Raw genomic sequence first — 56,731 nt, forward strand, 5'->3', positions numbered from 1 at the left:
ATTGCTCCTACATAGAATTGAAGCTGGAGTTGCAACAGGAAATACTGCATCTATTAAGGTGCTGGAAAAAATGGGGATGCAGAAAGAGGGATTGCGAAGAAAAATTTTGCCGATTAGAGGAAAATGGGTGGATAATTTTCATTATGCCATTTTAAATGAAGACTTCAAGATTTATTGAGAAGGAATAGCTAAAAAATAGAACAAACTCCTTTGAGCGGCTGCCATTATCGCATTACCCTTGCGGGATCTCGGATTTAAATACCAGCAGCATTTTATAAGATGTTCATAAAAAAGTTATGCTCCCTAATCAATTTAGGGATCTAAATTTATTCGCTTTAATGGTACCGGTTCGACTTTAGTACTTCTGGGGTATTTCACATACCCTAACCGGAGATCGAACCGCTAAAATCCTTTTTTCTGAAGTGCTATGGAAGTTTTTAAAAGAAAACCCCTCTTTACTTGCGTAAAAAGGGGCCGTACCCAGCGCCGGAGTCGAACCGGCACGGTTTCCCACAGGTGTTTGAGACCAGCGCGTCTACCAATTCCGCCAGCTGGGCATTTGCTGTTAAGCGGGATGCAAATGTATTCATTGAATCCACAATTACCAAGATTTATTTGAATTATCTTCTTTCAACTTTTTATCCACCCAAAATGGAGCAAAAGGAAGTAATGATGCACCGCCAATCAAGAATACCTTTTTGAAGTTCCATTTGTACTCCATCCAGCTCATTATCAAAAAGATCATGTACAATACGAAAAGCAATCCATGTACCCAGCCAGTGTATTTCACCGCTAATGGCATATCAGCAAAATACTTTAGGGGCATAGCAATAAAAATTAAGGCGATATAGGATATACCTTCTGCTACTGCTACATTTCTAAATATCTTTAATGTACTCATATGATTGCCAACTGTTAGTTCGTAATATAATAAAGGAATTCCCCCATGCATTTGCCGAACTGATAAATAGTTAGTACTGATAATGTAACCAGGCCAATTAATACAAACTTGTTTTCTAAAACACTTACATATTTTCCCATATCTATCATTGTTTATGAGGCAGAAGCCTTGTCCATACTTTCTTTTATCCTTGACAGATATTTACTTCTATAATAAAGATCCTTCACCGCAGGTAAAAGAATAGCTTGTTCAGCTTCAGACTTGCTTTCAAATGAATCTGTAAGGAAATCTATCTCCTTTTGAATGCCCTCATCAACAGCTGAAACATCTACTTTGACAGCCGAGAGCTTTTCAGCATCGGGATCGAATTGTAAGTCCAACAATGTTTCATTAATGTCCATCATATCCATTAAAAAATCTTGAGGCAATTTATAGTGTTCTCCTTCTGACAGCTGCCCTTTTAATTCTAAAATATATGGCAACCGTTTCTGAGGATCGCTCAATATCTGATAGGCCTTGTTATTTACCGTGCTCTTCTCCAAAACCTCAGCCTGCTTCTCCTCCAATTCATTAATGAAGAAATCGGGGTGATACTTTTTGCTAAACTCATAGAACTTCTGTTTAACGATCACGGTATCTGGATTAAAGCTTATGGGTAATCCATAGAACTCAAAGTAATCTATCATAGTCTAATGCATAACAGCCTTAAAGATGTCATTACCAAGCACAAAGACCATCAAGGAAAGTAGGATAACGAAACCCGCAATTTGTGCACGTTCCATAAATTTATCGCCAAGTGGTTTTCCTTTCACCATCTCTACCAGCAAGAAGACTACGTGACCACCATCCAAGGCGGGAATAGGAAGCAGATTCATAAAAGCCAATGCGATCGAAATAAAGCCTGTTGCAGCCCAAAACCTTTTCCATACCCACTCTCCGCCATAAACTTTTCTTGCGATCTCTACAGGGCCTGAGAATGCCTTATTCGCTTTGACTTTTCCTGTCAATACTTTCCAGATTCCTTTTCCATTGTCGCTAAATACTCTCCAGGCTTGGTTCGCGCCTAGAGGCAGTGATTCAAAGAAACCAAACTTTACAGTTTCTTCTTTAAACTCATTGGCCTTAAATATGACGCCCATTGCACCTGATGTGTCCAATGGTAAACTATAACTCAATTTTTCAGAACCGCGAACAACATCAAGTTTAACAGTTTTACTTTTATAATTTGGAATTATTGACCTTACTTCAGCATCATATTTTACAGGCACACCATTAATAGCGGTAATTCTGTCGCCTTTCTTCAACCCTACTTTTTCAGCGGTTCTTCCAGGAGCGATGCTATCAAGCGTTGATGTCCCTAACGGCATTCTGCTAATAAATTCCTCAGGCCCTAAATCAGAAACTCTATTCAGTATATTATCAGGAACCTTGATATCCATCGCCTTTCCGTCGCGCAAAACAGTAAGTGTAGTGTTACCAAGCAATACTTTAGAACTGATCAACTCATCAAATTGAATAACCTTTTTGCCATTTATGGCAACTACTTTATCACCCAACCGTAATCCGATCTCTTTACCGATAATACCCGGATTAATACCAATTACGGAGCTATTAGGAATGAAAGTCTCGCCATACTTAAAAGTAAGCATCCAGAAAATCAGGATTCCAACCACAATATTTACAAATACCCCACCCAACATTACAATAAGACGTTGCCAAGCTGGTTTAGACCTGAATTCCCAAGGTTGTGGTGGTAAAGCCATGGCCTCCGTATCCATCGATTCATCGATCATGCCAGTGATTTTCACATATCCTCCCAATGGCAACCAACCGATTCCATATTCGCAATCTCCTCTTTTGAAACTGAAAAGTTTAACTCCCCAGGCATCAAAGAAAAGGTAAAACTTTTCTACTTTAATATCAAAGGCACGTGCCGCAATAAAATGTCCTAACTCATGTAAAATAACTAGTATCGATAACCCCAGAAGTAACTGGGCCGCCATAATCAGTCCGCTCATATATTATTTAATATTCTTATTTTGATTCTACTTAACTTGTTTTGTTACTAACTGATGCGCAAATATACGTGTATGCGCATCCGTTTCTAAATAATTATTCAGGCTCGGCTCTGCGATAAATTCTACCTTGTTCATGCAGGATTCTATCACGTCACTCATCTCCAGAAAGCCAATTTGATCTTTCAAAAATGCACTTACTACAACTTCATTCGCCGCATTGACGATACAAGCCATGTTCCCGCCCTTCCTCAATGCTTGATAGGCAAGGTCTAAATTGCGGAATGTTTTGGCGTCTGCCTGTGAGAACGTCAGCTCCGGGCAATCCATGAAATTAAAACGTTTAAAATTGCTGCTTATTCTACCAGGGTACGCAAAAGCATAATGGATGGGCAACTTCATATCAGGTAGCCCCATTTGTGCCTTCATCGACCCGTCATTAAACTGAACCAACGAATGTACGATCGACTGGGGGTGTACGATGACATCTATTTGATCTGCTTCGAGATCGAATAGCCATTTCGCTTCAATCACCTCCAATCCCTTGTTCATTAATGAGGCTGAATCAATGGTGATCTTCGCACCCATTACCCAGTTGGGATGCTTTAATGCTTCATTTTTAGTTACGGTTTGTAGAAAGTTCCGATCCTTTCCCCTAAAAGGCCCACCCGATGCAGTAAGGTAAATCTTTTCCACAGAATTTAGTTCCTCGCCAACCAGACATTGAAATATGGCAGAGTGTTCTGAATCCACGGGAATGACCTTCACGCCAAATTCTTTCGCAAGACGCATCACCAGGTCTCCAGCAACGACCAGCGTTTCCTTATTTGCTAACCCAATGTCTTTCCCTGCTTTTATCGCAGCAATTGTCGGTTTTAAACCAGCAGAGCCTACAATTGCGGTCAGCACAAAATTAGCTTGAGGTAGGCTTGCTGCTTCACAAAGCGCATCAACACCGGCAAGTACTTTTATTTCAGTATGTGCCAACGCAGCTTTTACCTCATTGTAAAGGTCTAAGTCACAAATAACCACCAGTTCTGGCTTGAATTTTAACGCCTGACTGACCAGCAGATTGGCATTTGACTGCCCTGTGATTGCACAAACCCGGTAAAGATCAGGATGTGCTTCTATTACAGACAAGGCCTGGGTTCCAATGGAACCTGTGGAACCTAAAATGGATATATTCTTCAAATTTGATAGCTACTTAAATCATTTGCAATCTTTCTATCATTCGATAGTCTTGGCACTTTATTTTGTCCACCAAGCTTACCCTTTCCTTTCATGTAATTCACAAAAGCATCCTTTTGTAACGTACGGACGATCAGGGGCTGGAGGATTTTTCCCTCAATAAGGTCAAAATAGTAAATATTCTTCTTCTGCAAAGCCTCATCTACTTTTTTACTAAAAGTCTCCAAGTCTTTAGGAGGACTAGAAAATTCGACAAACCACTCGTGGTAAGGGAGTTCTCCCACCTTTGTTTCTACCTGAGGTGCTACCGTAAATTCTGTGATTCCGACATGCTCTTCGTTGGCTACACTTAATAGAGCATGCTCCACTTCTTCTCCTATTACGTGCTCTCCAAAAGCGGATATAAAATGCTTGATCCTGCCCGTTACCATGATTTTGTAAGGATTCAACGAGACAAATTTGATGGTGTCTCCCAAACTATAACCCCATAGTCCGGCATTGGTATTCAGAATTAATGCATAGTTTACTCCAGGTTTAACCTCAGCAAGGCTAAGTCTGGTCGGGTTTTCATTGTAGAACTCATCTGCCGGAACAAATTCGTAAAACATACCTGAGTTTACCAGCAGCAAAAGACTTTTATCGGATTGGCTATCCTGGTAAGCTATAAATCCTTCTGAAGCCGGATAGGTTTCAATTGTGGCAATTTTCCTACCGATACTCTTCTCAATTTTCGCCCGATAGGGTTCGTAGTTGACACCACCATAGACAAACAAGCTAAAGTTCTTGAAAACGTCTTTGATTTTCTTACCACCCGACTTATCACTAAGCTTATCAAAGTACATTTGTACCCATGGTGGAATACCGGAAATAAGCCGCAGGTCTTCCATATAGGTTTCCTCAACGATTGCGTCCACCTTTTGTTCCCAATCTTCAATACAATTGGTTTCGTAGGAAGGAAGTCTATTTTTCTGTAAATACGCTGGAACAAGATGCGCTACAATACCCGATAATCTCCCTACATCAATCCCATTTTTTTTTGTAAGTACAGGGCTTCCCTGTAAGAAAATCATCTTACCATCCACGAAGGAAGCGTCACCCGTTTCATGAATGTAACTGAGCAAAGCATTTCTGGCAGCCTTTACATGTTCAGGTATGGATTCTTCTGAAAGCGGGATGTATTTTACTCCGGATGTAGTACCCGAGGTTTTCGCGAAATAGCGTGGCTTTCCTTTCCAAAGCACATCGGCTTCTCCAGCAATTACCCTATTTACATACGGACGAAGATCTTCATAATCCCGAATTGGAACCTGCCTTTTAAAATCGTTGTAATCTTTAATCAAAGAAAATTTATGGTCTTTCCCGAAAGCAGTATTTTTTGCCTCGTCTACCAGCATAGCTAGCATCTCTTTCTGTGCCGCAACTGCATTCTTTTTCCATTTATTGATGCCTTTTAAAACAAAGGCAGCAAACGGTTTACTCAATGCTGCTTTTATGCCCATGGGGATCTAAATCAGGTTATGAATGATATCTGGTTCACCTTCTACCTGATACTCTACCATCATTTTACGATAGGCAATAGTTAAGGCGACACTTGAAAGCGGAACAATAATAAAAGAACTGAGAATATTTACAAAGAAGGCTACAAATGGCCAGTGAACCATGCTAAAGAAAAGATTTAATAAATGGAACCCTCCTAGCACTAGTAAAAGTAGGAGTATTTTGGTGAAATTTCCTTTGGTTGTCGCAAGGCTATATTTGATGGACGCGAAGGAAGTCAAGTTTTTGTCGATTATAAAAAAGGGAAAGAAAGAAATCCTGATCCAGGTAATAAAAATGGCGACTAATCCAACCGGGATAGCAACACTTGATACCTTCTGCAAATCGATACCGGCATAGACAAATGGAAGACCTAAAACCATAACAACAGAATATACGCCTACAATACAAAGAATGAAATACAATGTAGCCACCAAAAAGCGGATGATCTGCTGTCTTGTAGGAATAGTGCTTACAATACTTACGTCATGATCTTCATCGTCCAACAAATGGAAAATATATTTGAAAAGTGACAGATTGATCGTAAAGAAAAACATGATAAAGATGAACGCCATTAAAGCTCGCATTGCCCAGTGGACATCTTTTAGAAAGAAGGCCATCAATCCTGAAGCAGACGAAGTAATGAACATGAGAAAGGAAAGCGTGGCAATGGAAAAGTAATTCCTTTTAGTTACCTGCCAGGCCTTGCTAATAACTTCGTTGACGGCAAATGTACTCTCTTTTAAAAAATCTATCATTATTGTTTAAATACTACTCTTTTAATAAAATCCTGCATAAAGCCCAATCCGTAAGCGATAAGCTGTATAAATGAAGCAATGACGCTCAAAAATGCAACTTTTAATGATTTATTAGTTTGCCAGGAGTGAAAAAATATCAACATAAAGTATACCAACATTATGAAATTGCAGAGATACGCCAAAGGTGCATAAAAACAATTCATTAATAGGGTAAATATCACAGCACAGGTAAATGCCGCCGGAAAGAAGTGGACTAATTTTAGTTCTGCCGGGAAATGTTTATAAATATTTATTCTCGCCCTTCCGAAAAAGTGCGTTTGTTTATAGAACTGCAGAAAGCTGGTGCGCCGCTTATGGTAAACTTTCGCCCCTGGGATCAACCCAATCTTAAATCCATTTTCGTGGATCCTGATGCTATACTCTATGTCCTCCCCCAATCTGGTCAAAATAAATCCTCCCACTTTCTCAAATACTTCCCTAGAAACTCCCATGTTAAAACTTCTGGGATGGAATTGGCCAATATGTTTGGCATTACCCCTGATGCCACCTGTTGTGAAAAGCGAGGTCATGGCATAACTAATCGACTTCTGTACCGGAGTAAAACTATCATGAGCAGCATCAGGACCTCCATATGCATCCAGATTGTGCTCAAACAGGTAGTTCCTTACAGTTTCAAGGTAATCGGCTGGGATGAGGCAATCCGAATCAAAAATTACAAAGAAGTCTCCCTCTGCTTTTTCGAAACCATAATTCCTAGCAAAGCCTTGTCCGGCATTGGGTTTTACGAAATACTTGACATCAAGTGCGTGTTCATATTTGGCGACTACCGCTTTAGCGTCATTAGTAGAGCCATCTTCTATAATTAGCACTTCAAATTGCAGATAGGTCTGTTTGCTGAGGCTATTTAGCAGCTCGTCAATTTCTTGTGGACGGTTATAAAGGGGAATAATTATCGAAAAGAACATTGAATTAAATAATCTCTTTTTCTATGAGGTATTGGTTTCGTTCAGGGGCGCTTCTGGAAACTAATTCAGCTACGAAGCCAGTCAGGAACAGTTGTGACCCCAAAATGATAGCGACTAATGCGATATAAAACAAGGGTTGGTCTGTTACATCTCGTTTCAATGGGATACCCATAGAAATGTCATACAATTTAACACCTATGAGCCAAATTGCCAAAAAAGTTCCGATCAGGAAACTCAAGACCCCCATGGTCCCAAAAAAGTGCATTGGACGTTTACCGAATTTACCCACAAAGAAGATAGATAATAGGTCAAGTAATCCATTAACGAACCGACTCATTCCAAACTTGGTAACACCATATTTTCGAGCTCGGTGTTCAACTATCTGTTCTCCAATCTTAGTAAATCCTGCCCATTTAGCAATTACTGGGATATATCTATGCATTTCACCATACACTTCAATGTTCTTAACAACCTCTTTACGGTAAGCTTTAAGACCGCAGTTGAAATCATGAAGATTATGAATGCCAGACATACGTCTTGTGGCAGCGTTATAGATTTTTGTAGGTATTGTTTTACTTAAGGGATCATATCGTTTAGCTTTCCAGCCAGAGATCAGGTCTAATTTCTCTTCTCTGATCCTTCTATACAATTCTGGAATTTCATCCGGACTATCTTGAAGGTCTGCGTCCATCGTGATAATAACCTCACCTTGCGCAGCTTCGAAAGCCACATTTAGTGCTGCCGACTTACCATAATTTCTACGAAACTTGATGGCCTTTAAGGAAGGGTATTGAAGTTTCAGTTCCTCTATTACCACCCATGAATTGTCGGTGCTACCATCGTCAATAAAAAGCAACTCATACGAGAAGTGATGTTCATCCATCACTTTTGCAATCCAGGCAGTCAGTTCAGGCAGCGATTCGTCTTCATTATATAACGGGATGACAACAGAAATATCCATGTGTGATTACAAAGCTTAATTCGATCTGCAAACTTAGATAAAATATTTGTGATCCGCTAAAAGACAGAATGCTTCACAGCTTGGTTCTTCGTTAATTTTAAACTGAGGTTAGTTTCAAACAAAAAAAGAATGAACCATAACAAAAGTCGTTTTATAAATCCGATGATTGATTTCGCCATTAAGAAAATCTTCGGCACTTTGTATGATATTTGCTTGTGTAACAGTGAAACAGGTAAAAGCTTTAAAATATTCTGTTTTTTTATAACTTTACATATAACCATAATTTAAAAACACACAATGACGAACTTTCCTAAAAGCTTATTTGTTGCTTCCTTGATGATTGCAGGAATGAACATGGCGAATGCGCAAGAGAAAACCAAACCTGAACAGACAGAGTTTTACACCCCAGTACCTCCAGTTGTGGCAACTAAAGAAGTTACGGTTGCTCCACCTTCTGATGCTGTCATTTTATTCGACGGTAAAGATTTGAGCAAATGGGTGATGACCAACGATAGAACCCAGCCTGCGGCATGGACTGTTGCAAACAATGTTTTCACTGTAAATAAAAAGTCAGGAAACATCGAGACGAAACAGGCATTCAACAATTACCAGTTGCACATCGAGTGGCAGGTTCCTGCTAATATCCAGGGCAAGGGTCAGGGAAGAGGAAACAGCGGGCTATTCCTTGCCTCAATCGGAAAAGGAGATGACGGCTACGAGTTGCAGATCTTAGACTCGTACAAAAATGACACCTATACAAATGGCCAGGCTGCTAGTATTTACAAGCAACTAGTTCCTTTAGCTAACCCAACTCGCAAACCAGGCGAATGGCAGGCATATGATGTCATCTGGACTGCACCAACTTTCAACACAGATCAGTCGATTAAAACGCCTGCCAGAGTAACTGTACTTTTCAATGGTGTGCTAGTACAGAATAATGCGGAATTGAAAGGCCCAACTCAATACATTGGTGATCCTGCTTATAGAAAAGCACACGGTCCGTCTCCTATCAAGTTGCAATCACATGGCGATCCAAGTTTGCCACTGAGTTTCCGTAACATTTGGGTTAGAGAGTTGTAAGAAGTTAACAACCATAAAAAAGGCCCGTTATGAAATTTCATAGCGGGCCTTTTCAATGTAAAGGATTTATTATTCTTCTATAAACTTAACGGGTGGGTTTTTCTTCATAATTGCTGCCAAGATTAAAGCGAATACACCATAGATCGCCAAGGCGATTCCGAAGCTTGTAACGACGTTTTTAGGGGTGATCTTTAACTTGTCTGCATTACTGCCTGCCTTTGCCATTGCTTCATCAATCTGCTCTTGCCCTGCCCCGAATTTTTTCATCATCGCCACTGTATTGTCGTCAATAGCTGCACCAGCTTTAACTGGTAACTCTGGATCTATCACTGTCATTAATACTACATTGTAAACAGTAGATGTCGCTGCAATAATCAAACCCATAATTAAAAAGGATTTGAAAGCTTCTCCAAAAGACCAAAAACCGCCAACCTCAGTTCTAACTGTTTTTCCTGCATAAACCAGCAGTCCAACGAACAACACGAACAATACAAGGCCAAGCCAAATACTCGTATAAGCTAGCAATGGATCAATAAAGTGAATCACGAGCGACAATACCACGCTCACCACTGCAATGATTAAACCATTTTTGGCCGACAGGCCATTTAATAATTTTTGTCTTACTTCCATAATGTTTGTTTGGTTAATTTAAGTTAAAATTAGCAATTAATGTATAAACCGCAATATCAAACTCTTTATTCGCACTATACTCTTCTAATTCTTTAATCACCTGAATGCTTGAATTCGGTTGATGGAAAAATACCATAAATGGCACAAATAACTCTTCCATTTCTTCACTGATCTCAATCATGCCGGCATGACCGCAGATGTCCTCAATACTCGATTCAACCAATTGCTGATTACTGATTAAGTCTTCATAAATATGGAATTCATCCTGGAACTCATCCTCTTCAACCAACAAGAATTCTTTCAAGAAGTCGCCAAGCTCTGGACTAATCCGCTCATCATGACATTCATTTATGTATAATAATAGGTTCAATAGTTCGGTTCCCCTTTCGATCGTTTCTTCTTCGATATCTGCCCATTCATCACTTTCCAAGTAATCTTCCTCCAGCTTTTTGATATCATTCGCAAAGAAGTTGATCATCAGTAGATCAAAAAACACTTCTCGAAGCTCATCAAATGGGGGGAATTCATCAAATACCTCATCAAACTCTGCTACTTTTTCAAGAAAACCAAGGTCTTTACTAAAGACCTCAACTAATGATTCCTCCAGCTTCACCGAGTCGGTTCCCGATACCTCTGCAAACTTATCTAATGATGCAATTAAGGCAACTTTTACGTGATTATCCATATGATTGTAATTGTTTGTTGTTATAAACCAGTTTTATTTTACCGGTAAGTGTTTTGTTTAATAAAGGTGAATTGGCAGATTTAGAGTAGTTGTTTTCCAAGTTATAAGTCCAACTCTCTGTAGGATTGTAAACCGTAAAATTAGCTAATTCTCCCTCCTTAATAACTGGAACCGCTAAACCAAGAAGCTTACGCGGATTAATCGCTAGCTTTTCTGCAATCAACTCTGTAGCTAATCCTGCTTTAAGCAATAATGGCAACACGGTTTGCAAGGCGACTATTCCAAAAGCAGCGATCTCAAATTCTACATCCTTGAACTCAATCTCATGCGGACGATGTTGCGAGGTTATAGCATCAATTGTTCCATCCTTTAAACCTGCTATTAAGGCTTTAATATCACTTTTGCCTCTCAGCGGAGGTTTAACTTTATAATTACTGTCAAAATCATTCAACAGGTCTTCGGTTAAAACAAGGTGATGTGCAGCAACATCGCAACTGACTTTTACACCATCTTTTTTCGCCTTTTTAAGCAATGAAACAGAACCAGCCGTTGAAATAGTGCTAATGTGCACTGGAGTATTATGATAAGTCGCCAGAAAAATATCCCTGCTCACTTGCATCTCTTCTGCAAGTGCGGGCAATCCTTTCATTCCAAGCAATACACTTGTTGCGCTTTCGTTAACCTGAGATTTGCCTGCGATAGATTTATTTTCAGGATAAACCATCAGAAGCCCCTCAAATCCTTTAGCATACTGCAAGGCCCTGCTCATGAAACCATCATCTGCAATAGCCTTACCCCCATCAGAGAATGCTACTGCGCCAGCCTGTTGCATATCATACAATTCAGCCAACTCTTTGCCCTCCATATCACGACTGATCGCACCAATTGGATGCACATCAACCAGGTTGTACCTAGAACGGTTGATGATGTACTCCACCTCTCCCTTAGAATGTACTACAGGTTTTGTGTTGGGCAACACAGCTATTCCTGTAAAACCTCCTGCTTTTGCGGCATCCGTGGCAGTATTAATGTCCTCTTTGGTCTCGTATCCCGGATCTCCGATGGAGCAATTCAAGTCGAAAAACCCAGGTGATAAGATGCAGCCTTTTCCATCGATAACATTCTCGCCACGTTTCACCAGACCGTTACCGATAGCGGCTATTACTCCATTTTCTACGCTTAAATCACAGTTCTTTTGATTGAACTGACTATTAGGATCTACAATTGTAACGTCCGTGATGAGAAGATTCATGCTCTTTTTAAGTTTTTTGTATTATTAAAAAATCTGATCAGTAAAATCTCAATGGCCAGAAAAACTAAAGCTAAAATAACGCAAAGTTTCCATAGCTCTGTACTATTACTTTTTGCAGTCACCTGCAATGATTGCGCGTCTTTCCTTGAATTGAATATATTGACCTTTTGTTTTCCTAAGAGATTACCCAATTCCAAATTGCTTGCATAATGCATGTCTGATTCTATTCGGTTATCATTAAATGCCATTACCGCTAAAGTCGAATCACCCTTTTCTAAATTATAAAAACCTGGCTTTTTTATTTGATCGGCGACATAAAGCAAGGTACTTCCAGGTGTTTGACGAAGGTCTGGAATTGCCTCGAACTGATCGGAAACCAGCTTAAGAGACTGATTTTTGAGTAGATTAATTTTCTTACTCTCCAATACATCGCTCGTTCCAGTGGTATAGTATAAAGGAAAAGTTCTAGCGCTGCCAAAGGCGATCTTGAACATTATAGGCACAAACACCGGATGCCTGGCCAGATTCCCGTCATTAGGATCCAATGAGCTTGCCGACAAATAAATTTTACCCGCACCAACAATGTATTTCGCCAGTAAAAAGTTGTTTAGTGGAAGCTGTAATACATCTTCTCTGGATGATGTGTTCTGCGATACATAACTGAAATACCGATTCACAGTTGGCAGGTCAAGGTTTTTTGGAATCTGATCAAACACATTTTTAAAAAGTTCGTTTTTCAAATCCAGCGTACTGGTAACAGGAGTTCCTGCATTTATCTGCTCTACCGAGGGGAGTGACAAGCCGGTCAAAAAAGGTGAGTAACGCGCCGATCCAGCATTCAGGTCAGGGAACACAATCAGACTTCCACCATTTTGGACGTATGATTTCAACTGTTGGGCCAGTCCAGAGGATGGTTCTTTCAAACCCGTCACTACGATCAGGCTATAACCTGAAAAAGTGGAATATTTTACATTACCTTCTGGCATTTCTGTCAATTTGAAATAGGAATCAGCAGAAAATAAGGATTTGATGTAGCTCTGGGAGGGATTACCGTAAATATGAAGCACATTCATCTCAGCGTTCACATTGAAGCTAAAGTTGAGCTCATCGTCGAAAGTTAAAGGGTAATCCTTGATTGTCAGAATCCCCTTTTGCCATCCTGCATTAAGTCCGCTAAAGCTTAAGGTATCTGTGATTGATTTCCCCGCAGAAACTGCAACATTGCCAATCGCCTTTTGCTGACCATTCAAACTAAGCTTAATAGGGACATCCTTCGCATCCTCATCACCGAAGTTCTTAAGACGAACCACAATTCTCTCGCTTTGATTAGGTTGGTGAACTGGAGATAGGCTCCAGATGCTATCTGCAGATATATTGGGTAAGCTGTTTGCGTTTAGCTTAATGAAGGTCAGTGTACTAGAACTGTTTGTCCGGATTGGTTGTGTTCCGCTAAAGTTCTTTTGAAAATCAGAAAGCAGGTAACTTATAATATCATTGTTATTTGCACCTGACTGCTGTCTATTTATTACTTGTTGTAAAGAACGGCTGGCGGAAGAAATCTTCACTTCCTCCAACTGCTGAACAAACTCGTCCTTGTTTATAAATCTTTGGTGTCTGCCTTCAAAATCATTGGTTAATAACTGAAATTGATCATTTAACCCATAGCTACTAACAATCTCCTTTGCTTTTCTTTTAGCTTCATCCAGCAGACTTCCCTCCTTATTTACCGTCTCCATACTATAAGAGTTATCGATGTAAATGCTCACGACATTCCTTTGAGAAGGATTTATGGTCTTGCCAGAAGGAAGGAACGGTCTGGCGAAAGCCAATACCAAAAAGGTAATAGCCAGAATCCTGCTAAACAAAACCAGAAGATGTTTAAGCTTTTCGCGAGTGGAATTTTGCTCCTTAGCTTCTTTCAAAAACTGTACATTGCTGAAATATACTTTCTTGAATTTTCTGAAATTAAATAGGTGAATTACAATAGGAACGGCTATTGTCAGCAGCGCAAAAAGAAAACCTGGATATAGGAAATTCATTAAAAATCAAAGGTAGAACTTTTACATGAATTTTCTCATTGCATCATATAAAGTTTCATCCAGTTGGTAAACGTCGGGTCTAATCTGCAGTACACCGTTTTGAGCCCAGGCCGTCAGGTAGTTGATCATTATTGGGATCTGTTTTTTTACTCCAAACCATTTTGGTTTCAATTCGAAAGTGTTAACGGTATCTGCTTTTTTCGCAAGTTTGCGTTTGTAACGCTGCATGTTAATAGTGTCGACAGGAGGCAGATTAACCTCCATCCTTAAAATATCATATTCCTCTTTATCTTTAATCAGGTTCTCGGCAAACTCCAATGGCCGCTCCACCCGCACACATCCATGGCTGATGGCACGATTTGAATACTTAAATGCAGTTTTATTATTCGTATCGTGCAGGTAAATATTTGAATTGTTATCAAAAATGAACTTAAACTTACCTAATGCATTTCTATCTCCCGATCCTTGTTTAAACTGGAAAGGCAACTTTTCTCTGGAATACTTATCCCATTGAATCGTGTCTGGATCAAGGATCTCCCGACCTCTGTAATATACCTTAATGTTATTATTTGAAAGGTAATATGGATCCCTTCTGGCCATGTAGTAGATTTCGCTTCTTGCAATGCTTATTGGAATATTCCAGATCGGATTTACCTGTATAGCATTAAACTTACTGTATAATATCGGTGTTTCATGATTCTTTGGCTTATCATCCAGATTTTTAGTCTTAAGAAATTGCTGAAGCTTAACGGCATAATCATTCTCTCTTTTCCCACCAACGCAGACATTCATGTGTGAAAGCGTATCCTTTTTATTAAACCATGTCAGAGAAAAATCGGGAATATTGACTTCTACGTACTCATCTCCAAGTTCTGGAAGTTTCCAGCGTTGGCGTTCCATATTGACCAACACCGTCATAATCGCATGTGGATCTTTAGATGGTAGCAGCTCGTAGTTGGTCAAGGCTTTCTGCAACACAGTGTATGTTTCGGTTGTTGGTTGAATCTCCGTTAATAGGCTTGTTAGATTCATTGTGTTGAGCACACCCATCATACTTGTGCTATCAGGTCGCTTCACGGGAATATAATATCTTGTAAATAACTTTCTAGGGTTTAGACTTCCGAAGTTTACGAAATTATAATACTTGATGGCAGATTCAGTCGCTGTAAGCTCCAAATCAGCAATTATGGGATAGACTTCGCTTATGTCCTTAAATTGGTTTGCGCCTAAAGTTTTTAGTAGTGAGTCCAGCTTTTCGCTGTTAAAGATCTTAGGGTTATAACCATGTACCTTGCTACGGGAGATGTAGCTGTTCAGACTATCTAATTCTCCATTAAAATAGAACTTTTGAATCCATACCGGGTGCTGGTTTTGTGCTTGATAAAAAGCCTTTAATATTTTGAGATTTGGCAGTTCTTTGGAAACTGAATAAAAGTGTTCGGTAAATACCTTATTATATGCCGCTGTATCAAAATCTTTGTACAACTTGTTTTTAAAGCGTTTTTCCAACAGCAAACCTATCTCAGGCGTCTGTCTAAACCATTTGCATGAAGAAAGTAGCAGCACAAAAACAGTAGAAGCAAGTAATATTTTTTTCAATAGATGTATTTTGTACGAAAAGAGCAATTTAAGTGCCATCATGGTTTTCAGTATGCTACTTTTTCAAAAAAATAAGTCTTGTTTGCTGAATTTTAGTAAACAATTCGCACGCAGACTTGGAGCTTCAGACGAATACCAGAATCCACGAGTAGAAGCCTACCTCGCATTTTGAGATATTGCGACAAATAGCAATAGTTCAAGCGCATGAGCTGGAAGTATTGCATAGTAATTTTTGATTTCTCATTTGTATAACTATATTTGCATCTCCTCATAATGCTTGTCATTATTGAACAGGACATAAAAAAATTAAAATGTTTACTTCTTTGAATCATCACTTACATTTGTACCATCGCCAATTGGCGATGTATATGTAATGTTTTGTACTTCAAAACTTGTTTCCGATCAATTTTTATTTTCCATTCAATAATTCAAAAAGCACAAATTGAAAACACTCAAAATAGCTATCCAGAAATCGGGTAGGTTAAACGAAAAATCAGTAGAGATTCTTAAAAACTGTGGACTTTCTTTCGAGAATTACAAAAGCTCTTTAATAACAACAGTTACCAACTTCCCTCTTGAAATCCTTTTTTTAAGAGATGACGATATCCCAGAATATGTACAAGATGGCATAGCCGACCTTGGTATTGTTGGTGAAAATGTAATCGTTGAGACGGGCGCGGAGGTTACCTATTTGCAGAAACTTGGCTTCGGAAAATGCACCCTGAAAATCGCTATTCCAAACGAAAGTCAGATCACCGAAATCGCTCAGTTAAGTGGTAAAGCGATAGCCACTTCTTACCCAATGATTCTTGAAAAATACCTTAAAGAAAACAATGTCGACGCAGAAGTTAGAACTATCTCCGGGTCTGTAGAAATTGGTCCAGGTTTAGGTCTGAGCGATGCCATCTGTGACATCGTGTCTACTGGAGGAACGTTGAAGAGTAATGGCCTGAAACCTTTTGCTGAGGTGATGAAATCTGAAGCTGTTCTGATTGGTAAAGAAGGATCAGATCTGTTGCCAGAGGTTCAGGAATTGTTGCAAAGAATCCGTTCTGTAATGAGAGCAAAAGAAACAAAATATGTGGTTCTGAATGTTGCTAAAGCCAACCTTCAAAAAGTCGTTGATCTTTTGCCCGGCGTAAAGAGTCCAACTGTAGTTCCTCTATTTGACGAGGAATGGGTAGCTGTACATTCCGTAATTACAGAACACGATTTTTGGGAAAAGATAAATAGCCTTAAGGCCGCGGGAGCTGAAGGAATTGTCGTTATGCCAATCGAAAAAATCATCACTTAAAACATAATGTTCTGCCATAACGGCTGTTCTATCATTAACCAATAGTTAACAATAAAAGATAAGACATTGAAAATCTACAGTTATAAGGATTTATCTGAAGCAGATATTGAGCAACTTTGTATGCGGCAACTCGGAGACGATGAAAGTATCAAAGCTAGAGTTTCTGAGATCGTTCAGGAGGTAAAAATCTGCGGAGACGATGCACTGAGAAGCTACGCACTTCAGTTCGACAAGATAAAATTGCATGACCTTTTTATAGGTTTCGAAGAAATTTCTGAAATAGCATCAACCATCCCGGATGACGCGAAAGCAGCGATAGATGTTGCGTACGAAAATATCAAAACCTTCCACAGCAGCCAGGTTTCCAAGGAGCAGAAAGTGGAAACGATGGCCGGTGTTAAATGCTGGAGAGAGAGTCGGGCAATAGAAAGGGTTGGCCTTTATATTCCGGGTGGATCTGCAGTTTTGCCCAGCACATTTTTAATGCTGGGAATACCTGCTGTGCTTGCGGGTTGCCAACAAATCGTGGTTTGCTCACCGCCGCAAAAAGATGGAAAAACAAACTCCTATGTGGCATATTGCGCTATGAAATTAGGGATCAAAAAGATCTATCTGGCGGGTGGTGCACAGGCTGTCGCAGCTATGGCTTACGGCACCGAAACCGTACCAAAAGTGTATAAGATTTTCGGACCTGGAAACCGTTATGTTACTCAAGCAAAACAGCTGGTACAATCGGCAGCAATGACTGCAATTGACATGCCCGCCGGACCATCGGAGGTTTTAGTAATTGCCGACGAAACTGCCAACCCGTCATACGTGGCTTCCGACTTATTAGCTCAGGCGGAACATGGTCCCGATAGTCAGGCCATATTGGTTTCAACATCGAGTGAGATCATCAACAAGGTGCTTCAGGAAGTAGAATTCCAACTTGAATTACTCTCGCGAAAAGAAGTAACTTCGAAGGCGATTGGTAACTCCTACGCGGTTTTGGTTCAGAATCTAGACGAAGCGATTGCATTCAGCAATGCCTATGCTCCCGAACATTTAATACTTGCTACGGCCGCCTTCGAGTCCATAATCCCTTCGATAATTAATGCTGGTTCTGTATTTTTAGGAAACCTTACTCCTGAAAGTGTGGGAGACTATGCTTCAGGGACTAATCATACACTCCCTACAAGCGGCTTTGCCAAAGCATACTCAGGAGTTTCCCTTGATTCATTTGTAAAAAAGATCACGTTCCAGCACATCACAGCGCAGGGACTGAAGAATATCGGGAATACTGTAGAAGTTTTAGCTGCTGCAGAGGGCTTGGACGCCCATAAAAATGCGATAAGTATCCGTTTGAAAGATTAAGCATAGAATGCTTAACTGATTAAATAATAAATATTGAGATGGACATAAACAGTTTACAAAGAGAAAATATTAAGAATCTAAAACCGTATTCCACTGCCAGGGATGAATACAAAGGGCAGGCAAGCGTATTTTTAGATGCAAACGAAAATAGCTACGGATCGCCTCTTGAAAAAAATTACAATCGCTATCCTGATCCCCTTCAGATTAATTTAAAAGATGCAATAAGCAAGATCAAGGGCGTTCCAATTGAAAACACATTCCTTGGAAATGGCAGTGATGAGGCTATAGACTTACTTTACCGTGCATTTTGTGAGCCTGGAAAAGACAACGTAATCATTCTGCCCCCTACTTATGGCATGTATGAAGTATCTGCGAATATCAACAATATAGAAATTAGAAAGGTGAACTTACTACCTAACTTTCAATTGGATCTTGATGGCATCGCCGAAGCAATGGACGAAAACACTAAGTTAATATTCATTTGCTCGCCCAACAACCCGACGGGGAATTCGATTAATCGGACCGATATAGAAACCGTTCTAGCCAACTTTAATGGCCTTATAGTTATAGATGAAGCATATATAAACTATGCAAAACAACGCACTTTCATCCAAGAGCTTACGGAATATCCGAATTTGGTAGTGATGCAAACGTTTTCGAAAGCATGGGGACTGGCGGCGTTAAGACTGGGAATGGCTTTCGCGGCGAGACCGGTAATTGACATTTTGAATAAGGTAAAGCCACCTTACAACATTAATCAGGCTACGCAGGATATTGCTTTGCAGGCACTTGAAAACATTGATCAGGTGAACGACTGGATAAAAATCACTGTCGAAGAAAGAAATAAACTTAGTACAGATTTGATTCAGCTGTCAATCGTTAAAAAGGTTTATCCCTCTGACGCCAACTTCATTCTAGTAGAGGTTGCCCACGCTTTGAATACCTACAACGCTTTAGTTGAAAAAGGGATCATCATCCGCGACCGATCAAAAGTAACCCTTTGCGAAGGCTGCCTAAGAATTACGATAGGTACAGCTCGAGAAAACGAGATACTATTGAATGCATTAAAAAATATTTAAACAATGAAAAAAGTATTATTTATCGACAGAGACGGAACCATCATCAAAGAAACTGAAGATGAGCAGATTGACGCTATAGAAAAACTAGTATTTTATCCAAGGGCGCTTTATTACCTGTCTAAGATTGCCGCTGAACTTGACTATGAACTAATTATGGTGACTAATCAAGACGGATTAGGTACTTCCTCACACCCGGAAGAGAACTTCTGGCCTATCCACAATTTGATTATGAGAACGTTGGAAGGTGAAGGTGTAGTGTTTAAAGAAGTGATCATTGACAAGACTTTCCCCCATGAAAATGCCATTACACGAAAACCCAATACCGGATTGCTTCTACATTTCCTCCAAGAAGGTTACGACATGCAGAACTCTTACGTGATTGGCGACAGACTGAATGATGTTATTTTAGCAAAAAACCTTGGCGCTAAGGCAATCTGGCTTCGCAACAACGACTTGTTGGGTGTGAATGAGATGATGGAAAAAGCAGAGACGCTAAGCGAACAGGTCGCTTTACAAACGCAAAACTGGGTGGATATCTACACCATGTTAAAGGCAGGTTCAAGGACTGTTGTTCAGGAACGAAATACAAATGAAACTAAAATCCGCATTGAATTAAATCTTGACGGAACAGGAAAAGCGGAGATATCCACAGGCCTGAACTTCTTCGACCACATGCTTGAACAGATAGCGAGACATGGCAGTATGGATCTAAAGATAAAAACAGACGGAGACCTTCAGATTGATGAACACCATACCATTGAGGATACTGGCATTGCCTTAGGTGAGGCCTTTGCTAAGGCAATTGGTAATAAACTAGGTCTTGAGCGGTACGGATTTTGCTTACCAATGGACGATTGTTTGGCACAGGTCGCGATTGATTTCGGTGGTCGGCCCTGGATAGTTTGGGATGCGGACTTTAAGCGTGAAAAGGTTGGAGATATGCCCACCGAGATGTTTTACCATTTCTTTAAGTCATTTACCGACGCTGCAAAATGCAACTTAAATATCAAAGCAGAGGGAGAGAATGAACACCATAAGATTGAGTCCATTTTTAAGGCTTTCGCTAAAGCAATCAAGATGGCGATCAAACGGGATGCGGAGAAATTGGTACTGCCGAGTACTAAAGGAGTCCTATAAATAGAAATTAAGACATGATTGGAATTATAAACTACGGTGCAGGCAATATATTTTCGCTTACCTCTGCTCTGGAAAGGTTGAAATTACCTTATGGGATGGTTAATAACCAAGCTGATCTTGAAAAATACACACACATCATTATCCCTGGAGTTGGACATGCAGGCACCGCCATGCGCAAGTTGAAGCAGACAGGTTTGGTTGGGCCACTCAAGGCCCTGAAAAAACCAGTTTTAGGAATTTGTGTTGGAATGCAGCTGATCACTGCACATTCGGAAGAAGGAAACGCTGACATGATGAACATTGTTCCAGTGAATACAAGGCTATTCGATAAGGATCAAGGCATTAAGATTCCGCATATGGGATGGAATAACATTGAGCATAAAAACAACCCATTGTTTGAAGGTGTGGAAAATGGTGCACAATTTTACTTTGTTCATTCGTACTTTATTGAATATAACCCTATTTTTGACATCGCAGCTGCAAATTATGGAATGCCATTCTCAGCGGCCGTTCAGAAAGGCAATTTCTATGGTGTCCAATTTCATCCGGAGAAGTCTGGTATTGCCGGAGAACGCCTATTAAAGAATTTTTCAAACTTAAAACAGTAAAATGTATATAATTCCTGCAATTGATATTTTAGATGGAAAAGTGGTTCGCCTAAGAGAAGGCGATTATAACCAGAAGACGGTATACGATGTGTCCATTGCGGAAATGATTGAGACCTATCGTTCAAATGGCACTGAATTTATTCATATTATCGATTTAAACGGAGCCAAAGGTGATTTTAGTAATCAGGCTAAGCTATTTGAAATTATCAGAAATACTGACATGAAAGTGCAATACGGTGGCGGTATCCGAACCATTAAGCAAGTAACGGATTTACTAGACGCCGGTATTCAACGAGTAATTGTAGGTACACAGGCAATCACCAACCCAGATTTTCTAAAGGAATTGAGTACTGAAGTGGGCAAAAAATATGACTATGCCAACAGGATCGTAATTGCGATTGATGTTCTTGATGAAGTGATCAAGTATTCTGGCTGGATGGAAAGCTCGCCGATAAAGCTGATGGATTATGTTGACAAATGCCTGCAACTTGGATTTTTTAGGTTTCTGTGTACAGACATCAATAAGGACGGAAAATTAGGTGGGGCTGCAATTGATCTTTATAAAAAGCTACTAGAGCACTCTCCTTTTATTAAGTTAATCGCGTCTGGTGGTATCAGTTCGATGAAAGATATCGAGGACCTTGCCGAGCTGGATATCCGTTCGGTGGTAGTCGGAAAAGCTATTTATGAAAATAGGGTAAGCATCGATGAGATTAAAGAATGGAATTTAAAGCAAATGACTTCCTTATAATTAGATGCTAAGCAAACGAATTATTCCTTGTTTGGACGTCAAAGATGGGAGGACAGTTAAAGGCGTTAACTTTGTTGACTTACGGGATGCGGGTGATCCAGTGGAACTGGCTTGGCAATATGCAGAACAGGGTGCCGATGAACTCGTGTTTTTGGACATCACTGCTACACATGAACGAAGAGGTACTACCATTGAAATGGTTAAATCTGTTGCGCGTCAGCTAAATATTCCTTTTACAATCGGTGGTGGAATAACATCCGTTGGCGATGCTGAGGCACTTTTAAATTCAGGAGCCGACAAAATAAGTATTAATTCTGCAGCTGTAAGGAATCCTGCATTAATTGAAGAATTGGCGAAAGCCTTCGGAGTGCAATTCGTGGTATTGGCTGTTGATACAAAATTAGTCGACGGTAGGAATATGGTACATCTGAACGGTGGTAGGCTGATTACAGAATTGGAAACAGAAGATTGGATTAGGAGAGCAGAAGGTCTCGGGGCGGGTGAGATATTACTTACTTCCATGGATCATGATGGCACCAAGAATGGCTTTGATTGCTCCTTGTTAGAAAAAGTTGCCAGATCAATCAATATTCCGGTGATCGCCTCTGGGGGTGCGGGTAAAATAGAACATTTTACAGAAGTCTTTTTGAAGACTGGGGTTGATGCCGCGTTAGCAGCATCAGTATTTCACTATGGTGAGATCCCTATTCCCTATTTGAAACAAGAATTAAAAAAACACAACATACCAGTTAGGTTATAACTACAACGCATAATGAAGATAAATTTCGACAAAACTGAGGGCCTTGTTCCCGTAATTATACAGGATTCAAAGACTCTCGAGGTTTTAATGCTTGGGTATATGAACCAAGAAGCCTGGGATAAAACTCAAGCTGAAGGAAAAGTAACCTTTTTCTCGCGTTCTAAGAACAGACTTTGGACTAAAGGTGAAGAAAGTGGCAACTTCCTTTATGTAGAGGACACGCACATTGATTGCGACAACGATACGATACTAATTAAGGGAACTCCCGTTGGACCGACTTGCCATACTGGTTCCCGCAGTTGTTTTAAGACAAACTACAATCAAAATTTCATCTTCGAGCTCGAGAAGATCATAACTGATCGGTATGATAATCCTGCAGAGGAATCATACGTTAACAAATTACGTAAGAAAGGCCTAAATAAAATAGCTCAAAAGGTTGGTGAAGAAGGTGTAGAAACTGTAATTGCCGCATTGGCAGAAACTGATGAAGACTTTGTGAACGAAAGTTCCGATCTTATGTTCCATCTGCTAGTTTTACTTAAGGAAAAGGGAAAGTCCTTAGCTGATATAGGAATTAACCTGGAAGGTAGGCACATTAAAAAATTATAGCAAAAAATGCTAACGCATTTACATACATTATCGGGGCATCAAAACCCAATTTACGCTTTAAGTGATGGTTTAGACCCCAATACATTTTATAGTGCTGGTAACGATAAAGGCGTTGTAGAATGGTCTTTAGAGCGTATGGCTTTTGTTAAAGTATTGGTACCTGTTCAAAGTTCTGTTTACGCGCTTCATCGATTCGAAAATCTTTTATTCATAGCTCAGAGAAGTGGAGTGATAACGGTGTTCGACACTGTAGAAAACGTAATCAGAGCAACTCTGTCATTCCATAAAAGAGCAGTTTTCGATTTGAAAACAATTGCGCATAAGCAAGAGTTGATCAGCACGGGAGAAGATGGAAATGTAGCGGTTTGGTCTCTCAAGGACTATTCCCTCTTGTATAATTTTAATGTGATAAACGATACCCTACGCGTAATCGCTGTAAGCAATGATGAAACGGAGGTTGCTTTAGGCTGCAAAGATGGGGTCATACGAATTTACAATTCATCAGATTTCGCATTTCAACGACAATTCACTGGGCACAAAATGCCGGTCACATCTTTACAGTATGCTCCCATGGGGACTTTCCTGGTATCAGGAGGCAGGGATGCACAATTAAAGTTCTGGAATTTACCTGGATACGAACTGCAAAATCAGGTTGGCGCGCATATGTTTAGCATTTACGGAATAGCTTTCCACCCATCTGCACCTTATTTTGCAACTTGTAGCCAGGATAAAAGCATCAAACTTTGGAGCTCTGAAGACTTGAAACTATACAAGATCTTAAGCCTGGAGAAACGAACAGAAGGGCACTTTCATTCTATCAATAAATTGATGTGGAGCAAGGATGGTCGTTATTTAATCTCTACGGGGGACGACCGACAAGTTATGATCTGGCGTTTCCAATCCTAACCTATCTTCCGGGCCATCTCACTTTATTATAATTCCCCGTTTGCCAAAAGATTTTCTTAATTTGGGAATAATCAAATGTAAAATTATGTCTAAAGAACATCAGTATACTACTAATTTAGTATGGACAGGTAATAAAGGATCAGGCACAATGGATTACAGATCCTATGAAAGAAGCTACGTGATTTCAGTTGCCCAAAAGGCCGATATTTTAGGCTCTTCGGATTCTGCATTCATGGGCGATAAGACAAGGCATAATCCGGAAGATCTGTTAGTTTCTTCTATTTCCTCCTGCCACATGTTGTGGTACTTACATCTTTGTTCGCAAAACGGAATTGTAGTATTGGATTACAAGGATGAAGCAGTCGGCAAAATGACTGAAGTTGAAAGTGGCAGCGGACACTTTACCGAAGTGAAATTGTTTCCAATAGTTACCATTACCGATGAATCTCAAATCCAGCTAGCAAAATCATTACATGAAAATGCGAATAAAATGTGTTTCATTGCCAACTCCTGCAACTTCCCTGTCCTTCATGAAGCACAATACATTGTTGAGCGGTCTTAAATAAATCGCTTTATTATTCTAAGTTTATGGCTGTACTTTCCAAGTTCGACATTGAATATTCCCTGGTTGTCCATAGGATCTATCTTTACTTTTGCGGAGGCATGAATGATCTCTGAATTGTTCAGCATAATGCCCACGTGTGTAATTTTACCTTCATCATTATCGAAAAAAGCAACATCACCAGGCACAACCTCTTGCAGAAAGTCTACAGTCTTTCCCTGCTCAGCTTGCTGCCAGGCATCTCTCCTAAGTCCGATTCCATTGAGCTTAAATACGTTTTGAACAAAGCCTGAGCAATCAATTCCGAAGAATGTTCTGCCACCCCATAGATATGGGGCATTTAAAAAAAATGAAGCTGTAGAAATAAGCCTATCAATGTCTGTCCACTCCGGATTTTGAGGGGTAAATAATACATCATATTTCTGATTGTTTAAAAAACATTCACTAGCTTTAAAATTAGGCAGGTTACTACCTGGACTAAGATAAAGTTTGTTTCCCTGCGGATCAACTAAAGCATTAAGGGCTTGGGCTGGCGACAGATATCTTGTAACTTTTGCCATCAGGTACTCTTCCAGGGATATCAGTGTCAGTTGCCTGAAGTCTATCCAGCCTTTATAACCGTCAAATTCAGCGCTTATGTACCACCACTTTTCCAGCTGCTCTAATACTTCAACAAATTCGCCAAATAATAACTGAGAAGCATTTTCTGACCTATCTGATGGCTCAGACCTCATTGGGGCAACAGATACCCGACATATTCCAAATATTTGCTCCATAATTTTATCAGTAGCATAAAAGTAAACTTTTGGACAGTTAATTTGTTATATAATTTGTATTAAAACTTAATTAAAAAGAATATGAATCCCAGAAAAATCCTCATCGCTGTTGACAATAGCACATGCTCAGAAAAAGCTGCAAAGGCGGGATACGACCTCGCCAAGACATTTGGGGCAGAGGTGGCACTCGTAAACATAATTGAACCTGTTCCGGCAAATGTAAACCCTGACTTATCTCTTGCACCAGTATTTCTGGACACCTATGACAATAGCGAAGAAAACAGTCATGTTTTGTTGAAAGAAATTGAAAATAAATTTAGTAATGGAGTTCCAACTATTTATTTGAGCGTTATTGACAGCGCAGCACACGGGATCATCCAACAGTCTGATGAGTATGGATCGGATTTAATTGTTATAGGAACCTACGGTAGAACGGGACTTTATCACTTTTTAATGGGGAGTGTTGCTGAACACGTTGCCAGAAAGGCTGCTTGCCCTGTACTGATCATCCCAAATAAATACGAAGAGGTTATATAAAAAAAGGGCGTTCTCTCGTACGCCCTTTTCAAAAATTATAATTCTGCTTATCCTTCCTGATGTAACCAGTTTTTTTTCGCTAAAAGCTCATCTTCTGTCTCGCGGACATCTTCGTCATCGATGCAACAATCTACAGGACATACTGCAGCACATTGAGGTTCATCATGAAAGCCTTTACACTCGGTACATTTATCTGAAACAATATAATAAACCTCATCGGAAACTGCTTCCTGAGCAAATCCCGCATCTATCTGCTGATCACCAAAGTCAATAATACCACTTAGATTGGTACCATCAGAAAATCTCCAGGCTGTGCCTGCGTCGTAGATTGCATTATTGGGGCATTCAGGCTCACATGCTCCGCAGTTAATACATTCGTCTGTTATTATAATAGCCATGTTTCGTTAAATTCTATTTGCTAAGTTTACCTTTGCAGGGCAAATATAACACTTAAACTTTAAAATTGTTGGAATATGCCAATCCTTACAGTCGAAAGACTAATTATTGCATTTAAAAAACTAAGTCAATTTCTCGCTGAACCTGATCAGGATTTCAAGGATCTCATCGCGTCTGCAAGAAATAGCAATGCCTGGTTTACAGAGCAAGAAGTTGATAGATCGTTGAATGCATTGAATCAGATGCTAAATGAAGAGGATTTGAAAAAGTGGTTTGAAGGGATCCATGTTACAGCATTTCCGAAAAGAGTAGGGTTAATACTAGCAGGCAACATTCCATTAGTTGGCTTTCATGACGTGTTATCCGTCCTTGCAACCGGCAATATAGCATTGATAAAATTATCCTCATCTGATGATAAATTATTACCTGCAGTTCTAAAGCAACTATGCCTGATTGAACCCGCTTTAGCCGCGCAAATAGTTTATGTAGAAAGACTCAAAGACTTCAATTCGGTTATTGCTACCGGAAGCAATAATACATCCAGGTATTTTGAATACTATTTTGGAAAAGTTCCCAATATCATCAGGAAAAACAGAACAAGTGTCGCTGTATTATCCGGAAATGAAACCAAAGAAGATATTGCAGATTTAGGTCATGATCTGTTTGATTATTTTGGGCTTGGCTGTAGAAATGTTTCAAAAATATATCTGCCTGAAAATTACGACATCAAGGAGTTTTTTGAGCCATTGGAGCAATATAATGACATCATCAATCATTTCAAATACAACAACAACTACGAATACAATAAGTCAATTTACTTGGTGAATAGCGCGAAACACTTCGACAATGGTTTTCTTTTATTAAAAGAAGATAAAGGCTTCTCTTCCCCCTTGGCCGTACTTTACTTTGAACGTTACAGTAAATTGAAGGATTTGGAAAATGCGCTAAAGAACCACGAAGAGAATCTTCAATGTATTGTTTCTAAAGCAGCTCTAGCAATAAATACATGTGTCCTCCATTTTGGAGATAGTCAGCACCCGAAACTTTGGGACTATGCAGATAACGTAAATACCATAGATTTCCTGAATAGCCTCAATGACTAAATAATTTTTTGTAACAATTCATTTTTTAAGATTATATTAAACTCCATCTTTAATTGTGGTTCAGCACGGTCTCCATATCAAAACGCTTGCATTAATAGCCATATTGATGTTAAGTATACTTTATACAGATGCCCAAATATGCGAGGGATCTTTGGGAGATCCTGTTGTTAACATCGATTTTGGCAGAGGAGGTGGCAGAGGTCCGAGGCCAGACATTATTACTTCCTATCGCTACATCCCCTTTGGCAATGTAAATGGTGAAGGTGATTACACCATAGCTCAAAGCACTATAGGTCTAAACAGGGGTTGGTATGAAATTTTCAACCACACGCCAAACGATTTCGATGGCTATATGATGATCGTAAATGCAGCTTTGGATCCTGGTGTTTTTTATGAATCAAGTAATCCAATTGACCTGTGTCCAAATACCACTTATGAATTCGCCGCATGGATAGCCAATCTTTTAATAGGCAATGGTATACGCCCAAACGTCACATTTACTATTCTTGACGTTAACGGAACCAGCTTGGGGACTTTTAGTACTGGCGATATGCCAAATGGAAACCCCAATTGGAAGCAATATGGCTTTCAGTTCAGTACAACAGGAGCAGGTCGTGTAAAAATCCGTATGACAAACAACGCGCCCGGTGGTGGAGGTAATGACCTGGCTCTTGATGACATCACCTTCAGGGCTTGCGGACCTAAAATTACTTCAAGTATAAACAATAAAACATTCACAGAGCAGAATCTTTGCGAGAATAGCACCGCCACTTATAACTTTTCAGCTGGAGTTACGGGTAGCAGTACACTTAAATACCAGTGGCAGATCAATGAAGGAACAGATTGGGTTGATATTGCTGGCGAAACAGGTACTTCAATGAATTATGAATTCCGTAATGCTGTTTCTGGCATATATAAGTTTCGTCTTGCTGTGGCTGAGCCGACGAACTTTAATTCCTCCTTATGCCGTACTGTATCACCAGTGATGACTATCTATGTCAACAAATACCCTATTCCAAAGGCCATTAGCAATCGGCCATGTGTAGGAGATGACCTAATACTTGATGTAGCAGATGCAGCAGGAACCTATCAATGGTTTAACCCTCAGGGAAATCAGATATCCACTCTAAAATCCCCAATCATAAAAAGTCCAACATTTGCAATGATGGGAAAGTATAATGTTACCGTAACAAGCGGAGGCTGTGCCGCGAGTTCAGAAGTGGAGGTAAGTTTATTTGCTCCACCATCACCAAAAGTCGAGAATACAATGCCGTCGGTATGTGAAGGGTCGGCGGTAGAGTTACAAGCCAGCGGTGGTACGGCCTATACCTGGACCCCATCTAACGGACTATCTGCAACGGATATTGCAAATCCAATGGCTTCTCCTTTGCAAACGACTACCTACACTGTACTGGTTTCTAACGGCTCTTGCGACAGATCAGTTCAGGTTACTGTGGTGGTAAACAAAATGCCTGTTGCAAAGGCGGGTGAGGATAAAAAAATCATCCTTGGTGGCAGTACAACGCTAAGTGGTGTCGCAGCCGGAGATCAGGTTAGCTATTTTTGGACTCCCTCTACCCGCCTTGATGATCCCAAAAAACTCAATCCAGTAGCTTCACCCCTTGAAAGTACAACCTATACGCTAAATGTCACATCTGCATTAGGATGTGTTACCGCCGTAGATCAAGCCTTCGTGCTGGTTTATGAAAAACTGGTTATTCCAGCTAGCTTTAGTCCGAATGGTGATGGAACAAACGATGTTTGGAATATTATAGCAATTGACACTTATGCAAAACCTAAAGTATCCATAATGAACAGGTATGGTGAACTCATTTATGAGACGACCGATTATTACCTCAAGCCCTGGAATGGTAAGCGTAAAAATATTGATGTACCAGTTGGCGTTTACTATTACCTGATTAACCTCGGGCCAGATATAAAACCGCTTTCAGGGCCGGTCACCTTAATCAGATAAACTCCGGCTATGCCGCAATTCTCAATTTGAAATACTATTTTTGACCTGATGTATATTATAAAGGTAAAAGGCATTGCCAAAATACCCGATTATGTTCAGCTTAGGGATGATAAATTCACTTTGTTAGCTTATTTCAGGGTAGATAGACCAGATAAATCTTTGGAAAAACTCGGCCTTGCAGATAAACTATCCTTTATTATGGAATTTGTAAATGATTTACCATTTGGTAAAATCGCTAAAATTGATATTTAAAATGGCGGAAAGCACAGTTATAAGTTTAAGAAACGTAGATGTATTTCAACAAAAGCATCTGGTATTATCTAGCGTAAATCTAGATATCTCGAAAGGTGAGTTTGTTTTCCTAATCGGTCAAACAGGGTCTGGGAAAAGTAGTTTACTTAAAATAATCTATGGCGACCTACATATTGGCAATGGAGACGGTTTGGTTGCAGGCTTTGACCTCAAGAATCTTGCTATCAAGGATGTTCCATTCTTAAGAAGAAAACTGGGAATTGTATTTCAAGACTTCCAGCTATTGACAGATAGAACAATAGAGAAAAATCTCGAGTTCGTGTTGAAGGCCACAGGATGGACAGACAACGTGCTTATCGATGAACGTGTTAAAGACGTTTTGGAGAAAGTTGGGCTTCGTTCTAAGATTAGAAAGATGCCTCATGAATTATCAGGTGGTGAGCAACAACGGGTTGTAATCGCAAGAGCATTGTTAAATAATCCGGAAATCATTCTTGCAGATGAGCCTACAGGTAACCTGGATCCCGATACATCAGAAGAGATTGTAATGCTATTGAGGCAAATCAGTTTAGGTGGTACGTCAGTCATAATGGCTACTCATGATTACCATATGATTCGCACCTTCCCTTCTAGAATTATAAAATGCGAAGGAGGTCTGGTTCATGAAGACGCAAAAATTGTATAGATAATACGGCTGACAAAATCTTCTTTTTCCGTCATAATGGTCAGTCTATCCCATAAAAATCTGACAGCATGACGGATATGGGGTATTGGCAAAGCATTTGAGTTTAACTCAAAAATTCTACTATACCATGTTTAGCAAGAAGAAGAAAACCATAAACGAAGATCAATCTGTGGAAGAGAACGCGAACGAACAAGTAAATACGCAAGACGAGCAGCCTGCTGCTGACACTAATGAAAACACAATAAACCCCGAACAAGAAACTGTTCCAGAATTGTCTGTAGAAGAAAAACTGCAACAGGACAACGCTGCTTTGAATGATAAATACCTACGACTATTTGCTGAATTTGATAATTTCAAACGTCGTACACAAAAGGAAAGAGTAGAATTATTGCAAACGGCAGGCAAGGACATTATCGTTTCTTTGCTATCTGTCTTGGATGATTTCGACAGGGCTAATAAAGCGATGGAGGGTGCAACTGACGTCACAGCGGTCCGTGAGGGAATTAATTTGGTACACAGCAAGCTAAAAAACCTTTTGATACAAAAAGGTTTGAAAGAGATGGAAAGCATCAATACTGTTTTCGATACCGACAACCATGAAGCCATTACCAAAATACCTGCTCATACTGAGGATATGAAGGGAAAAGTAATTGATGAGCTTGAAAAAGGTTATACATTAAATGATAAAGTGATCCGCTTCGCTAAAGTGGTAGTAGGAAGTTAATATGAGCAAGAGAGATTTTTATGATGTATTGGGTGTAACCAAAAGTGCATCTGCGGAAGAAATTAAAAAGGCCTACCGTAAAATGGCCATTAAATACCATCCTGACAAGAATCCTGGTGATAAGCAAGCTGAGGATAAATTTAAGGAGGCTGCTGAAGCCTACGAAATACTGAGTAATGGCGAGAAAAAGCAGCGCTATGACCATTATGGTCATGCAGGTGTAGGTGGTGCTTCTCAAGGCGGAGGTGGTGGCTATGGCGGCGGCGGCATGAACATGGAAGATATCTTCAGCCAGTTTGGAGACATTTTCGGCAATGGCGGCGGAGGTGGTGGTGGTAGTCCGTTCGACAGCTTTTTTGGAGGTAGCGGACAACAGTCTCGTGGAGGCAGACGTGTAGCTAAAGGTTCCAATCTCAGAATCAAAGTAAAACTCACACTGGAGGAGATTGCCAACGGAACAGAGAAAAAGATAAAAGTAAATAAACAGGTCAATTGTAAAACATGTGATGGTACAGGCGCAAAAGATAAATCATCTGTAAGCACTTGCAAAACTTGTGGTGGTAGTGGCGCGGTAAGACGGGTAACCAATACCATTCTTGGTCAGATGCAAACGAGTTCAACCTGCCCCACCTGCAATGGTAGCGGTCAACAAATCACTTCTAAATGTACTGTTTGTCATGGTGAAGGGACTACCCGTGGAGAAGAGACCATCTCTATCAACATTCCTGCAGGTGTCAGCGATGGCATGCAATTGAGCATGAGCGGTAAAGGTAATGCTGCCCCTAACGGCGGTATCCCAGGAGATTTGATTATTTTAATTGAAGAGATGCCACATGAATCTTTGAAACGCGAAGGTAACAACGTGGTTTATGATCTGCATGTTTCTATTATAGACGCAGCATTAGGCTACAGCGCAGAGGTACCAACAATTGACGGTAAAGCAAAGATCAAGATTGAGCCCGGAACGCAAAGTGGCAAGCTTCTTCGTTTGAAAGGCAAAGGTATTCCGGAAGTGAATTCTTACCACCGAGGCGACCAGATTATCCACGTTAACATCTGGACTCCAAAAGCATTAAGCTTAGAAGAAAGAACTATGCTGGAAAAACTTAAAGAATCCCCTAACTTCAAGCCTCAACCGGGCAAGAACGATAAGAGTTTTTTCGAAAAAATGAAAGAATACTTCGAGTAATAGTCAAATATAATTTACTAAGCCACCTTCAAGGTGGCTTTTTTGTACATTTGGGTTTTAAAGACCCCCTGTATGACTGCTGCCGTAATAGATCTGGGAACAAATACTTTTCATCTAATCATAGCTGAACTTTCTGCTGGAAATCTTAGGACGCTTTTTAAAACAAACCTGCCAGTTAAGCTCGGGGAAGGGAAGATTAATGAGAACATCATCATTCCGGAGGCATTTGAACGTGGAATTATCGCCTTAAAAGAATTTAAAAAGGAAATCAGCAAGCATAATGTTGACATTGTGAAGGCTATTGCAACATCGGCAATAAGGAGCGCAAAAAACGGACTAGATTTCGTGAATGCGGCCAAAGCACAAGCTGGTATTGAGATCACAGTTATTAATGGGGATCAAGAAGCCGATTACATTTACCAAGGTGTTAATGCTACTGGCTTAATCGACAATACCTCGCTTATCGTAGACATCGGTGGCGGAAGTACTGAATTTATTCTATGTAATCATGGAGGAGTCCTTTGGAAGAAAAGCTATGACATTGGCGCTGCAAGGTTACAACAAGCATATTTTAAATCTGATCCCATAAGCAAAAAGGATCAGGAAGCTATTTGCCTAAAACTTAGAACTGAATTGTCTGATTTGAGAGCGGTTTGTGACCGTCACAAACCTTTACATTTAATTGGTTCAGCCGGAGCGTTCGAAAGCTTTGCCACGATGATTAATGATGACGTCGATATCAAACAACTGAAAGAGAGTACAATTTCTATTAGCAGCTATTTTGAGTTGTCTGAAAAATTAATTATGTCCACACATAGTGAACGAACAAATTTCAAAGGACTAATCAAGCTTCGTGTCGACATGATCGTTATCGCATCATTGCTTACCAATTACACTCTGGAGATGATAAATCCTGAAAAATTTAGCGTATCGACGTACGATCTTAAAATGGGGGTATTGTCTACCCTTAATTAAATACTTAAGAGAGCCTGATAAAGCTTTTCAGTAGGCAGTCCCATAACGTTAGTGTAAGAACCAATAATCTTCTTCACCCCTATCAGTCCTATCCAATCCTGGATACCATAGGCACCCGCTTTATCGAATGGATTATAATTTTTGATGTAATAATTGATCTGTTCTGTTGTAAGTTGATTAAAGAATACTTCTGTAATGTCGAAAAAAGAAACGGTGTGCCCATTATAGGAAATACCAACTCCTGTATAAACCTGATGGTTGGTTCCCGACAGTTTCTCTAGGATTTCCCTCGCATGAGTGACATCTTCCGGCTTTCCAAGGATCTCAGTCTTATATGCAACAATTGTATCTGCAGTGATAACAATGTTATCGATACTTTGATCTAAAAAAGCCGCAGCCTTCTTCTCTGCAATGTGTACAGCAATCTCTGCCGGCAATAAGTTATCTGGGAAACTTTCATCAACGTCTTTTACAAGGACTTTAAAATCGAGGTTCATTGATTTCATTAATTCTTGTCGACGGGGAGATTTCGAAGCAAGAATGATTGGTAAGCTTTGCTGATACATATGACAAAAATAATAAAAGCGACCCGAAGTCGCTTTTATTATTTGATAATGTCTAGGATTATTTGGTTCCGGCAGGACGTTGGCCTCCGCCCTCTTGTCTTTTCTTCATCATCTCTTTACGCTCTTCTTTCCAGGCAGTAAAAAGTTTCTTCTGACCCGCAGATAATAATGCTTCAATTTTACTTTCCGTAGCTTCATTACCTTTCACCATGAAAGCTCTCATTGCAACTCTATTGTCTCCAACTGAATCACGAAGCTTTTTCATTTTAGCATTCTGCTCTAAATAGATCGCAGTAACTTTAGCTTTTTGATCTGCAGTGAAAGTAAATTTCTCAGCAAGCATATCAACGCTTCTTTTTGCTCGCTCCTCTGGAGTACCCATTTGGCGACCACCACCTTGCTCTCGCTGAGCTTGTGCGAAAGTCGCTACACTAAATAGCAATCCGCAGATAATCAATAATTTTTTCATACTTCTTTAATTGTTTTGTATGGATTAGAGATAAAATCAAACAGTAAGTTTAATGGAAGTTTGTAACATGCCCGTTGCAAATACAAGCTATATCCCTGAGTCGGAAGCCATCGCATTTTCGTCAAACCAAGTTTGCTGAATACGCATCACTTTCTCAATAATATCTCGTACGGCAGTTTTACCACCATCAAAAGGAGAAATGTATGTCGAGACTGCTTTGACATCAGCCACGGCATCTGCGGGACAGGTGGGGATGCCTACCATGGCCATTATCTTAAGGTCAGGGATATCATCGCCCATATAGAGCACTTCCTTTGGGTTAAGATTATATTTCGCTAGTAACGTTTCATAAACCTTTACCTTATCAGAAACATTAAGAAATATCTCTTGTAAACTTAATGCCTCGAAACGCTTTTGCATAGCTGATCCATTCCCACCGGAGATGACACAAACCAAATATCCTCTTTTAACCGCAAGTTGTAGGGCATAACCATCTTTTATATTGAAGCTACGTAGATATTCGCCAGAATCAGAAGCAAGTATGCTACCATCTGTCAACACGCCATCAACGTCAAATATAAATGTGCTTACCCCCTTAAGCTCTTCCAGTAACATAATTTAATCTTGGTTATCTCTCCATTCGTAAACCCAAGCAGATTGGATTTGCTCCAGGTGGCCTTCTGTACTCTCTTCTCTGGTTCCCTTGAAATTAGGTAATTCCAAAACCCAGTTCAACAGCTCGGTAAACCTGACGCGGTAGATTTTGGCTTCGTTGAACTCGTCGCCAAACTTTTCATATAATTCCTGAGCGATGTCTTCATGATCAGCCCAATGTATCGGTAAAGCAAATTTATCTTGCATGTTCTTTTTATGTTATTGATTAAACTAGTGACCTAAGAATGCAGATTGGTCTGGAATAATGATCTCTATGTTACCATCGATTACCACACACTGACAGCCTAGCCTGGACGTAATTCGTGGACGAACAGCCCTATCGATAAAGTCTTCTTCTTTTTCTGATATTTCCTGGAGGTTATCCATTCCTTTCAATACATAGACATGGCAGGTACTGCAGCCGCAAACACCACCACAATTATGCTGAAGTTCTATATTATTATCCAAACAAACGTCTAAAACATCCTGACCACCGGCAATTGGAAGTTCAACTGACTCTTTTCCTTGTTCTTCAAAATTTATCTTTAATTTATAAACACTCATAATTATGTCGCAAAAATAAGCACCAAAAACCGCAATCCTTGCTATTGATGTGATTTTTTAATGCTGTCACTTAATATTTGATATATGTTTTGGAGTTCAGGCCTATCCTGAAGCATTTCTAAATGCGCATAAAGCGTCTTTTCATCACGACGTATGGCAGGTCCAGTTTGCACGTCGATGGGTGACAGATGTTGTACTTTTTCCGCTGTTTCCTTAATCAGTGGTCTCAATAAATTAAAGTCAAGTTCATTTTGTTTTAGCAAATCATTACTTAGTGTGTAAAGTTGGTTTACAAAATTACAGGCAAATGCAGCTGCAAGATGAAGTATCCGCCTTTTTGCAGAGTCTACGAAATAAACGGCGTTACTCAAGCTTTCTGCAAATCGTTCAAGAATAGCAAGACTCTCCGCATCTCCGGCCTCAATACAAAGTGGCACTTGTTTAAAATCCAGCATTTTACCCTTTGAGAATGTTTGAAGAGGGTATAAAACCCCACGCCGTTTTAAGTTCATAAGTACATCGAGATCTGCCGCTCCCGAAGTATGAACGACCAATGAATTGGTATTCGCAAGTCGAGAAACCATATTGGCGATGGCATCATCCTTTACAGAGATCACAATAAGATCCGCCTCCAAGCTGATTTCCGATAAGTTTTGAATGGGATTAGCTTCAACATTCGTTGCTAGTATTTCTGCATGTGCAAAAGTAGCGCTCCAAATTTGCAGTACTGTATGTCCACCGGCTTTGAAAGCCCTTGACATGTGTGTGGCAACGTTACCTGATCCTATAAAAACAACTTTCATTAAATCGACTTCACCTCTTTCTGTCTTCTAAAAATGGAGATCAGGAATCCGATAACCATCACAATTGTTCCGGCCCAATATAAATTGATAAACGGAAACTCAATAGATTTAAAAACTACCCAATCTTTAGCTTGCTGCGGCTTTTCATAAACTTGCAACTCCATTTTACCCTGATCAGGGATAATCTTCGTAAATCTAAATCTCAACCCTAATTCGTCAATATTCCTGGCGAAATCGAATACATTATTCCCTTTTACAAGAAAAATTGGTTCGGTTTTGTACACTTTGCCATTGACGACTACTTCCAGCGGCAAACCCACTGCAAGGTCGCCCTTAGCTAATACAAGGTTTCTTGCGACAGGCTTATTATTCAGGGCTTTCACCGTAATAATTCCGCTGCTGGTGTGGAGCGTATCTCCGACAGCCAACTGTACTATACGTGGCGCTTTATAATTTTCTTCTTCGGAATGTCCTTCATGGTCATTCTGTTCCTCTTCTTTCAAAGGAGCACTTGTTACATGGGTATAGATATCGTAGGTCAGATAATGTTTAGTATCCGGAGATGCGATAAGTCCCATTTTATCATTCGATTGAATATGAGGATTCAGGTCAAAATCTTCCTTTACAGATCCCTTTTCATCGTAAACTCTGAAGTTTAACTTATAGAAAGTATTCGGAGCAACTGTAGTATCGCTGACATAGGTGACTGTATAACGGCCCATCTTTTTAGGTTCATTCCTGTAGAGCACAATATTTTCACCCGGCTTCTCAGCTTTTTCAAAATCTTTAACCGGAATGAAGTTGGAAGCGTTTAAAGATATAGGCCTGTGAGTGGCTGCAGCAACTAATGCGCCTAACAACAACAAGGCAAAGCCGATGTGTGCAACCGCAGCACCTACCAATTTTTTCTTTCCACCAAACGCCAGCCCCAGTATCTTGGCGTTAGACATCACTGCGAACAAGCAGCTAAAGGTCAGTAAAATGAACATCAGGTTATGATAGACATTTGTCAGGTAAACAAAGCCCGCAGTAAAAACAGCAGAAAAAATTACTGATGCCAAAAGACCGCTATAAAATTTCTTAACATCCGTGCGTTTGTATTTCATGAACTGAGTAAAACCGGATATGATGGTCACTAGTATGGCAAAAGGGGCCTGCCACTGGTTATAATATTTAACTGCATCAATTGGTGGAGCGAAATTAGTACCAAAAGCTGCATTGAAGACCGGCACAGAGGTCACGAAAATAACCTGAATACAGGCAATTGTGATCACTAAAGAGCCAATGAACATCCAGAATTCTCGAGAATAAGTTTCCTCATCCTTGTTGGTGATTGGAAGTTCCTTCCAACGAACCGACATCAGGACAATCGGAATTGCCAGAAACACCACGTTATAGAGGATCAGGTGACCAAACATGCCTAGATCGGTAAAGGCATGCACTGAAGTTTCTCCAAGAATCCCGCTTCTTGTTAAAAACGATGCATAAAGCACCAAAATAAAACTCATAAAAATGAGTACAATTGCCGTAAAGTAAGCATGACCGGTATTTTTAAAAGCTATCATTACATGGATACCAGCAATTAAGGTAAGCCAAGGAATAATGGATGCATTCTCTACAGGATCCCAAGCCCAGAATCCACCAAAATTTAGCGCTTCATAGGCCCAGAAAGAGCCCATGATGATTCCAGTTCCCAATATCATAACAGCAAAAAGCGCCCAGGGCATTGCAGGCTTGATCCACTCTCTATATTTCCTCAACCAAAGTCCTGAAATCGCATATGCAAAAGGAACCACCATGCTTGCAAAGCCCAAAAAGAGTGTTGGAGGGTGTATAACCATCCAATAGTTCTGTAATAAAGGATTAAGCCCTCTACCATCGGTTATAAACTTTAAGTAGTTTTTAAAGTTTTCAGGATCAGCAAAAACTACCGGAGCCATGTCCTTCAAGTTAACTGCGTCTCTAAGCAATATAAAAGGCGAACTACCAATACGCTGCCCAAAAATCTCTACTCCTAATAACATTGAGGTTAGAAACACTTGAGAGAAAGAGATTACAGTCATCACTCCATTTTCCCATGTTCTTGATTTCCAGATTAGCAAGGCTCCAAGGAGAGATTGCCAAAAAGCCCATAACCAAAAGCTACCCTCCTGACCTTCCCAAAATGCAGAAACGATATAGTAAACAGGCAGCTCTTTTGAGGAGTGTGAGTAAACGTAATAGTATTCGTTGTAATGATTGAGAATTAAAAAGAACAAAGTGCTTCCTATTCCGACAATGGCTAACCAATTTAATAAAAAAGCCACTCTACCTAGACGAGTCCAGGATTGATTAGTAAGATCTTTACTTTTAGCCGCGAAAAAATAAGCTATTGTAGAAAGTAATGATGCTCCAAATGCAAGAACTATAAAGAATTGTCCGATTCTACCGGGAAGGAGGTTCTCTCCAATAAATTGAATATCCATTAAGATTAATTGTATTTTTCCACTTTGCCGTCCTGTTTAACCTCCACAAGGTCATTATTATATTTTGAAGGACATTTCATTAAAATCTTCGAAGCGTAAAACGTACCTGATTTCATTTCGCCAATCAATACTAATTTTTCAGAACGTTCAAAATCCTGAGGTTTAGTGCCGTTGTACACAACTTTATTAACGGCACCTTTCTCATCCTTCATAAAAAACGCAAAATGATTGGCATCTTTTTGCGCGTCATAGTAAATTCCCTTTTCCTTAGCCCAAAAACCCATAACGTGAAATTCTCTCGTATCTCGTGCAGCTTCAGAAAATGTAGAATAGCTACTAGTGTCTGCATTCAAACTTACAAGGAAGCAAACACATATTGCTATCGTAATCAAACCAATGATTGCACTTTTTCTCATGTTGGTATATGAATTTTAGATCATACAAAGATAAAAAGATATAAGTACCTATATCTTTTTAGGGAACTGCAATTACCTAGGATGGTTGTTTATTGATAGTTCTCTGACAATTAATCTTTATACTCAGGTTTAATCAGTTGCGGCATGGACTTTCTCAATTTTAATACCTTAGGCCTAGAAACATTTCTAATGTAAGGATCCCAACTGTTGCGTTTATAGTAATCCTGATGATGAGTTTCTGCAGGATAAAATACTTCGAAAGGAACGAGCTCTGTCGCCACTGGCTCACTAATCTTTCCATCAAGACCCGCAATAACATTTTGAAGGATTTGATACTCATTGTCTGATCTATAAAAAGCAATAGACCTATAATCAGAACCTAAATCTGGACCTTGTCCGTCTACTTGGCTAGCATCGTGAGAATGAAAGAAAGCCTCTGCAAGCTTCTCATAACTGATGGTCTTTGGATCATAATATACCTGCACGGACTCCGCATGACCAGTGGTCTTAGTTAACACATCCTCGTATGAAGGATTTTTAGTAGTACCGCCAGAATAACCACTGATCGCTTTATGAACGCCCTTCAACTCTACCATACATTCTTGCATTGCCCAGAAGCATCCACCCGCAAAAGTAGCCACAGATTCTCCTGCTGCCGCTGGAGTTACTATAGCATAACCATTTTTGCTATTTATTTTCTGACCCTCATTACAAGAAAACAGTCCCACAGTAACAAGGCAAATTATTATTGTTTTTAGGTTCATCATATTTATTTAACGTATATACGCTAAACTGACTTATAGAATTTTATCGGCTAAAATAAATAGCAGTTCGCTGACAAAAAAAACCGCAAAGCGAAAACTTTGCGATTCCAAATATCAAACAGACGTTTATGGCCAAACACCAAGATTCATGTACGAAACGGCGATTTTATCGATTGATCCCACAAAGGCTGCAGTTCTCAACGTAGTTACGCCTGGTTTAATAACAAGATTCTCCCTAATTTCATGATAAGAATGAATCATGGTATCTTCTAACCCGGAATTTACCAATTCCAGTTCAGATGCCCCTTTTACAATCATCAAACGGTTCTCAGCAGGAATAGTTTTTCCGGTTAAACCTTCCAAGGTATGGATTAAATTGGCATTGGAATTTTCTGCATAACGTTTCTCCATACGGCCAAAAGCAACGTGTGAAAGGTTTTTCAACCATTCGAAATAAGAAACAGTTACACCACCAGCGTTACAATACATATCTGGAATAATAATACCACCCATTGCCGTAAACAGTTCTTCAGCTTCAGGAGTAGTTGGCCCGTTAGCACCTTCTGCAATGATCTTTGCCTTAATATTTTTGATATTGTGTTCTGTAAGTTGATTCTCCAAAGCTGCAGGAACCAGGATATCACATGGTTGCTCTAAGCCTTCCATAGAATTCTTGAAATTCGTAGCTCCGGGAAATCCAAGAATTGAGCCGGTGTTATTACGATGAGCAAAAACCTCATCCACGTTTAAACCATTCGCGTTATAGATTGCACCCTCGTATTCGCAAAGACCAACTATGGTTGCTCCAAATTCAGTTAAATATTTCGCAGAATGGTAACCTACATTTCCCAAACCCTGAACAATTACTCTTTTATCACCAAGACCAGCCATTAAGCCTATCTTTTTCATGTCTTCCGCCACGTTCACACATTCCTTTACGGCATAAGCTACTCCCCGACCAGTTGCTTCTTTTCTGCCACGGATACCATGCAAAGCAATTGGTTTTCCTGTTACGCATCCTAACGCGTCAAGCTGACCAGGATTCATCGTCATATACGTATCTGCGATCCAGCTCATTTCCCGCTCACCTGACCCATAGTCAGGAGCAGGAACATCGATTCCAGGACCGATAAAATTCTTTTTTATCAATTCAGTTGTATAACGACGGGTAATCGTTTCCAATTCTGCTACGGTATAGTTTTTTGGATTGATACAAATACCACCTTTCGCACCACCGAATGGAACATTAACTATTGCACATTTATAAGTCATCAGTGCGGCCAAGGCCATCACTTCATCTTCATTTACCATATCGCTATAGCGGATACCACCCTTGGTAGGGCTCATATGATGAGAGTGTTCTACACGCCATGCGTCAATTACTTCGAAACCATTACCTCTGCGGATCGGAAATTGAAAACGATATACACTGTTACAAGCTTTTATTTGATTTAACAGACCTTCCGGATGGGAGGTAAACCGTGCTGCACTGTCAAAATTCTTGCACACATCTGCAAAAAAATTGCTGCCATTTGCTGTATTAGCCATGAGTTTTTTTTATGAATTGTAGTAAGTTAGTATTTACGCTGCAAAATTGCATTAAAAAAAATGATTATTACAAATGCAAACACCCTTAGTGTAAATGGCACACTACACACAAAAACAACAAAGAACGTTGTTTTTGTGATTTAAAACACTTTTTAGCTGAGTTATTTTTTTTCTAACTTTTTTAATCTCCTGTCTAGCGAGAACAGGTAACCGAGCAAACCCGCGAGAATAATTACAATGCAAACTACAACAACATAGATTTTGCCGTTGCTGCGCAATGTGTCTGCCATTTCAATTCTATTATCCTGTGCGAATACACTAACTGAATTGATCCATAGAAGGAAAGCAATTATAATTTTCTTCATGTTATGAATTGTCTTTTATTTCCAAGGAACGAATCCTGAAACGAATGGTGTAAATCCAATATCCAATAATCGACCATCCAAGGAATGCAGGGTATAAAACCGCACGCATCCTGCTGTCCAAATCGTAACTATTAAAACCCGGGTTGCCTCCATTACCAGGATGTAAAGAATCCTGAAGACGAGGAAGTACCAGTATTAATACCACCATCATCGGAAAGGCAAAAATATTATAAATGGCTGAAATCTTCGCCCGCTTTTGCTCTTCGTCAATAGAATTTCTTAACACCAGATACGCAAAATATAGAAGGATAGCGATCGCAGTAAAGTTTTGTTTTACATCAAAGCTCCAATATTGGCCCCAAGTGAATTTAGCCCATATCGATCCTGTTACCAATCCAAGCAAACTAAAAACAATCCCCACGTTAACACTTTCGACAGCCTTAAGATCGTCAGTCTGATTAGTACTGAGCAAATATTTTATACTATACCAGACTGAAATAGAAAACAAGGTTAGCATGCTGAACCACATCGGCACATGAAAATATAGATTCCTAATGGTCTCATTGAGAATAGCTAAACGGGGCACTCCCAAAAGCAAGCCTCCAATCGTAGTGTAAATCACTAAAACGGAACCCAGTATTTTCCACCAGCTCTTATACATCTTGCACGAATCTAATCACGACTGCAAAAGTAACAACTTACAGTTTAAATCCTAAAAACGAATTAATCTTTCCAGAGATATGGAAATAATATTAGCGAAGCAGTCACCGTCATAACATTGATCAAGAGTAAGATTCCGATCTCATCGAGGCTAACACTTCTATCCAAGCCATCGATTGCGTTTTTAGAGAGCTTGATAAGCACAATTAGAACCGGAATGATCAATGGAAAACTCAGCACCGCCATCAGCATACCTCCGTTTCCCGCCTTCGTTGCAATAGCCGAGACCATGGTGAAAATGGTTGAAAAGCTTAAACTACCTAGAATTACAGCGATATAAAACAATAGAAAATCTGGTGGGGAATAGCTAAAAACGACAATGTATACTCCCAATGCAATCGTACTCAGAATGACCATCATCAAGATATTGTAAATGGTTTTTGCTAAAATGATGGCAGCGGGACTCGCTATTATATAATTGTAGAGCTGTCTGCCTTTGCTTTCTTGTAAAAAGCTTTTTGAAACTCCGTTGATAGAAGCAAAAAGCATAATAATCCAGAACAGTGCATTCCATGTTATTTTGTTTTCCATGGTAACAAATGAAATGAAGCAAACAAAAATTGTCGAGACGACATATAGCAATATGCCATTTATAGCATACTTAGAGCGCCATTCCAATAGAATTTCTTTATATAATAAATGCTTAACTTCTTTTGCAAACTGCATAAGAAGCAAAGATATATTACATTTACTTTGTTTTTAAAGCTTTTAAAAAATGAATTCAAAATACTGCTCAACGCTAGAAACCCCTATTGGTATGTTGATGATCTTTGCGAATGAGCAATTTATTTCCGAAATAACTTTTACTGAGCGTGAAAGCGACGGTATATCAGCTAATGAGCTCACGAAATTAGCGGCAAGACAGCTCGATAAATATTTTGCCGGCACACTAAAAATATTTGATCTCCCTTTGAAGCAATCAGGAACCAACTTCCAGCAGGAAGTTTGGCAATCGTTGCTAAATATAGAATATGCAACCACGTTGTCCTATGCTAAGTTTTCTGAAGTGAAGCCTTTAGCGATACGGGCTATTGCCACTGCAAATGGGAAGAATAAGATCGCAATCGCAATTCCTTGTCACCGGGTGATTGGACGCAGTGGTAAACTTGTTGGCTACGCTGGAGGTCTATGGAGAAAGAAATGGTTGCTGCAGCATGAACGCGATGTTGCGCAAAAGGGCCAAACTGAATTTAAATTTTAGCTATGAATCCATACTTAGATATTGTCATTAGAAGTGGCGCAGTTTATATTTTTATGTTGGCAGCTATTAGGATTAGCGGAAAAAAGGAGCTATCGCAGCTCAATTCGGCAGATGTGGTACTTATCCTTTTAATCAGCAACGCAGTTCAGAATGCTATGGTCGGCCCCAACACTTCTCTATTGGGTGGTATAACCGCCGCAGGGGTACTTTTTTTATTAAATTACATTTTAAAAAAATTGCTATTTAAAAATAAAATTTTTAGAGATCTGATCAATGACAAACCCCAAATTCTGATTCACAACGGGAATTTGGATTTTGTTCTTTTAGGAAAGTTAGGAATAACGAACGACGAACTGCAGGAAGCACTGCGCGAACATGGACTGGATCGTTTTAAAGACGTGAAATTAGCTGTGCTTGAGGTGGATGGCAACATAAGTATCATCAGTAAAGATGACCATATGAAAAATATTCAAGTCAAGCACAAACGAAAACATAAGTCTCTCGGCGATATGAACTGATCTTAAATTACTTTGATTACCCTTGGCTTTCTGACCGTAAATAAAATAAACGCACCAGCAACGATCACGTACCAGCCCCATTTATACTTTACTAATCCGGCAGCAAGGTTCACTAGTTTTTTAAAATGGAGGAAGCTCAGGGATTCTTGTGATTTCAAATAAACACCAAGTAAAGTAATCAAAACCAGTACTACAGCACCGAAACCCGCAAATCTGATAACGCCTGCTTTGCTGGCAAAAGATCCAATTAGCCCGACTATAACCAACACGTAAAATGCAATCGCGAGACGCATATCCAGATCAAAATAGTTCCAATTGCCTACAATAGGGACATACACCAATGGACTAACACCACCCACTGCCATAAGCGCTGTACCAATAATTCCCTGTGCCCTCATTGTTTATCCTTGTGTGTTGATGCCCATTTTATCTGCGAAGTGCGCACAGTAATCTCGTAAATCTTCGACAATAAGTTTCTCGCCAGTAGCTTTTAAAAAGCTGTCACCCATAGTTTGCAGGGTTTCGTAGAAAAATCTCTTCATCTCATCAACCGGCATATCCTTTGTCCACAAGTCAATCCGTAAAGAATTCTTGTAATTGTGATCCCATAGTGCAAGCATCATCGACTTAACTGCAACCTGTTCTTTAATCTCTGAATCTGTAGACTCCCACAATAGGTTTTCGGGAACATTATTGTCATCTAACTGAACTGTAATTTTAATTTCTGCTGTTTTCATTTAGCGGATACTGGTTTTTATAATTAATATTAAAATGATGATGAAGCTGACAAGAACGCCCTCCACAACCCATAGCTTTTTCACACTTGGTATGAACTTTCTGAAGATCTGATCTGAAATAAAAGAGATGATTGCGGCAAGAACACTTAAACCGGTCATTAAATCGATAAGCGCATTCGGAGTTTCCTGTAAACTTTGTCTTTTGTTAACAAGCAACAAGATGGCTCCAGTTATACATATGGCTGAAACGACATTTAGCGGTGTTAGTTTTACCTTCAAGTTATAATGCTTAGTTCTTAAATTTCTTTTTCTTCCAGGAAGGTTGCTTATTGGTCTTATTACGAGCAGCGGCAGCTATTGCTGCAGCATGTTTCTTCTCGTGAAAAGCGCCTTTAAAGTCCGGATCTTCCCTGCGTTTCTGGTCATCGATTGTCCTGCTAATTGCTTGTTTTTCCTCAAAGGGTGTTTCTTCTATAAAAACTTCAGGTGGCAAAGGTACAATAGGGATTTGTTGTCTTATTAACTTTTCTATTTTCTGAATGTAATATTTTTCCGCGTCTGTGCACAACGTAAGAGCATCTCCTTTAGCGAAAGCCCTGCCCGTTCTCCCAATCCTATGTACATAATCTTCAATCACAATGGGTACATCAAAATTGATTACATGACTCACTTCAGACACGTCAATCCCTCTTGAGGCGACGTCTGTAGCAACCAGTACCCTGATATTTCCGTCCTTAAAATCATTTATCGAATTGATTCTGGTGTTTTGACCCTTATTCGCATGGATAACCCTAACCGCCTCCGGGCCGAACTTCCGCTCAATAAAAGAAAATATATTATCCGCTACAGTTTTTGTTTTGCAGAAAATAATCAATCGGGTGAACTCGTCAACATTCTTCAAAACGTGTGCAAGTAAATTGATCTTAGTTTTGAAATTGGGTACATGATACAAGCTCTGCGTTACCGAAGCTGCAGGCGTCGCTTGTTGTGCAACTTCAATAATAGTTGGATTCTTTAAAAAGTCTCCTGCAATCTTCTGAACAAGATCCGACATGGTTGCAGAGAATAAAAGATTTTGTCGTTTACGTGGAACAACCTCAAGAATTCTGTGGATCGAACCAATAAAACCCATATCCATCATCTTATCGGCCTCATCTAAAACCAGGAATTTCAGGTACTGCGTATTGATGTGGTTGGCTAAATAAATATCTAAGAACCTTCCGGGAGTGGCAACAATAATATCTACACCTGCTTTAATTTGTTCGATTTGAGTCTTTGGCCCCAAGCCACCATAAACCACAACTGTTCTCAAATCTGTGTATTTGGAAAATATCTTTACATGATCTGTTATTTGCATCGCAAGTTCTCTGGTAGGCGCTAAAATAAGAGCGCGAGGTGCATCGCCCTGGGCATATTTTAGCTGCATTAAAATAGGCAGAACATAGGCAGCAGTTTTGCCCGTACCCGTCTCCGCTATACCAAAAATATCTTGTCCTGACAGAACAGGTGCGATTGCCTTCTCCTGAATTGGGGTGGCGACTGTGAATCCTGCATCCGCTACAGCATTTAATATCTGACGATTGAGGTTAAACTCTTCAAATTCTTTGGGCATTTTGCAAAACTACTCAAAATTTATTTAGTGCCCTGAATCCCTGATTGTCGACTACTATAATCCTGAGCCCCTTAGTCTATTATACTAAATATTTTTTCTAAGTTTGAATGAACAAACGATCCAGGTAATAATGAAAACTATTCTTATAAAATCCGCTTTAATTGTAAATGAAGGACAAATTACGATCGGGGATGTGCTTATAAAAGATGGGTTTATCGCCAAAATCGCTTCATCAATCGATGTTGAAGCAGACCAAGAAATCAATGCTGAGGGCTTGCATCTCTTTCCAGGAATGATTGATGATCAGGTGCATTTCAGAGAGCCTGGATTGACGCATAAGGCAGATATATTTACTGAAAGCATGGCTGCCGTAGCTGGGGGAATTACTTCATTCATGGAGATGCCTAACACGGTACCAAACACGCTGAGCCAGGAACTGTTGGCAGACAAGTACCAAATCGCCTCAGAGATGTCGCTTGCCAACTACTCCTTTTTCATGGGAGCCTCAAACAATAACCTTGACGAGGTATTGAAAACTAACCCTCTAGAGGTTTGTGGAATCAAAGTTTTCATGGGTTCATCTACAGGAAATATGTTAGTAGATAATCAAGCTGTACTTGAAAACATATTTAAAGAAGCGCCTATATTGGTTGCCACCCATTGTGAAGATGAACAAACGATTCAGCGAAATCTTGCTACCTATAAAGAAAAGTATGGAGATGCCCTGACTCCATCCATGCATCCCTTGATAAGGAGCGCTGAAGCTTGTTATATTTCTTCTTCGATGGCTGTTCAATTGGCGAAAAAGCACAACACCAGATTGCACATTTTACACATCTCCACGGCAAAAGAAGTTGGTTTATTCGATAATACTTTACCTTTAAAAGAGAAGCGAATCACTGCTGAGGCATGCATACACCATCTTTGGTTTGATGACAGCAACTATGCTGAAAAAGGAAACTGGATAAAATGGAATCCAGCTATAAAGACGTCGGAAGACAAGGAAAGCATCTTATCGGGGATATTAAATGGCAACATTGATATCATTGCAACAGATCATGCTCCGCATACAATCGAAGAAAAAGAACAACCTTATATCTCAGCGCCATCAGGTGGACCATTAGTGCAGCATGCCACATCTGCTTTGATGGAGATGTATCATCAGGGTAAAATCACACTGGAAAAAATTGCTGAGAAAACGGCGCATAACGTAGCCATTTGTTTTGATATTGATAGACGTGGATTCATAAGAGAAGGCTATTGGGCAGACCTCTACCTTGTAAATTTAAATGACCCATACAAAGTAACGCGACAAAATGTGCTTTACAAGTGCGGATGGTCCCCATTTGAAGGTCAAACATTCAAATCTGAAGTTACGCATACTATTGTGTCCGGCAATCTGGCCTATATGAAAGGAAAGTTCATGACGAATGAAACAGGCAAAAGATTAGCTTTTAACAGGTAATGAATAGAGCTTATAGATCCAAAACAAAACATTTCACTATTCTTTTATCCTTAGCTTTAATAGTATTTCTGCTCGGTTTGAGCAGTACTGCGGTCGAGTATCTCTATTCTGATCGTCTCTACCTATTTACTTCAATAGTTCAACGGTTTGTTAGCTCAATAGTTCCCTTTCCCATTGGTGATCTAATGTATTTTTTGCTGGTACTATATATTTTGAAATCCCTTTTTATATTGAGCAAGAAAGTTTTCAAAAGAACCTTGAAAAAGACAGATCGGATTAATGCCCCACTTGGAGCACTTAATTTCTGCTTGTTGCTATATCTGATATTTAAAATATTGTGGGGCCTAAACTATTCCCGACCATCTATGGCTAAAAAGCTTGGAATCAGCAATGAGAAATATAACACAGCTCAGCTTGTTTCTTTGGGAAGATTCTTTGTAAAGAAGTTAAATAACCTTCAAGCTGTTAAAAAGACCAGGTTTGATATCACTCAGCTGGAGGATATCGCAGTAAAAGGGTACAGCAACATGGAGAAAAAAAACCGGATTTTTGATTATCACATTTCTTCTGTTAAGCCAGTAATGAATAGTTGGATAGTAACTAAAATAGGAATTGAAGGATATTACAATCCGCTGTCTGGCGAGGCAAATGTAAACATGTGGCTTCCGTCGGTTGCCCTACCCTTCGTGACTTGTCATGAAATTGCCCACCAGCTGGGTATTGGTCGCGAGGATGAGGCGAACTTAATAGGCTACCTGGTTTCCAGTAATAGTTCTGACCCTTATTTTCAATATTCTGCTAATTATGCAATGCTTAAAAATATTCTTTTTGAGATTAGGATCAAATCGTCTGAGGACTATGACAGGCTTTATGCGACCATCAATAAAGTAACAATACGTGACTTTGAATCGGATAGGGATTTCTGGAGAAAATACAACAACGACATGTTCGGTTACCTAGACGTAGCTTTCGACAGATTTTTAAAGCTAAATAATCAACAAAAAGGCACCGACAGCTATCAGGATATAGTACTTTGGCTTTACAATATCCATAAAAAAGATTTGTAAATTTGCCCGACTATGGCAAAAATATCCATTAATCTGGCAACAGGTGCTTTCCAGCAAGAAGAGATAATTGTAGGTATTGATTTAGGTACTACAAATAGTTTGGTTGCCTTTATAAATCCAGAGAAAAACCCACAGGTCATCAATGACACAGGGAAAGGACTATTGGTTCCTTCTGTTGTACATTTCAATGCAAAGGGTGACGCTTTGGTAGGCAACGAAGCAAAAGACTTTTTAATCACGGACCCTGCCAATACCATATTTTCCGTCAAGCGTCTTTTAGGAAGATCTTATAAAGATGTTGCCAACCACCAAGACACTTTTTCTTATAAGATCATCGATGATGAAGGTGATTCATTGGTTAAGATAAAAGCGGGAGATCGATTTTATACGCCAATTGAGCTATCGGGAGAGATTTTAAAAGAACTGAAAGCCAGAGCAGAACATGCTTTAAAAACACCGGTAAACAGGGCAGTTATCACAGTGCCTGCTTATTTTAACGATAGTCAGCGTCAGGCGACACGTGATGCAGGCAAACTTGCCGGATTAGATGTGCTACGTATTGTAAACGAACCTACAGCAGCTAGTTTGGCCTATGGAATTGGACTAGATCCCGCTCAACAAAAAACAATAGCTGTTTATGACTTGGGGGGCGGTACATTTGATGTGTCCATATTGTCTATCCAGAACGGAATCTTTGAGGTATTATCTACCAACGGGAATACTTTCTTAGGAGGTGATGATTTTGATCGAGCCATTGTTTATTACTGGATAGCTAAAAACAAGTTAAATAAAGAAGAACTATCAGCAGATTTAAGTTTAATGCAATCTCTGAGATTGAAAGCTGAAGAAGCGAAAAAAGCCTTGAGCAGCCAGAACTTGTTTAATGAAAAGTTAGGTGACATCTGGTGTACGCTAGATATGCAAACCTTTGAAGAATTGGTAAAGGATAAGGTAGCTGAAACCATTACTTCATGTAAAAATGCGCTTAAGGATGCAAAACTGTCTGTAGAAGAGATAGATGAGGTAATACTAGTCGGAGGTTCAACCCGTACGCCGTATGTAAAGCAGCAGGTAGAAAGTTTTTTTGGCCGCAAACCCCATGACCAGATCAATCCAGATGAAGTTGTTGCTTTAGGCGCAGCTATTCAAGCAGATATTCTTGCAGGTAATCGTTCTGACATTCTGTTACTTGACGTTACTCCGTTATCACTTGGAATAGAAACAATGGGCGGTCTAATGGATGTAATCGTCCCAAGAAATGCCAAAGTACCTACAAAAGCGGGCAGGCAGTATACTACCTCTCTGGACGGACAGGTTAACATGAAGATTTCAGTATTCCAAGGCGAGCGGGACTTGGTGAGTGAAAATAGAAAGCTGGCGGAGTTCGATCTTAAGGGAATTCCTGCCATGCCGGCTGGTTTACCTAAGGTAGATATAAACTTTCTTTTAAATGCAGATGGCATTTTAACGGTACAGGCAATTGAATTGAGATCTGGCGTGAAGCAGGAGATTGATATAACTCCAAGCTATGGCCTAACCGATGATACGGTTGAACGGATGCTAATCGACAGTATTACTCATGCTAAAAGCGATGTTGAACAGCGGATGCTGATTGAAGCTAGAGGCGAAGGCGAACAACTGGTATATACCGCAGAGCGCTTTATCGATAAGCACTCGGAATTTTTAAATGAGACTGAAATTAGCGAGACCCGCAATTATGTTGATGCATTGAAGGCAGCCTTGACAGCTACCGTTAAAGATGAAATATTGAAGAAAGCAGATGAACTAAACGAATTCACCAGGCCATTTGCAGAACGCGTAATGGATGTTGCAGTATCTTCTGCAATGAAAGGAAAAAGTATAGACAAGTAACCATTTTTCAGAAATTCAGTAGAGTATTGCAGGGATGAAGCATATCATTATTTCTGCAATACTTGTTTTAGGCCTGTTTATGTTTGGGTCCTGGGGATTCTTTGCGCATCAGCACATCAACCGTTTTGCTGTATTCACACTTCCTGAGGGCATGATTCGATTTTACAAATGCAACATAAATTACATTTCCGATCACGCAGTAGATCCCGACAAACGAAGATATGCTGACACCGCAGAAGCACCTAGACACTATCTTGATGTAGAACTTTATGAAAATAACATAGACAGTATTCCCGAGAAATGGGCTGATGCATTGAAGAAATATGGTACGGTCAAAATGAGCAATAATGGAATCTTGCCCTGGCAAATCCAAAGGAGCTATTTTAAATTAGTTGAAGCCTTTACTGAGAGAGATTCCATAAGGATTCTCATTTATTCGGCGTATATAGGCCATTACCTCGCTGATGCACATGTTCCGCTCCATACCACCCAAAACCATGATGGGCAATTAACCAATCAGGTTGGGATTCATGCATTCTGGGAAAGTCGCTTACCAGAATTATTTTATAAGGAATACAACTATGTTGTAGGAAAGGCGACTTACATTGAAAGCCCGATAAAAGGGGCTTGGAAAATTGTAAAACACACCCATTCCCTGGTAGATTCTGTATTAAACGGTGAAAAGCAGATTAGTAAAGTCTTCGCTCCCTATGAAAAAAAGAGCTATTCCAAAAGAAAGACGATCGTGTTAAAGCAATATTCAAAAGAATATTCCAGGGCATATCATACTCGGATGAATGCAATGGTAGAAAAGCAGATGCGGTCCTCAATACTTGAAATTGGAAACTTCTGGTACACCGCTTGGGTTGACGCAGGACAGCCAAGCTTAGAGGGATTTTAATCTATTTCAACACCCTTTTTAGTGAACCTCGACTTGACGGCAGCGTAAATTGCCGGCACAAAAGTAACAACAGCAATAACTACAATTACCACGTCGAAGTTTTTCTTCACAACCGGAATTTGCCCCAGAAGATATCCAGCCATTAACAAACTAATGATCCATGCCACACCGCCAATGATATTAAAGAGCGTAAACCTTCCGAATGGCATTTTAGCAACTCCTGCCACAAACGGTGCAATCGTTCTAAATATTGGAAGAAAGCGACTAAAAATAATTGCTTTACCACCATGCTTCTCAAAAAACATGTGAGATTGGTTATAGTATTCCAGCTTTAGGATTCGGTTACTCTCCTTGAAGACCTTGACACCGAAGAAGCTTCCCAATTGGTAATTGAGTGAATTGCCCAGAATTGCAGCTACAATTAGTAGCAGCAGCATTAACCAGATGTTTAGTCCGGTATTGCCACCAGCGATCAATGTACCCATTGCAAAAAGCAATGAATCACCTGGAAGAAAGGGGGTAATTACAAAACCTGTTTCGGCGAATATGATCAGAAAAAGAATGGCGTATGTCCAACCCTGATAATCTTGAATAATTTCTTCAAGATGTTTGTCAATATGTAATAGAAAGTCTGCTAAAAAGTTTATGAATTCCAAGAGTTATAAATTAAGCCCAAAAATAGAAATTAATTCTGAATAAGGATGTTTCCGAACAGTTCAGTCTCGGAAGTCCCGTTAAAAAAGAAGGTATAAATTTTACCGGCTTGAAGATTTGCATCAATAACGGGAGCTGTAATAACACCAGTTGCAGCAGCCTGGAACTTAGTTCCTGGATCTACATTGTAATAAGATGAGGCACTACCAAAAGTTACGATAGGAACTAATTCTCCTCCCCCGACTACAGAAACTCTAAGAAAATTATCAAGGAAGTTATTTAAATGAATAAATCTTACTCTTGCTTTTCCAGTTGGAGGCAGTGTCATATCATCCTCTTTGATCCCGGTTGCCTGACCACCCTGAAGGTTTTTAGTGTAGAAAAATGTTGCATGACTACCTATAACTGCATTGTAAGGGATAATATCACCATTGGCCGTTGTAGAACCTGTGTTTGACATAGCTAAATAGTTAAGTCCTGAATAAAAAGACAGATAGGGAGTAGCTTGCCCTGCAGCAACAGCGGCCACGCTAAGTTTACCATTATTGATGTAAATATCCTGAGGCAACGAGTTAGGAAGTGCGTTAACAAATCTAATTTTCACTTCCCCTACAGGAACTTCAGTCTTTTTCACGCAGGAGCCCAAGAAGATTAACATACTGAACCCTAACATTAATATTCTTTTCATAACAATTTTTAAGTTAACAGATTCTTTAAACAACAATGGCCCGGTTTAATAACCAAGCCATGCTTATATCTCTAAATAATAATTAATTGTAATTATTTAACATTACTGGCATAACCAGCATAAGAACGTTCTCATTCTCATCATTAGTATGTGGAATCAGTAATCCAGCACGATTTGGAGTGGAAAGTTCTAAAGTTACCTCTTCACCACTCAGGTTTCCTAACATTTCAATAAGGAATTTGGCATTGAACCCAATCTCCAGATCTTCTCCTTCGTATTGGCAACTTAAACGCTCGTGCGCTTCATTTGCAAAATCAAGATCTTCTGACGAAATGTTCAACTCACTTCCACTGATCTTCAAGCGAACCTGATGAGTAGTTTTATTAGCGAAAATAACTACCCGGCGAAGGGTATTCAAAAACAAAGCCCTGTCTATAACTAATTTGTTTGGATTGTTTGCAGGAATAACTGCTTCATAATCAGGGTAACGTTCGTCAATAAGGCGACAAACGAGATTGATGTTCTCAAATTTAAAGAAGGCGCTGGTTGCGTTGTAATCAACCGAAACGTTAACATCAGAAGTTGGTAAAGCCGCCTTTAAAAGCGTTAGCGCCTTTTTCGGAAGGATGAATGAAGAAGTTTTATCAGCTTTACTGTCAGTACGACGGTATCTAACTAGCTTATGGGCATCTGTAGCTACAAATGTAATGTACTGGTCAGATAGCTGACAGAAAACACCCGTCATAGCAGGTCGAAGTTCATCGTTACTTACAGCAAAGATGGTTTTTGTGATAGCCTCAATAAGCACTGAAGCTGGTAAATTAACAGAAGATGCATTTTCAACAACGGGTATCTTTGGGAAATCATCCCCATTCTCACCACTTAGTTTATACTTTCCATCTCCAGCACTAATCTCGATAGAGAACGAGTTATCGTCAATATTGAAAGATATTGGCTGATCAGGCAAAGTCTTCAAAGTATCTAGCAGGATTCTTGCAGGAACAGCAACCTTACCACCTTCTTTAGATTCAACAGGAAGAGACGTTGTCATACTAGTCTGCAAATCAGTCGCAGATATAGTCAGATTTCCGTCTTTGATTTCAAAAAGAAAATTTTCAAGAATAGGCAAAACAGTACTGCTGCTTGAGGCACCATTTACTGTTTGCAAATGTTTTAATAACGTTGATGTGGATACAATAAATCTCATAATTTGATCTAGTCAGTTCTCAAAAATATAAAAATTACCTTGCATACTTACGACTACGGTAATAATGTTGAAAAATTGCAAACAATATTAACATTCCCAAGGGGAGCCCTACATTTAACAGTTGCCAGGTTAATTTATCATTCCTTAACTTTGCTTTATCCAATAACCTGATCTTGACCTCTTTGTTACGAAGTGCAATTAAATTATGATCATTTGAAAGGTAGTCAACAAGGTTTAAAAGCAACGTTTTATTCCCAAAAGTTCGCTGACTATATCGATCAAAACCCAGAGGAAAGGGGGAACCATCTCTGCTGCTGACCTGATTCTTAAATAAATCTCCGTCTCCAAGGACAATCATTTTACCGGGCTTACTTTGGGCAGGAACGGGGAAATTTTCGCTAATACCTGCAGGAACAGATCTGTTTAAAAACACAGACGGAAAGCTTCCCTCTATTAAAACTCCGACAGTCTGGGGAATGTTAGCAAACTCGCGTGGATCAGGCTGTTCAGCCACCATTTGCAGCGACAGCAGCTTAGGGGTATTATGAACTTTATTGAAGCCCGAAGTCTTAAGCAAGACACTCTTTTTTAAACCTCTAACTCCTATCGTATCAACAGTGCTAACAAACTCAGAACGAATTCCATCGATATTTTTCACTAGACTACTTGAGGTATCAGGCATTAGCAACGGATAATAAATCCATGGCGCCATCTGAATTTGACCTTGAACGCCACCTGTACTCAATGGGATTTCTGCGCAATTCGCATCGGTAATTAGGTTATAGTTAACCCTTGCTCCATACATAAAAAGCATATCGTCAAGATTGAGCTTTCGGTTAAAAGCAAGTTGTTCGCCACTTTTGCTCATACTATCCAGCTCCGCACCTACCTGGTCTATGCTCCACAAAACGCTACCACCCCTCATAACGAAATAGTTGATCTTGTATTTCTGAACTTCAGTAAATTCCTTTTGCGGCTTCGTGATTACCAACATCTTTAATTTATCAAGTCCACTCTTGTTGATTACGTCAAGATTAACCCTTCCAACCTCATAACTATCAGATAAAGTGGTAATGGCATCGCTGAGCTGCTGATTTGTAAGCTCATCATTTCCTTCCGTAAAACCAATTCTAGGATGATTCTGGGTAAGTATTTTTTGAATGGCCGAAGTAAATAGGTATTCCAGATTCTGTATGGAATTATTGATGTTTTCTTCATAATCTCCTGCCGCATCGAAATTTTGCAGCAGTTTGATTGGATAAGACTGACCGTTGCCTTCCACCATAGCCACTGGAAATATAATCTTTTGAGCAAAACCGTTTTCATTTTTTATGTTTAGCGATGTTGGTTCTATACCTACGCGATATAAATTATTGATAGTGCTGTCAAGCGCTATTCCGGAGCGTCCCGCTATCGGGTTAACAAATCGATAATGAATGTTGTTACCTGCATCAGCGGCATAGTCATTCAATAAGTCCGCTGTTGCATTTTTCAATCTTCTAAAAGTCGCAGGCAAGTCTCCATCCAGATATACAGTGATTGTTATTGACTTGTTAACATCCCTAGCAATTGCCCTAGTTGCAGGATGTAGCGTAAACTTCTTCTCTTTAGTTAAATCAAACCGGAAATAAAAATACTGTGCTGCGATATTTAGCCAAATGACTCCAACGATGAAGCCTAATATGTTGAGTTGGGTTTTGTTCATTCGGTTTACCATTTCCGTCTGCTGATAACTATTCTAGTTAAACCGAGAAAGAGCATAACAAAACTTAAAAAATAAACAAGATCTCTTGTATCAATAACTCCCCTACTAATGGATTGATAGTGTTCGTTGATGCTCAAGCTTAAAAGGTAACGCTCCCAAGATTGAAGGCCAAAAGCCTTACTCATGGCATCGAAACCAGCATATGTAATAAAACATATGAATACTGCGATGGCGAAAGCGACCACTTGATTTTTTGTTATTGAGGACGAAAAAATGCCGACAGCAGTATAAGAACTGGACAATAAAAACAAACCTATGTAAGATCCAAGCACTGCCCCACCGTCAATATTCCCCTCTGGAAAACCCAATTTATAAATCGAAATATAATAGATGACTGTTGGGATGAGCGCAAAAACAACTAGAATCAGACAGGAGAAATACTTTGCTAATATGATCTGCCAGTCTGTGATAGGTCTTGTGGCCAATAGTA

At 39.7% G+C, this 56,731-nt stretch carries 62 protein-coding genes and 1 tRNA gene (1 of these 63 cut by a window edge); 25 read left to right on the top strand and 38 right to left on the bottom strand.

Annotated elements, in window-relative coordinates; genetic code table 11:
• Nucleotides 1–477 precede the first annotated feature (477 nt).
• The 9 genes from ACHFIZ_RS11765 to ACHFIZ_RS11805 all read right to left on the bottom strand — a co-directional run bounded on the left by ACHFIZ_RS11765 (nt 478) and on the right by ACHFIZ_RS11805 (nt 8,324).
• Nucleotides 478–557: transfer RNA gene (locus ACHFIZ_RS11765), tRNA-Leu, on the bottom strand.
• A gap of 44 nt (nt 558–601) precedes the next feature.
• The gene (locus ACHFIZ_RS11770) at nt 602–901 is read right to left on the bottom strand and encodes a DUF3817 domain-containing protein (protein WP_410886039.1); all 300 of its coding nucleotides are present in this window, start codon (nt 899–901) and stop codon (nt 602–604) included.
• 152 nt (nt 902–1,053) lie between these two features.
• Nucleotides 1,054–1,587 (bottom strand): Fe-S protein assembly co-chaperone HscB, encoded by a 534-nt coding sequence (hscB, locus tag ACHFIZ_RS11775; protein ID WP_410886041.1) that lies wholly within the window; start codon nt 1,585–1,587, stop codon nt 1,054–1,056.
• A gap of 3 nt (nt 1,588–1,590) precedes the next feature.
• Entirely contained in the window at nt 1,591–2,919 is a 1,329-nt protein-coding gene (gene rseP, locus ACHFIZ_RS11780; RefSeq protein WP_410886043.1) for an RIP metalloprotease RseP, read from the bottom strand.
• A 27-nt stretch (nt 2,920–2,946) separates the two neighbouring features.
• The gene (locus tag ACHFIZ_RS11785) at nt 2,947–4,107 is read right to left on the bottom strand and encodes a 1-deoxy-D-xylulose-5-phosphate reductoisomerase (RefSeq protein WP_410886045.1); all 1,161 of its coding nucleotides are present in this window, start codon (nt 4,105–4,107) and stop codon (nt 2,947–2,949) included.
• On the bottom strand, nt 4,104–5,603 hold the full coding sequence (locus ACHFIZ_RS11790) for a GH3 auxin-responsive promoter family protein (protein ID WP_410886047.1): 1,500 nt from the start codon (nt 5,601–5,603) through the stop codon (nt 4,104–4,106). The genes ACHFIZ_RS11785 and ACHFIZ_RS11790 overlap by 4 nt, the downstream gene beginning before the upstream one ends.
• Before the next feature lie 6 nt (nt 5,604–5,609).
• On the bottom strand, nt 5,610–6,398 hold the full coding sequence (locus ACHFIZ_RS11795; RefSeq protein WP_410886049.1) for a hypothetical protein: 789 nt from the start codon (nt 6,396–6,398) through the stop codon (nt 5,610–5,612).
• Nucleotides 6,398–7,363, bottom strand: coding sequence for a glycosyltransferase (locus tag ACHFIZ_RS11800; protein ID WP_410886050.1), 966 nt, complete (start codon nt 7,361–7,363; stop codon nt 6,398–6,400). Before ACHFIZ_RS11800 ends, ACHFIZ_RS11795 begins: the two co-directional genes overlap by 1 nt.
• Nucleotides 7,364–7,367: 4 nt before the next feature.
• A complete protein-coding gene (locus tag ACHFIZ_RS11805; protein ID WP_410886052.1) occupies nt 7,368–8,324 on the bottom strand; it encodes a glycosyltransferase family 2 protein in 957 nt (318 codons plus the stop codon).
• 297 nt (nt 8,325–8,621) lie between these two features.
• Here ACHFIZ_RS11805 and ACHFIZ_RS11810 point away from each other — a divergent pair, with 297 nt between their 5' ends.
• Complete coding sequence (locus ACHFIZ_RS11810) at nt 8,622–9,404, top strand: DUF1080 domain-containing protein (protein ID WP_410886054.1); 783 nt, start codon at nt 8,622–8,624, stop codon at nt 9,402–9,404.
• A 69-nt stretch (nt 9,405–9,473) separates the two neighbouring features.
• Here ACHFIZ_RS11810 and ACHFIZ_RS11815 read toward each other — a convergent pair whose 3' ends face one another.
• From ACHFIZ_RS11815 to ACHFIZ_RS11835, 5 genes are read right to left on the bottom strand one after another with little or no spacing between them, the layout of a single operon-like run.
• The gene (locus ACHFIZ_RS11815) at nt 9,474–10,034 is read right to left on the bottom strand and encodes a DUF4199 domain-containing protein (RefSeq protein WP_410886056.1); all 561 of its coding nucleotides are present in this window, start codon (nt 10,032–10,034) and stop codon (nt 9,474–9,476) included.
• A 13-nt stretch (nt 10,035–10,047) separates the two neighbouring features.
• On the bottom strand, nt 10,048–10,719 hold the full coding sequence (locus tag ACHFIZ_RS11820; RefSeq protein ID WP_410886058.1) for a hypothetical protein: 672 nt from the start codon (nt 10,717–10,719) through the stop codon (nt 10,048–10,050).
• Nucleotides 10,712–11,971 (bottom strand): dihydroorotase, encoded by a 1,260-nt coding sequence (locus ACHFIZ_RS11825; protein ID WP_410886060.1) that lies wholly within the window; start codon nt 11,969–11,971, stop codon nt 10,712–10,714. Before ACHFIZ_RS11825 ends, ACHFIZ_RS11820 begins: the two co-directional genes overlap by 8 nt.
• On the bottom strand, nt 11,968–14,010 hold the full coding sequence (locus tag ACHFIZ_RS11830) for a BatA domain-containing protein (protein ID WP_410886062.1): 2,043 nt from the start codon (nt 14,008–14,010) through the stop codon (nt 11,968–11,970). Before ACHFIZ_RS11830 ends, ACHFIZ_RS11825 begins: the two co-directional genes overlap by 4 nt.
• 21 nt (nt 14,011–14,031) lie before the next feature.
• The gene (locus ACHFIZ_RS11835; protein WP_410886064.1) at nt 14,032–15,609 is read right to left on the bottom strand and encodes a L,D-transpeptidase family protein; all 1,578 of its coding nucleotides are present in this window, start codon (nt 15,607–15,609) and stop codon (nt 14,032–14,034) included.
• A 442-nt stretch (nt 15,610–16,051) separates the two neighbouring features.
• Here ACHFIZ_RS11835 and hisG point away from each other — a divergent pair, with 442 nt between their 5' ends.
• The 10 genes from hisG to ACHFIZ_RS11885 all read left to right on the top strand — a co-directional run bounded on the left by hisG (nt 16,052) and on the right by ACHFIZ_RS11885 (nt 24,668).
• Entirely contained in the window at nt 16,052–16,903 is an 852-nt protein-coding gene (gene hisG, locus ACHFIZ_RS11840) for an ATP phosphoribosyltransferase (protein ID WP_410886066.1), read from the top strand.
• Between the two features lie 66 nt (nt 16,904–16,969).
• The gene (gene hisD / locus ACHFIZ_RS11845) at nt 16,970–18,256 is read left to right on the top strand and encodes a histidinol dehydrogenase (RefSeq protein ID WP_410886068.1); all 1,287 of its coding nucleotides are present in this window, start codon (nt 16,970–16,972) and stop codon (nt 18,254–18,256) included.
• 38 nt (nt 18,257–18,294) lie between these two features.
• The gene (gene hisC / locus ACHFIZ_RS11850; RefSeq protein WP_410886070.1) at nt 18,295–19,335 is read left to right on the top strand and encodes a histidinol-phosphate transaminase; all 1,041 of its coding nucleotides are present in this window, start codon (nt 18,295–18,297) and stop codon (nt 19,333–19,335) included.
• A gap of 3 nt (nt 19,336–19,338) precedes the next feature.
• The gene (hisB, locus tag ACHFIZ_RS11855; RefSeq protein WP_410886072.1) at nt 19,339–20,472 is read left to right on the top strand and encodes a bifunctional histidinol-phosphatase/imidazoleglycerol-phosphate dehydratase HisB; all 1,134 of its coding nucleotides are present in this window, start codon (nt 19,339–19,341) and stop codon (nt 20,470–20,472) included.
• Nucleotides 20,473–20,486: 14 nt separating this feature from the next.
• A complete protein-coding gene (gene hisH, locus ACHFIZ_RS11860) occupies nt 20,487–21,080 on the top strand; it encodes an imidazole glycerol phosphate synthase subunit HisH (RefSeq protein WP_410886074.1) in 594 nt (197 codons plus the stop codon).
• A gap of 1 nt (nt 21,081) precedes the next feature.
• Nucleotides 21,082–21,831 carry a 1-(5-phosphoribosyl)-5-[(5-phosphoribosylamino)methylideneamino]imidazole-4-carboxamide isomerase gene (gene hisA / locus ACHFIZ_RS11865; protein WP_410886076.1) on the top strand — a complete coding sequence of 250 codons (750 nt, stop codon included), beginning with the start codon at nt 21,082–21,084 and terminating at the stop codon, nt 21,829–21,831.
• Nucleotides 21,832–21,835: 4 nt separating this feature from the next.
• Nucleotides 21,836–22,591 (top strand): imidazole glycerol phosphate synthase subunit HisF, encoded by a 756-nt coding sequence (hisF, locus tag ACHFIZ_RS11870; RefSeq protein ID WP_410886078.1) that lies wholly within the window; start codon nt 21,836–21,838, stop codon nt 22,589–22,591.
• 12 nt (nt 22,592–22,603) lie between these two features.
• Nucleotides 22,604–23,200 (top strand): bifunctional phosphoribosyl-AMP cyclohydrolase/phosphoribosyl-ATP diphosphatase HisIE, encoded by a 597-nt coding sequence (gene hisIE / locus ACHFIZ_RS11875; protein ID WP_410886080.1) that lies wholly within the window; start codon nt 22,604–22,606, stop codon nt 23,198–23,200.
• Between the two features lie 6 nt (nt 23,201–23,206).
• Nucleotides 23,207–24,106 (top strand): WD40 repeat domain-containing protein, encoded by a 900-nt coding sequence (locus ACHFIZ_RS11880; protein WP_410886081.1) that lies wholly within the window; start codon nt 23,207–23,209, stop codon nt 24,104–24,106.
• Nucleotides 24,107–24,191: 85 nt separating this feature from the next.
• On the top strand, nt 24,192–24,668 hold the full coding sequence (locus tag ACHFIZ_RS11885; RefSeq protein ID WP_410886083.1) for an OsmC family protein: 477 nt from the start codon (nt 24,192–24,194) through the stop codon (nt 24,666–24,668).
• Here the strand turns inward: ACHFIZ_RS11885 and ACHFIZ_RS11890 are convergent.
• On the bottom strand, nt 24,665–25,444 hold the full coding sequence (locus ACHFIZ_RS11890) for a C40 family peptidase (RefSeq protein ID WP_410886084.1): 780 nt from the start codon (nt 25,442–25,444) through the stop codon (nt 24,665–24,667). The genes ACHFIZ_RS11885 and ACHFIZ_RS11890 overlap by 4 nt on opposite strands.
• 81 nt (nt 25,445–25,525) lie before the next feature.
• Between ACHFIZ_RS11890 and ACHFIZ_RS11895 the strand changes: the two genes are divergently transcribed.
• Entirely contained in the window at nt 25,526–25,981 is a 456-nt protein-coding gene (locus ACHFIZ_RS11895; protein ID WP_410886085.1) for a universal stress protein, read from the top strand.
• Nucleotides 25,982–26,028: 47 nt separating this feature from the next.
• Here ACHFIZ_RS11895 and ACHFIZ_RS11900 read toward each other — a convergent pair whose 3' ends face one another.
• Nucleotides 26,029–26,379 carry a 4Fe-4S binding protein gene (locus ACHFIZ_RS11900; protein ID WP_410886087.1) on the bottom strand — a complete coding sequence of 117 codons (351 nt, stop codon included), beginning with the start codon at nt 26,377–26,379 and terminating at the stop codon, nt 26,029–26,031.
• Nucleotides 26,380–26,454: 75 nt separating this feature from the next.
• Between ACHFIZ_RS11900 and ACHFIZ_RS11905 the strand changes: the two genes are divergently transcribed.
• The 7 genes from ACHFIZ_RS11905 (at nt 26,455) to ACHFIZ_RS11935 (ending at nt 33,280) form a co-directional block, all read left to right on the top strand.
• Nucleotides 26,455–27,480, top strand: coding sequence for an acyl-CoA reductase (locus ACHFIZ_RS11905; RefSeq protein WP_410886089.1), 1,026 nt, complete (start codon nt 26,455–26,457; stop codon nt 27,478–27,480).
• 106 nt (nt 27,481–27,586) lie between these two features.
• Complete coding sequence (locus tag ACHFIZ_RS11910; RefSeq protein ID WP_410886091.1) at nt 27,587–29,455, top strand: gliding motility-associated C-terminal domain-containing protein; 1,869 nt, start codon at nt 27,587–27,589, stop codon at nt 29,453–29,455.
• 48 nt (nt 29,456–29,503) lie between these two features.
• Entirely contained in the window at nt 29,504–29,707 is a 204-nt protein-coding gene (locus tag ACHFIZ_RS11915) for a fructose-6-phosphate aldolase (protein ID WP_410886093.1), read from the top strand.
• Nucleotide 29,708: 1 nt separating this feature from the next.
• On the top strand, nt 29,709–30,392 hold the full coding sequence (locus ACHFIZ_RS11920) for a cell division ATP-binding protein FtsE (RefSeq protein ID WP_410886095.1): 684 nt from the start codon (nt 29,709–29,711) through the stop codon (nt 30,390–30,392).
• 127 nt (nt 30,393–30,519) lie between these two features.
• Entirely contained in the window at nt 30,520–31,116 is a 597-nt protein-coding gene (locus ACHFIZ_RS11925) for a nucleotide exchange factor GrpE (protein WP_410886096.1), read from the top strand.
• Between the two features lies 1 nt (nt 31,117).
• Complete coding sequence (dnaJ, locus tag ACHFIZ_RS11930) at nt 31,118–32,305, top strand: molecular chaperone DnaJ (RefSeq protein ID WP_410886098.1); 1,188 nt, start codon at nt 31,118–31,120, stop codon at nt 32,303–32,305.
• Nucleotides 32,306–32,377: 72 nt separating this feature from the next.
• Nucleotides 32,378–33,280, top strand: a complete 903-nt coding sequence (locus ACHFIZ_RS11935; RefSeq protein ID WP_410886100.1) for an exopolyphosphatase — start codon at nt 32,378–32,380, stop codon at nt 33,278–33,280.
• Here the strand turns inward: ACHFIZ_RS11935 and ACHFIZ_RS11940 are convergent.
• The 13 genes from ACHFIZ_RS11940 to ACHFIZ_RS12000 all read right to left on the bottom strand — a co-directional run bounded on the left by ACHFIZ_RS11940 (nt 33,277) and on the right by ACHFIZ_RS12000 (nt 43,280).
• The gene (locus ACHFIZ_RS11940; protein WP_410886102.1) at nt 33,277–33,846 is read right to left on the bottom strand and encodes a Maf family nucleotide pyrophosphatase; all 570 of its coding nucleotides are present in this window, start codon (nt 33,844–33,846) and stop codon (nt 33,277–33,279) included. The genes ACHFIZ_RS11935 and ACHFIZ_RS11940 overlap by 4 nt on opposite strands.
• 58 nt (nt 33,847–33,904) lie before the next feature.
• Nucleotides 33,905–34,315, bottom strand: coding sequence for a hypothetical protein (locus ACHFIZ_RS11945; RefSeq protein WP_410886103.1), 411 nt, complete (start codon nt 34,313–34,315; stop codon nt 33,905–33,907).
• A gap of 87 nt (nt 34,316–34,402) precedes the next feature.
• Nucleotides 34,403–34,930, bottom strand: a complete 528-nt coding sequence (locus ACHFIZ_RS11950) for a KdsC family phosphatase (RefSeq protein WP_410886105.1) — start codon at nt 34,928–34,930, stop codon at nt 34,403–34,405.
• A gap of 3 nt (nt 34,931–34,933) precedes the next feature.
• On the bottom strand, nt 34,934–35,176 hold the full coding sequence (gene iscX / locus ACHFIZ_RS11955; protein WP_410886107.1) for a Fe-S cluster assembly protein IscX: 243 nt from the start codon (nt 35,174–35,176) through the stop codon (nt 34,934–34,936).
• Between the two features lie 24 nt (nt 35,177–35,200).
• Nucleotides 35,201–35,533 (bottom strand): 2Fe-2S iron-sulfur cluster-binding protein, encoded by a 333-nt coding sequence (locus tag ACHFIZ_RS11960; protein ID WP_410886109.1) that lies wholly within the window; start codon nt 35,531–35,533, stop codon nt 35,201–35,203.
• A gap of 41 nt (nt 35,534–35,574) precedes the next feature.
• On the bottom strand, nt 35,575–36,336 hold the full coding sequence (locus ACHFIZ_RS11965) for a Rossmann-like and DUF2520 domain-containing protein (protein WP_410886111.1): 762 nt from the start codon (nt 36,334–36,336) through the stop codon (nt 35,575–35,577).
• Nucleotides 36,336–38,801 (bottom strand): heme lyase CcmF/NrfE family subunit, encoded by a 2,466-nt coding sequence (locus tag ACHFIZ_RS11970; protein WP_410886113.1) that lies wholly within the window; start codon nt 38,799–38,801, stop codon nt 36,336–36,338. The genes ACHFIZ_RS11965 and ACHFIZ_RS11970 overlap by 1 nt, the downstream gene beginning before the upstream one ends.
• A gap of 5 nt (nt 38,802–38,806) precedes the next feature.
• Entirely contained in the window at nt 38,807–39,217 is a 411-nt protein-coding gene (locus ACHFIZ_RS11975) for a cytochrome c maturation protein CcmE (RefSeq protein ID WP_410886115.1), read from the bottom strand.
• Nucleotides 39,218–39,327: 110 nt separating this feature from the next.
• Nucleotides 39,328–39,984 carry a peptide-methionine (S)-S-oxide reductase MsrA gene (gene msrA, locus ACHFIZ_RS11980; RefSeq protein WP_410886117.1) on the bottom strand — a complete coding sequence of 219 codons (657 nt, stop codon included), beginning with the start codon at nt 39,982–39,984 and terminating at the stop codon, nt 39,328–39,330.
• A gap of 123 nt (nt 39,985–40,107) precedes the next feature.
• Nucleotides 40,108–41,529 (bottom strand): Glu/Leu/Phe/Val family dehydrogenase, encoded by a 1,422-nt coding sequence (locus tag ACHFIZ_RS11985; protein ID WP_410886119.1) that lies wholly within the window; start codon nt 41,527–41,529, stop codon nt 40,108–40,110.
• 161 nt (nt 41,530–41,690) lie between these two features.
• Nucleotides 41,691–41,894 carry a CcmD family protein gene (locus ACHFIZ_RS11990; protein ID WP_410886121.1) on the bottom strand — a complete coding sequence of 68 codons (204 nt, stop codon included), beginning with the start codon at nt 41,892–41,894 and terminating at the stop codon, nt 41,691–41,693.
• A gap of 1 nt (nt 41,895) precedes the next feature.
• A complete protein-coding gene (ccsA, locus tag ACHFIZ_RS11995; protein WP_410886123.1) occupies nt 41,896–42,555 on the bottom strand; it encodes a cytochrome c biogenesis protein CcsA in 660 nt (219 codons plus the stop codon).
• Between the two features lie 62 nt (nt 42,556–42,617).
• Nucleotides 42,618–43,280, bottom strand: coding sequence for a heme exporter protein CcmB (locus ACHFIZ_RS12000; RefSeq protein ID WP_410886125.1), 663 nt, complete (start codon nt 43,278–43,280; stop codon nt 42,618–42,620).
• 49 nt (nt 43,281–43,329) lie between these two features.
• Here ACHFIZ_RS12000 and ACHFIZ_RS12005 point away from each other — a divergent pair, with 49 nt between their 5' ends.
• Nucleotides 43,330–43,815 (top strand): methylated-DNA--[protein]-cysteine S-methyltransferase, encoded by a 486-nt coding sequence (locus ACHFIZ_RS12005; RefSeq protein ID WP_410886127.1) that lies wholly within the window; start codon nt 43,330–43,332, stop codon nt 43,813–43,815.
• Between the two features lie 2 nt (nt 43,816–43,817).
• Nucleotides 43,818–44,333, top strand: a complete 516-nt coding sequence (locus ACHFIZ_RS12010; protein WP_410886129.1) for a DUF421 domain-containing protein — start codon at nt 43,818–43,820, stop codon at nt 44,331–44,333.
• Nucleotides 44,334–44,335: 2 nt separating this feature from the next.
• Here the strand turns inward: ACHFIZ_RS12010 and ACHFIZ_RS12015 are convergent, their stop codons facing one another.
• The 4 genes from ACHFIZ_RS12015 to ACHFIZ_RS12030 are packed head-to-tail and all read right to left on the bottom strand — an operon-like array spanning nt 44,336 to nt 46,682.
• A complete protein-coding gene (locus tag ACHFIZ_RS12015) occupies nt 44,336–44,731 on the bottom strand; it encodes a hypothetical protein (protein WP_410886131.1) in 396 nt (131 codons plus the stop codon).
• A 3-nt stretch (nt 44,732–44,734) separates the two neighbouring features.
• Nucleotides 44,735–45,070: a gliding motility protein GldC gene (gldC, locus tag ACHFIZ_RS12020; RefSeq protein WP_410886132.1), complete on the bottom strand. Its 336-nt coding sequence runs from the start codon at nt 45,068–45,070 to the stop codon at nt 44,735–44,737.
• Nucleotides 45,071–45,349, bottom strand: a complete 279-nt coding sequence (locus ACHFIZ_RS12025) for a hypothetical protein (protein ID WP_410886134.1) — start codon at nt 45,347–45,349, stop codon at nt 45,071–45,073.
• A gap of 10 nt (nt 45,350–45,359) precedes the next feature.
• A complete protein-coding gene (locus ACHFIZ_RS12030) occupies nt 45,360–46,682 on the bottom strand; it encodes a DEAD/DEAH box helicase (RefSeq protein ID WP_410886136.1) in 1,323 nt (440 codons plus the stop codon).
• Nucleotides 46,683–46,812: 130 nt separating this feature from the next.
• Here ACHFIZ_RS12030 and ACHFIZ_RS12035 point away from each other — a divergent pair, with 130 nt between their 5' ends.
• From ACHFIZ_RS12035 to ACHFIZ_RS12050, 4 genes are read left to right on the top strand one after another with little or no spacing between them, the layout of a single operon-like run.
• Nucleotides 46,813–48,147, top strand: a complete 1,335-nt coding sequence (locus ACHFIZ_RS12035; RefSeq protein WP_410886138.1) for a dihydroorotase — start codon at nt 46,813–46,815, stop codon at nt 48,145–48,147.
• On the top strand, nt 48,147–49,214 hold the full coding sequence (locus ACHFIZ_RS12040; RefSeq protein WP_410886140.1) for a DUF3810 domain-containing protein: 1,068 nt from the start codon (nt 48,147–48,149) through the stop codon (nt 49,212–49,214). Before ACHFIZ_RS12035 ends, ACHFIZ_RS12040 begins: the two co-directional genes overlap by 1 nt.
• Nucleotides 49,215–49,226: 12 nt before the next feature.
• Nucleotides 49,227–51,086 (top strand): molecular chaperone DnaK, encoded by a 1,860-nt coding sequence (gene dnaK, locus ACHFIZ_RS12045; protein ID WP_410886142.1) that lies wholly within the window; start codon nt 49,227–49,229, stop codon nt 51,084–51,086.
• Nucleotides 51,087–51,120: 34 nt separating this feature from the next.
• Entirely contained in the window at nt 51,121–51,987 is an 867-nt protein-coding gene (locus ACHFIZ_RS12050) for a zinc dependent phospholipase C family protein (protein ID WP_410886144.1), read from the top strand.
• On the opposite strand, the gene ACHFIZ_RS12055 is transcribed toward ACHFIZ_RS12050, so the two are convergent.
• The 5 genes from ACHFIZ_RS12055 to gldF all read right to left on the bottom strand — a co-directional run.
• Nucleotides 51,984–52,643: a DedA family protein gene (locus ACHFIZ_RS12055; protein ID WP_410886146.1), complete on the bottom strand. Its 660-nt coding sequence runs from the start codon at nt 52,641–52,643 to the stop codon at nt 51,984–51,986. The genes ACHFIZ_RS12050 and ACHFIZ_RS12055 overlap by 4 nt on opposite strands.
• A 29-nt stretch (nt 52,644–52,672) precedes the next feature.
• Nucleotides 52,673–53,329, bottom strand: a complete 657-nt coding sequence (locus ACHFIZ_RS12060) for a DUF4397 domain-containing protein (RefSeq protein WP_410886148.1) — start codon at nt 53,327–53,329, stop codon at nt 52,673–52,675.
• A gap of 82 nt (nt 53,330–53,411) precedes the next feature.
• Nucleotides 53,412–54,536 carry a DNA polymerase III subunit beta gene (gene dnaN, locus ACHFIZ_RS12065; RefSeq protein WP_410886150.1) on the bottom strand — a complete coding sequence of 375 codons (1,125 nt, stop codon included), beginning with the start codon at nt 54,534–54,536 and terminating at the stop codon, nt 53,412–53,414.
• Nucleotides 54,537–54,570: 34 nt separating this feature from the next.
• Complete coding sequence (gene gldG, locus ACHFIZ_RS12070; protein ID WP_410886152.1) at nt 54,571–56,241, bottom strand: gliding motility-associated ABC transporter substrate-binding protein GldG; 1,671 nt, start codon at nt 56,239–56,241, stop codon at nt 54,571–54,573.
• A 5-nt stretch (nt 56,242–56,246) separates the two neighbouring features.
• Nucleotides 56,247–56,731 carry the 3' portion of a gliding motility-associated ABC transporter permease subunit GldF gene (gene gldF, locus ACHFIZ_RS12075; RefSeq protein ID WP_410886153.1) on the bottom strand. It continues 244 nt past the right edge of the window, so 485 of the gene's 729 nt are visible here — the last part of the coding sequence; its start codon lies beyond the right edge, outside the window; it ends in the stop codon at nt 56,247–56,249.

It is taken from the genome of Pedobacter sp. JCM 36344, assembly GCF_046546555.1.
In the GTDB taxonomy this organism is placed as follows: Bacteria; Bacteroidota; Bacteroidia; order Sphingobacteriales; family Sphingobacteriaceae; genus Pedobacter.

Excerpts from the sequence above, each read along its gene's own strand:
- ACHFIZ_RS11770 (WP_410886039.1), bottom strand. The coding sequence starts at position 901 with ATGAGTACATTAAAGATATTTAGAAATGTAGCAGTAGCAGAAGGTATA.
- hscB (WP_410886041.1), bottom strand. The coding sequence starts at position 1,587 with ATGATAGATTACTTTGAGTTCTATGGATTACCCATAAGCTTTAATCCA.
- rseP (WP_410886043.1), bottom strand. The coding sequence starts at position 2,919 with ATGAGCGGACTGATTATGGCGGCCCAGTTACTTCTGGGGTTATCGATA.
- ACHFIZ_RS11790 (WP_410886047.1), bottom strand. The coding sequence starts at position 5,603 with ATGGGCATAAAAGCAGCATTGAGTAAACCGTTTGCTGCCTTTGTTTTA.
- ACHFIZ_RS11795 (WP_410886049.1), bottom strand. The coding sequence starts at position 6,398 with ATGATAGATTTTTTAAAAGAGAGTACATTTGCCGTCAACGAAGTTATT.
- ACHFIZ_RS11800 (WP_410886050.1), bottom strand. The coding sequence starts at position 7,363 with ATGTTCTTTTCGATAATTATTCCCCTTTATAACCGTCCACAAGAAATT.
- ACHFIZ_RS11805 (WP_410886052.1), bottom strand. The coding sequence starts at position 8,324 with ATGGATATTTCTGTTGTCATCCCGTTATATAATGAAGACGAATCGCTG.
- ACHFIZ_RS11810 (WP_410886054.1), top strand. The coding sequence starts at position 8,622 with ATGACGAACTTTCCTAAAAGCTTATTTGTTGCTTCCTTGATGATTGCA.
- ACHFIZ_RS11815 (WP_410886056.1), bottom strand. The coding sequence starts at position 10,034 with ATGGAAGTAAGACAAAAATTATTAAATGGCCTGTCGGCCAAAAATGGT.
- ACHFIZ_RS11820 (WP_410886058.1), bottom strand. The coding sequence starts at position 10,719 with ATGGATAATCACGTAAAAGTTGCCTTAATTGCATCATTAGATAAGTTT.
- ACHFIZ_RS11825 (WP_410886060.1), bottom strand. The coding sequence starts at position 11,971 with ATGAATCTTCTCATCACGGACGTTACAATTGTAGATCCTAATAGTCAG.
- ACHFIZ_RS11830 (WP_410886062.1), bottom strand. The coding sequence starts at position 14,010 with ATGAATTTCCTATATCCAGGTTTTCTTTTTGCGCTGCTGACAATAGCC.
- hisC (WP_410886070.1), top strand. The coding sequence starts at position 18,295 with ATGGACATAAACAGTTTACAAAGAGAAAATATTAAGAATCTAAAACCG.
- hisB (WP_410886072.1), top strand. The coding sequence starts at position 19,339 with ATGAAAAAAGTATTATTTATCGACAGAGACGGAACCATCATCAAAGAA.
- hisH (WP_410886074.1), top strand. The coding sequence starts at position 20,487 with ATGATTGGAATTATAAACTACGGTGCAGGCAATATATTTTCGCTTACC.
- hisA (WP_410886076.1), top strand. The coding sequence starts at position 21,082 with ATGTATATAATTCCTGCAATTGATATTTTAGATGGAAAAGTGGTTCGC.
- hisF (WP_410886078.1), top strand. The coding sequence starts at position 21,836 with ATGCTAAGCAAACGAATTATTCCTTGTTTGGACGTCAAAGATGGGAGG.
- hisIE (WP_410886080.1), top strand. The coding sequence starts at position 22,604 with ATGAAGATAAATTTCGACAAAACTGAGGGCCTTGTTCCCGTAATTATA.
- ACHFIZ_RS11880 (WP_410886081.1), top strand. The coding sequence starts at position 23,207 with ATGCTAACGCATTTACATACATTATCGGGGCATCAAAACCCAATTTAC.
- ACHFIZ_RS11885 (WP_410886083.1), top strand. The coding sequence starts at position 24,192 with ATGTCTAAAGAACATCAGTATACTACTAATTTAGTATGGACAGGTAAT.
- ACHFIZ_RS11890 (WP_410886084.1), bottom strand. The coding sequence starts at position 25,444 with ATGGAGCAAATATTTGGAATATGTCGGGTATCTGTTGCCCCAATGAGG.
- ACHFIZ_RS11895 (WP_410886085.1), top strand. The coding sequence starts at position 25,526 with ATGAATCCCAGAAAAATCCTCATCGCTGTTGACAATAGCACATGCTCA.
- ACHFIZ_RS11900 (WP_410886087.1), bottom strand. The coding sequence starts at position 26,379 with ATGGCTATTATAATAACAGACGAATGTATTAACTGCGGAGCATGTGAG.
- ACHFIZ_RS11905 (WP_410886089.1), top strand. The coding sequence starts at position 26,455 with ATGCCAATCCTTACAGTCGAAAGACTAATTATTGCATTTAAAAAACTA.
- ACHFIZ_RS11910 (WP_410886091.1), top strand. The coding sequence starts at position 27,587 with ATGTTAAGTATACTTTATACAGATGCCCAAATATGCGAGGGATCTTTG.
- ACHFIZ_RS11915 (WP_410886093.1), top strand. The coding sequence starts at position 29,504 with ATGTATATTATAAAGGTAAAAGGCATTGCCAAAATACCCGATTATGTT.
- ACHFIZ_RS11920 (WP_410886095.1), top strand. The coding sequence starts at position 29,709 with ATGGCGGAAAGCACAGTTATAAGTTTAAGAAACGTAGATGTATTTCAA.
- ACHFIZ_RS11925 (WP_410886096.1), top strand. The coding sequence starts at position 30,520 with ATGTTTAGCAAGAAGAAGAAAACCATAAACGAAGATCAATCTGTGGAA.
- dnaJ (WP_410886098.1), top strand. The coding sequence starts at position 31,118 with ATGAGCAAGAGAGATTTTTATGATGTATTGGGTGTAACCAAAAGTGCA.
- ACHFIZ_RS11935 (WP_410886100.1), top strand. The coding sequence starts at position 32,378 with ATGACTGCTGCCGTAATAGATCTGGGAACAAATACTTTTCATCTAATC.
- ACHFIZ_RS11940 (WP_410886102.1), bottom strand. The coding sequence starts at position 33,846 with ATGTATCAGCAAAGCTTACCAATCATTCTTGCTTCGAAATCTCCCCGT.
- ACHFIZ_RS11945 (WP_410886103.1), bottom strand. The coding sequence starts at position 34,315 with ATGAAAAAATTATTGATTATCTGCGGATTGCTATTTAGTGTAGCGACT.
- ACHFIZ_RS11950 (WP_410886105.1), bottom strand. The coding sequence starts at position 34,930 with ATGTTACTGGAAGAGCTTAAGGGGGTAAGCACATTTATATTTGACGTT.
- iscX (WP_410886107.1), bottom strand. The coding sequence starts at position 35,176 with ATGCAAGATAAATTTGCTTTACCGATACATTGGGCTGATCATGAAGAC.
- ACHFIZ_RS11960 (WP_410886109.1), bottom strand. The coding sequence starts at position 35,533 with ATGAGTGTTTATAAATTAAAGATAAATTTTGAAGAACAAGGAAAAGAG.
- ACHFIZ_RS11965 (WP_410886111.1), bottom strand. The coding sequence starts at position 36,336 with ATGAAAGTTGTTTTTATAGGATCAGGTAACGTTGCCACACACATGTCA.
- ACHFIZ_RS11970 (WP_410886113.1), bottom strand. The coding sequence starts at position 38,801 with ATGGATATTCAATTTATTGGAGAGAACCTCCTTCCCGGTAGAATCGGA.
- ACHFIZ_RS11975 (WP_410886115.1), bottom strand. The coding sequence starts at position 39,217 with ATGAGAAAAAGTGCAATCATTGGTTTGATTACGATAGCAATATGTGTT.
- msrA (WP_410886117.1), bottom strand. The coding sequence starts at position 39,984 with ATGATGAACCTAAAAACAATAATAATTTGCCTTGTTACTGTGGGACTG.
- ACHFIZ_RS11985 (WP_410886119.1), bottom strand. The coding sequence starts at position 41,529 with ATGGCTAATACAGCAAATGGCAGCAATTTTTTTGCAGATGTGTGCAAG.
- ACHFIZ_RS11990 (WP_410886121.1), bottom strand. The coding sequence starts at position 41,894 with ATGAAGAAAATTATAATTGCTTTCCTTCTATGGATCAATTCAGTTAGT.
- ccsA (WP_410886123.1), bottom strand. The coding sequence starts at position 42,555 with ATGTATAAGAGCTGGTGGAAAATACTGGGTTCCGTTTTAGTGATTTAC.
- ACHFIZ_RS12000 (WP_410886125.1), bottom strand. The coding sequence starts at position 43,280 with ATGCAGTTTGCAAAAGAAGTTAAGCATTTATTATATAAAGAAATTCTA.
- ACHFIZ_RS12005 (WP_410886127.1), top strand. The coding sequence starts at position 43,330 with ATGAATTCAAAATACTGCTCAACGCTAGAAACCCCTATTGGTATGTTG.
- ACHFIZ_RS12010 (WP_410886129.1), top strand. The coding sequence starts at position 43,818 with ATGAATCCATACTTAGATATTGTCATTAGAAGTGGCGCAGTTTATATT.
- ACHFIZ_RS12015 (WP_410886131.1), bottom strand. The coding sequence starts at position 44,731 with ATGAGGGCACAGGGAATTATTGGTACAGCGCTTATGGCAGTGGGTGGT.
- gldC (WP_410886132.1), bottom strand. The coding sequence starts at position 45,070 with ATGAAAACAGCAGAAATTAAAATTACAGTTCAGTTAGATGACAATAAT.
- ACHFIZ_RS12030 (WP_410886136.1), bottom strand. The coding sequence starts at position 46,682 with ATGCCCAAAGAATTTGAAGAGTTTAACCTCAATCGTCAGATATTAAAT.
- ACHFIZ_RS12035 (WP_410886138.1), top strand. The coding sequence starts at position 46,813 with ATGAAAACTATTCTTATAAAATCCGCTTTAATTGTAAATGAAGGACAA.
- ACHFIZ_RS12040 (WP_410886140.1), top strand. The coding sequence starts at position 48,147 with ATGAATAGAGCTTATAGATCCAAAACAAAACATTTCACTATTCTTTTA.
- dnaK (WP_410886142.1), top strand. The coding sequence starts at position 49,227 with ATGGCAAAAATATCCATTAATCTGGCAACAGGTGCTTTCCAGCAAGAA.
- ACHFIZ_RS12050 (WP_410886144.1), top strand. The coding sequence starts at position 51,121 with ATGAAGCATATCATTATTTCTGCAATACTTGTTTTAGGCCTGTTTATG.
- ACHFIZ_RS12060 (WP_410886148.1), bottom strand. The coding sequence starts at position 53,329 with ATGAAAAGAATATTAATGTTAGGGTTCAGTATGTTAATCTTCTTGGGC.
- dnaN (WP_410886150.1), bottom strand. The coding sequence starts at position 54,536 with ATGAGATTTATTGTATCCACATCAACGTTATTAAAACATTTGCAAACA.
- gldG (WP_410886152.1), bottom strand. The coding sequence starts at position 56,241 with ATGAACAAAACCCAACTCAACATATTAGGCTTCATCGTTGGAGTCATT.